We start from the raw sequence: 56,995 nt of genomic DNA on the forward strand, positions 1-56,995 counted from the left end.
GCCCTCTCGAAGTCACTCGTCCCACCGCTTTCCGCAGCCGGCAGGGGAACCGGCGCATCGTGTCGTCCCATTTCTGGCACAGTCCTCGGTGCAGTCACGCCAACGGTCCGGACTGTCGTTCGACAATGCTAACGAACCATTAAACAACCTTAGCGCGACAGGGAAATCCGGCAGTGTTTTTTGAGGGTTAGCGGTCGTGACGTTGCGTCGTTTGGAGGACGCAACGTCAACCCTGTTTCATATTCCGGAACCAGGAGGTGATTTCGATGTGGCTGACCACGGCGCCGAACTCGCTTCCGGCCACGGTCGCGGCGGTCATGTAGAACCAGCGCTGTTCGCTCGGCGAATGGCAGGGGTATTCAAGCGCGAAATAAGTCTGGCTGCCCTCGAGAATCGACTTCAGCCCCTCAAGCGCGCGCAGGGCGATTCGCTGGTCTTCGGGGTCCCACGGCACCGGCTGGCCCGGCATGGGAGACCGGCAGACATCGAGATAGTTCGCGCCCGGGCCGCAGCGTTCCAGCCCGGAATCGCCATTGGCGCGGGCAAAGCGGGTCCAGGCCTTGTTGGTCAGGACGATGGTGCCGTCGAAATCCAGCACCGCGATATGTTCGGGCAGGGCGTCGATGACCCCCTGCAAGCGCGCCAGGTCGCGATAGACGGTCACGTTGGTCAGGGTGACGACCGCCCCGCGATGGCCGGAGGACTGCACCGCATAGGGCATGATCCGCACCCGGTAGAGCGCCCCGTCCTCGGCCACGGCCTCGCGCTCGAAGCTGACCTCGGTGCGGATGGTGTCGCGGATGTCGTCCAGCAGGGCGGGGTATTTCAGCCTGTGGGCGATGTCGCCCAACGGCCGCCCGACATCGCTTTCGCGCAGCTTGAAGACCGAACAGGCATCGGGCGAGAACCGGGTGATCAGCAGCGCCTCGTCGAGGAACACGGTCGCCACCCCGACGGCGCGGATCATGCTGGTCAGATCGGCGTTCAGCCGGTTCAGCATGGCCATCTTTTCCTGGTATTCGGCGTTGACCGTGTTGATCTCTTCGTTGACCGACTGCAATTCCTCGTTCGAGCTTTGCAGCTCTTCGTTCGAGGCCATCAGCTCTTCGTTGGTCGATTGCAGTTCTTCGTTCGAGGTTTCGAGTTCCTGGATCGTCGTTTGCAGATCGGCCCGGGTCGAGTCGAGCTGACGTTCGAGGATGTCGATCCGGGCCTGCGCCACCGCGGTCAGGTCGATCTGCTTCTCGCCCTCGGGCGTTGTCCGGGGCTCGCGCTCGATCTTCTCGAAGCTGAGCAGAACGCAGGCGCCAAGCTCGGAGCTTGCGAAGGGAATGGCATGCAGCCGCAGCACGCTGGCAGTGTCCTCCAGCCGCACCTCGATCTGTTCAGAGGCATGGGCCTGGGCGGTCTCGATCGCCTGATGGATCAGGACGCTGGCCATCGCCACAAGGGTCTTGGGCAGCAGCCGCACCAGTTCCAGACTGGCCGCGCCCGACCGGGTCAGCAGGAAGGGACGCAGGTCGCCGAAGAAATGGATCGCCTCAAGCTTGTCGTTGACCAGGATCGACGGCGGCGCCCAGGCGTCGAGCAGGGCGTTGATTGCCATGTCGGTCAGGCTTTCGCGCACCGGACCGCGGGTCCCGAAGGCACGCGCGCTCATCACCGGGCGGCTGTCCCTGTCAGCGGCGAACTGACGGGACTTCAGGCCGTGATCGAACGGGGTCGAGGATTTCAGCGCCGACAGGTCGAACTGTCCCGAGGGCCGCGCCGAGACCCGGACGAAGACCTTGTGCTTGGAATCGATCGGCTGGAACCCGTTCTGCAGGCTGGACAGCGTCTCGCTGCTGCCGAGGAACAGGAACCCGGCCTTGCGGATCGCGTATTGCAGCCGCAACAGCGCGTCCTTCTGGGCGTCCTGGCGGAAATAGATCAGCGTGTTGCGGCAGCTGACCAGGTCCATCCGGGTGAAGGGCGGGTTCGACAGCAGGTCGTGCCGGGCAAAGACCAGCGATTGCCGCAACTCGTTCGACACCTGCACCGTGTCGCCATTGGCGATGAAATACCGTTCCATCCGCCCGGGGCTGATCTCGGCCCCGACCGAGGCCGGATAGATGCCCGCCGAGGCGAATTGCAGGCTGTCCTGGCTGACATCGGTGGCGAACACCTTGACCATCGGCGCACGCCCGGCCCGCTGAAACGCCTCGTGCAGCAGGATCGCGATCGAATAGGCCTCTTCGCCGGTCGAGCAGCCGGCGACCCAGGCGCGCGCGGTCTGGTCGGGGCCCAGAGACTCGACGATCCGCGGGACGACGGTTTCCTCGAGCACCCGGAAGGCGTCTTCGTCACGGAAGAAGCGGGTGACGGAAATCAGCAGCTCACGGTTCAGCGCCGTGACCTCGCCCGGCGAGGACAGCATCAGGTCGACATAGCTTTGCAGATCGGGCTGGCCCAGAACCTGCATCCGCCGACCGATCCGCCGCAGGATGGTCGAGCCCTTGTAGAGCCGGTAATTGGTGCCGGTCGCGTCCTCGAGCGCCTGGAAGATCACCTCCAGCGAGTCGGTTTCGCCCGAAGATCCGTCCGATCCGGCGGCACTCTGGCCGGTCTCGGCATCCTGTTCCGGGCCGAACGGGATCTTAGGCGGGCGGCTGCGGTGTTCCAGAACCCGCCGCGCCAGGTCGCTGACCGGCAGTTCGGCATCGACCACCCCGGCGCGGCGCACGCTCATCGGCATGCCGTCGAAATTGGCCTCCTTGGTGTCCTGGATCAGGACCAGACCGCCTGCGGCATTGATCGCGATGGCGCCGCGCGTGCCGTCCGAGCCGGTGCCCGACAGCACGATGCCGCTGGCCCGGTCGCCGCAATCTTCCGCGAGGGACGAAAAGAAGATGTCGATGGGAAGCGACAATCCCTCATTGCGCGGGGCCAGCCGCAGCACACCGCGATCGATGCGCATCACCGTGCCCGGCGGGATCAGGTAGACATGGTTCGCCGCGACCCGCGTGTCGGTCTCGATCATGCTGACCGGCATCGCCGTGCGCCGCGCCAGAAGCCCTGCCATCAGGCTTTTGTGCTTGGGCGACAGGTGCTGAATCACGACAAAGGCGGCGCCGGACTCCGAGGGACAGTTTTCGAAGAAGGTCTCGAGGGCGGACAGGCCACCGGCCGAGGCACCGATGCCGACGATCGGAGGAGCGGCCTGGGGATCTGTCTCGTCGGGAAGTGACCGGGGGTCGGCTTCGGTGCCCATCAGGAATGTGTGCCCCGTTTTTTCATGTCTGCGCTTGCGGTTGCGCATTTAAATGAAGTGTTAACTTCATCCTCGCGAGGGTTCTCGCATACGACTTGCAGTTGATCAACCGGTTTCGGCTGCGGAAATTTGCAGCACTCAAGCGCGGACCCCAGGCGGGCCGGTCATGGTTCCGATTTGAAACGGAAAGCCCGGTGCCGGGACGCGGTCGTAACGTTAGGTCAGTCGTTGCGGATCGCCCGGTCCGTGCTGCGGCCGAATAGGCGCAAGCCACGGAAAAGATAGCCATGCATTGGACGGGGATGCCCGAAAACCGAAAGGCACCGACCGTGTCCCGGCCGATGCCATCGGATAGGCTGCCTTGGGCTTGGCGTACGGCGGCGTCAGGCTGCGCGCGACACCAGAACCTCGTCGACCTGCTTCTGCGCGCCGACCTCGTCCATGCCGGACACGGCCGCGACTTCGCGGGTCAGACGTTCCAGCGCGGCTTCGTACAGCTGGCGTTCGGAATAGCTCTGCTCGCGCTGGTCGTCGGCGCGGTGCAGGTCGCGCACGACCTCGGCGATCGAGATCAGGTCGCCCGAATTAATCTTCTGTTCGTATTCCTGGGCGCGGCGCGACCACATGGCCCGCTTGACCTTGGCCTTGCCCTTCAGGGTTGCCATCGCCTTCGACACCACATCGGGCGTCGAGAGCGAGCGCATGCCCACCTCGGTCGCCTTGTTGGTCGGCACGCGCAGGGTCATCTTGTCTTTCTCGAAGGAGATGACGAAAAGTTCGAGCGGGATGCCAGCGATTTCCTGCTCCTCGATCGACACGATCTTGCCCACGCCATGAGCGGGGTAGACCACGTAATCGTTGGGGCGGAACTCGGATTTCTTGGTCTTGGTCATACAGCACTTCCTCGCATGGACCGCAGGGGCAACGACAAGAAAAGGTCCGGACCTCGCGATGCCCGGCTTATCCATTTCCCTTGGCGCTGAAAAACCACCCCGCAGAAGGCGGATTCTGCGTGTGGTTTGAAGATTCGGTCTGCCATTTGTAAAGGAAGCATAACACAAAAAACGCCCCACGGAAAGCGGCATGCTGGTTCCGTTGGGGCAAGCGCATGAATGTGCGGGCAATTTCCCGCTTAAGCTGTGGGCGGCAGGGGTTAACGGCGCCCCGTCAGCCCCCGACGCCGGGCGTTTCCGAGAAATACTTGGCCCGTTTGCCGTCTTCGCCGTCGCGTGCCTCGGCTTCGGGCAGCGGGTCCTTGCGCGTGATGATGCAGGGCCAGACCTCGGCGTATTTTCGGTTGAACTCGACCCATTCGTCCATGTCGGGTTCGGTATCGGGCCGGATCGCGTCGGCCGGGCATTCCGGTTCGCACACGCCGCAGTCGATGCACTCGTCGGGATGAATCACCAGCATGTTCTCGCCCTCGTAGAAGCAATCCACGGGGCAGACCTCGACACAGTCGGTATACTTGCAGGCAATGCAGTTGTCGGTGACGACGTAAGTCATGGGCGAACTCTCGATTTTCCGATCTGGGTGGACCTAAACCACGACTGCCGATCATTCAAGCGGCGGTTTGCGGCTTCGGTCAAGGTCGCGGCGCTGTTTCTTCGTCGGACGGCCTCCACCCTCGTATTTAGGCGTTGCGGGCGGCGTTTCCTTGATCGGGGTCAAGTCCTCGTAGAGGGTGCGCGCCTCGGTCGCGGGGCCGCGTCGCTCGCCCAGCGCCAGCACCCGGACCACGCGGATCTCGTGGCCCTGGGGAAAGGTCAGCGTGTCGCCGGGGCCGATCTGCGCGGCGGGCTTGTCGGTTTTGGTGCCGTTCACGCGCACATGGGCGCCGGCCACCAGTTTGGTGGCCAGCGTGCGCGTCTTGAAGAAGCGGGCCTGCCAGAGCCACTTGTCCAGACGGAGGGTCGGACGCGGGGCCTCGGTCACGCGGGGCTACTTCTTGGTCTTCAGCCCCATCAGCGCGGCGGCGAAGGGGTTGTCGGGGTCGATGGGCTTTTCCTTGCGGGGCGGACGGGCCTCGAAGGTCTTGGGTCCGTCATGGCGCGGGCCGCCCTTGCCGCCCGGCTTGCCACCGCCGCCATGCTTGCCACCCTTGCCGCCATGCTTGCCGCCGCCCTTGCCGCCACGGCCGCGCGGGCCGTCGCCCTGCCCACGGTCCTGACCGCCCTGCGCGCCATCGCCGCGCGGACGCCCGCCGCCGGGCCGCCGCCGGGGCGCCCAGGTGAAGGTGTAGAAAACCTCCATCTCGGCGTCCTCTGCGGGTGCGGCCTCTGTTTCGGTCGCCGGTTCAGCCGCGGTCTCGGGCTCGGCATCCACCGCAGAATCGGCCCCGGTGTCCGCCACGGAATCGACGTTGGCGTCGGGCGCGGGAGAGTCGGGCGCTGCATTGGGCATCGGCTCTGTCGCGGCCTCGGAAGAGGGCGCCTCGGGCGTCGCGTCGGCAGGCTGATCGGCCGGCGCATCGGCAGCCGCCTCCGTAGGCGTATCCTTGGCCGGAGCCTCGGCGGCGGGTGCCGCCTTGACCTTGGGCCGCTCGCCCTTCTCGGCGCGGTAGCCGAGGCCCTGCATCAGATCGGCGAACTGTTCCAGCGTGGTGCCGGTGATCGACAGCATGTCGGCCTTGGCCTCGAAGCCGCCCCGGGTGTCTTCCGACCGAAGCTGGTCGGCCAGCCGTTCCAGCATGTCGATCCGGATCGCGCGGGTGCCGGCCGGGCGATAGCCCGCCAGCCGGTAGACCTCTTCGGTCACACCGGGAACCACCGGGATCGTCACCAGCCCGGGCGGCGGGCTTTCGGGGAATTCGTCCAGATTGCGCGCCAGCGACCACAGCACCAGCCGCAGACGGGTGGGCGCGGGCTTCAGCAAGAGCGGCATGAAGATCGTGAACTGGCCGAAGCGGATCCCGTGCTTGCGCAGCGCGGCGCGGGCCTCCTGGTCCAGATCCTTGACCTCCTGGGCCACGCCGTCGCGCGCCAGAACGCCCATCGCCTCGACGATGCGGAAAGCAAAGCCCCGGGTCAGCCCGGTCAGCGTCTCGTCGCGCTGCAGGTTCAGCAGCGGCTCGAACAGGGTAGCGACCCGGCGGTCGATGAAATGCTGCAGCCGCCGACGGACCTTCTCGATCACGTCGGGCCCGGCCTCCTCGTCGACGAAGGCGTCTATGCCCGGCTTCAGCGGATCGGCACCCGCCACCAGCTTGCCCACCGCATGCGCGCCCCACATCAGCCCGCCCTGCTCGGTGAAATCGAGCTCGGTATCGGGCGCGTTGTAGAAGCGGTCGGCGCGCAGGTGGAATTCGGGAGCCAGCGCCACCAGCGCCGCCTGGCGCAGGGTCTTGGCTTCATCGGGGCTGGCGGACGCATCCTGACGGAAGCGGAAGCCCTCCAGACGGCCGACGAATTGCCCCTCGACCGTCACCTCACCCTTGTCGTTCACCTCGGCCACAAGGCTCTCCTTCTGTTTCAACCGGCGGAGCAGAACGGAGGTCCGCCGGTCTACGAATCTTTGCGTCAATGCGCCGTGCAGCGCGTCCGACAGGCGGTCCTCTACCGCGCGCGTCTGTTCGCGCCAATGCGGTTCGTCGGCGACCCACCCCGTGCGCTGGGCGACATACGTCCAGGTGCGGATATAGGCCAGACGTTTCGACAACGTGTCAATGTCGCCATCTGTCCGGTCGATGCGCTTGACCTGTCGCGCCATCCAGTCGTCCGGGACCCGGCCCGCCCCGTACAGAAAGCCGAAGATCCGTTCCAGCAGACCGGCATGTTCTGCGGCCGAAATCCCCCGGAAATCCGGTATTCGGCAGACATCCCAAAGAAGTTTCACGTCCCGGGAATCGCGGATCCGGGCGCGAAGATCGGGCAGCCCCGAGAGCGATTTGAGGGCCTGCAGGTCGTCCGATTCCCGCACCCGGGTCAGCCAATCGCCCTCTGCGTGTGTCTCGAGCGCGGCAATCAGCCGCTCCGGTGTTCCGAAGTCGAGCCTGGAATTGCGCCATTGCAGCCGGGCGACCGGGTCGAACCGGTTCTCGACGATGGCCTCGGCCACCTCGGCGGGCAGCGGCCGCGCCTCGCCGGTGACGCCGAAGCTGCCGGCCTGGGTATGTCGCCCGGCGCGGCCCGCGATCTGTGCCAGCTCGTTCGGCCAGAGCGGCCGCATCCGGCGGCCGTCGAACTTGTCGAGCGCCGAGAAAGCCACATGCTTGATGTCGAGGTTGAGCCCCATGCCGATGGCGTCGGTCGCGACCAGATAATCGACGTCGCCATTCTGGTAGAGTTCGACCTGGGCGTTGCGGGTCCGGGGCGAGAGCGCCCCCATCACCACGGCGCAGCCGCCCTTCTGGCGCCGGATCAGCTCGGCGATGGCATAGACGTTCTCGACCGAAAAGCCGACGATGGCCGAACGGGGCGGCATCCGGCTGATCTTCTTGGACCCGGCATAGACCAGTTCGGAGAACCGCTCGCGCCGCATGAACTGGACCTTCGGGACCATCGCGGCGATGGCGTTGCGCATGGTGTCGGCGCCCAGAAACAGCGTTTCGTGCTGGCCGCGGGCATGAAGCAGCCGGTCGGTGAAGACATGGCCGCGTTCGGGATCGGCACAAAGCTGGATCTCGTCGATGGCCAGAAAGTCGGCGCCGGTGGCCTCGGGCATCGCCTCGACGGTGGCCACCCAGTACTGGGTGCGGTCGGGCACGATCCGTTCCTCGCCGGTGACGAGCGCTACCACCGACGGCCCCCGCAGCGCGACGATCCGGTCATAGACCTCGCGCGCGAGCAGGCGCAGAGGCAGGCCGATCACACCGGTACGGTGGGCCAGCATCCGCTCGATCGCGTAATGGGTCTTGCCGGTATTGGTGGGCCCGAGGACCGCGGTGATCCTCGACTGCGCTGTCATCCTTCAGCCCCTTCGCCCGTCGTTCAGAGGGTCCGGCCGGAGGTGACGATCTCGAGCCGGTGCACGGCCTCTTCTAGGTCAGGATCGTGGGGATGTATAGCATGGGCGGCGCGATAGGCGCCCAGCGCCGCCGCGTCGTGCCCGGTCTCTTCGAGGATGGTGCCAAGCCCGGTCAGCGCGCCGAAATGGCGGGGGTTCAGCTCCAGCGTATGGGCCAGGTCGGACAGAGCGGGCCCGTAAAGCCCCGACCGGTAATAGGCCAGCGCCCGCGAATTGTAGGCTTCGGCGAAATCGGGGGCATGATCGACCAGCGCGGTCAGATGTTCGATGGCGGTGCCGAAGGCCTCGGCCTCGATGGCATCGCGCCCGCGCTTCAGCAGAAGGTCCATCGAGGCCGACCCCGATTTCGACCATTCGGTCCAAAGCGCATCCTCGACCCGCTGCCAGTTCGGCAGGTCGGGCAGCTTCAACTCCTCCAGCAGCTCGTCGGCGCGGGCGGAATCGGCAAGGCCCCGCTCAGCGAACAGCGCTGCCGCGGAAAATACCGCCAAGGCAAGATTGAGAATGCGCAGCGTTTTGGCCATAACGTCCCCCAGAATAGCGCAACAGGCGGAAAAGGCGACATGCCCCGCAATCACAAATCGGAGGATCCCGAATGAGCGACACGCTGGACAAGGCCGTCGAGGCCCTGAACGCCAAATTGTCGGGCGGCTTCAATGGCGTTGCCAAGTTCGCCATCGAGGATACCGGCGACATCATCGTCGATTCCGACGGCGCCCATGCGGGCGATGCCGAGGCGGATGTGACGCTGTCGGCCAGCCTCGAGACCTTCCGGGCGATGATGGAGGGCGAGCTGAACCCGACCACGGCCTTCATGACCGGCAAGCTCAAGATCGAGGGCGACATGGGCAAGGCGATGCAGCTGGCCCAGATCTTCACCTGATCGCAATGGACGAGGCGCCGCTTTACGCGGAGGTGGCGGGGGGGCCCGAGGGCGGCCGCGCCTTCTGGTTGCGGACCGAGGACGGGGTGCGGATCCGGATCGGTGTCTGGGGCCGCGAGGCGCCGGCTGGCACCGTTCTGCTGTTTTGCGGCCGCACCGAATATGCCGAGAAATACGGCGCCGCGGCGGCTGCCCTTCAGGCCCGCGGCTTTGCCACGCTGGTCATCGACTGGCGCGGGCAGGGATTGGCCGACCGGACGCTTGCGAACCGCTCGTTGGGCCATGTCGCGCGGTTCGCGGATTTCCAGGCCGATGTGCGGGCGGTGCGCAAGGCCGCCGAGGCGCTGGGCCTGCCCCGGCCCTATCACATGTTGGCCCATTCGATGGGCGGCGCCATCGGATTGCGTGCGCTGATCGAGGGGCTCGACGTGGCGACGGCAGTCTTTTCGGCGCCGATGTGGGGCATTCGCATCAGTGCCGCGATCGCACCCCTGGCCTGGGCGCTGACCGGGCTTGCGCCCCGGCTGGGGCTCGGGCCGGTCCGGGTGCCCGGCACCGGGGGCACGACCTATGTGCTGGCTACGCCCTTCGAGACGAACGATCTGACCGGCGACCGCGAGATGTACGAGATGCTGCGCCGCCAGCTGACCGCGCATCCCGATCTTTCCATCGCGGGGCCGACGCTGACATGGCTGGGCGAGGCGCTGTCCGAGGCGGCTTGGCTGGCGCGGCAGCCCTCTCCGGCGGTGCCGGCCCTGACCTTCCTTGGGGGGCGCGAACGGATCGTCGATTCGGCCGCGATCCGGCGGCGCATGGCCGACTGGCCGGGTGGACGGCTCGAGCTGATCGAGGACGGGCGCCACGAGATGATGATGGAACCGCCCGCCATCCGCGACCGGCTGTTCGACCAGGCCGCGGCGCATTTCCGCGCCCAGGTTTGCGCCCAGTCCGGCTGAGCGCGGCGGCCCCCGGGGGCCGCGGCGGCGTCAGTGGACGTTGACCGGCGCCAGGTCGTTCTGGCGTGCCAGCTGAAAGGCGAGCTTGCGGTCCCGCACCAGCGCGAGACGGTCGCCATTGACGTCGTGGACGGCGTAAAGCTCGTCCAGTCCCAGGGCCTGACGCTGCACCTCTTCGGGCAGGTCGGCGACCTTGACGGGCCGCACATAGACGATGCGCTCGCCGCCTTCGGGCAGAAGATCGTATTTCTCGTTCATGACCGTTTACCTCACGCTCTGGAAATCCGGATCGTCTGGACAACGCTGTCCGGTACCGCCCGGTTCAGATCGACATGCAGAAGACCGTTTTCCATGGTCGCCCCCGTCACCTCGACCCCGTCGGCCAGCACGAAGCTGCGCTGGAACTGCCGGGCCGCGATGCCGCGATGCAGGAACACGCGCTCGGCGCAGTCCTCGACCTGACGGCCGCGGATTACCAGTTGCCGGTCCTCGACGGTGATCGCCATGTCCTCGTCGCGAAAGCCCGCGACGGCCAGCGTGATCCGGTAGCCGGTTTCCGAGGTCTGTTCGATGTTGAAGGGCGGGTAGCCTTCGTTGCCGGATTTGGCGGTCCGCTCGACAAGGCGTTCGAGTTGCTCGAATCCCAGAAGGAAGGGATACGAACCGAGGGTGAGTTTCGTCATTGGGCAAGTCCTTGAACAAGCGACCTGTAAGTTCCGGGACCCCGCATCCGCGGCGGTCCGACCCAGGATATGGGAACCGGGGCGGCTTCCCGCAAGGGCATTAAATGGCTATGTTAACACTTCAAGGAACCGCATCGACTCAGCCCCGGGAACCAGATGAACATCGCCAGCGAGATGAATTCGGACGAGGTCTTGCGCGTCAAACTGGAGGTCCTGCGGCGCGAGCACCGGGATCTCGACGACGCGATTCACGCGCTTCAGGAAAAGGGGACCGGCGACAGCCTGACCCTTAAGCGGCTGAAAAAGCAGAAGCTTGCCCTGAAGGACCGCATCGCGCTGATCGAAGATCAGCTGACGCCGGACATCATCGCCTAGCCGCATTGCGTCGCCGTCGCGCACGGTTATAGTGCCCGCTCGCGAAACGAGGGGGCCGTACCGCATGGGCGACGTGAAAGTGGGCATCATCATGGGCAGCCAGTCGGACTGGTCCACCATGAAAGAGGCAGCCGACATCCTGGACGCGCTGGAGGTGCCCTACGAGGCGCGCATCGTCTCGGCCCACCGGACGCCCGACCGGCTCTGGACCTATGGCAAGACCGCGGTCGAGCGGGGTTTGCAGGTCATCATCGCGGGCGCGGGCGGCGCGGCCCATCTGCCGGGCATGATGGCGTCGAAGACGCGGGTGCCGGTGATCGGCGTGCCGGTCCAGACCCGGGCGCTGTCGGGCGTCGACAGCCTTTATTCCATCCTGCAGATGCCCAAGGGCTTTCCGGTCGCGACCATGGCCATCGGCGCGGCGGGGGCCGCCAATGCCGGGCTGATGGCTGCGGGCATCCTCGCGCTGAACGATCCCGCTCTGGCCGACCGGCTCGACCGCTGGCGCGCCGATCTGTCGGCCTCGATCCCCGAGGTTCCGGCCGATGAGTGAACCTCGCGCCGCCGCCCCTCTCGCCCCCGGCGCCACCATCGGCATTCTCGGCGGCGGCCAGCTTGGCCGGATGCTGTCGGTCGCGGCCTCGCGGCTGGGCTTTCGCTGTCATGTCTTCGAACCCGCACCCGAGCCGCCCGCCGGTCAGGTCGCGGCCCATGTGACGACCGCGCCCTACGAGGACACGGCGGCGCTGGCGCGGTTCGCCGCCTCGGTCGATGTCGTTACCTACGAATTCGAGAACATCCCCACCGCCGCGCTCGATGCCATCGAGGCTGTTGTGCCGATCCGCCCGGGCCGGAAGGCGCTGGCCGTCAGCCAGGACCGGCTGGTCGAGAAATCCTTCCTGAACGGGCTTGGGCTGGCGACCGCGCCCTTCGCCGCGGTCGATGACGAGGTCGATCTGGCCGAGGCGCTGGACGAGATCGGCGTGCCCGGCATCCTGAAGACCCGCCGTTTCGGTTATGACGGCAAGGGGCAGGCCCGCATCATGGGCCCCGAGGACGGCCCGGCGGCGCTGGCCGACATGAGCGGCGCGCCGGCGATCTTCGAGGGTTTCGTGGAGTTTTCGTCCGAGATTTCGGTGATCGCGGCGCGGGGCGCCTCGGGCGAGGTCGCCTGTTTCGACCCGGGCGCCAACGTCCATCGCGACGGCATCCTGCGGACAACGACCGTGCCCGCGCCGCTGACCGTCGCGCAGCGCACCGATGCGGTGCTGCTGGCGGGGCGCATCCTGAATGCGCTCGATTATGTGGGGGTGATGGGGGTCGAGCTTTTCGTGACGAAAGCCGGTCTGATCGTCAACGAGATCGCGCCCCGGGTGCATAATTCCGGGCACTGGACCCAGAACGGCTGTGTCATCGACCAGTTCGAACAGCATATCCGTGCCGTTGCGGGCTGGCCGCTGGGCGACGGGGCGCGCCATTCCGACATCGTGATGGAGAACCTGATCGGGGAGGACATGGACCGCCTGCCCGATCTGGCCGCCGATCCGAAGGTCGCGCTGCATCTCTACGGCAAGACCGAAACCCGCGCGGGCCGCAAGATGGGCCATACCAATCGCTGGGTCGGCCCGGCCGCGTCCTGAACGCAGCCGGGTTTAGTGCCGCGCATCGCCGTTGGGCGCACGCGCGGCGCGACCGGCTTCCAGCCCGGCCGCAAAGCCTTCCGCCATGTGCACGAAGGGCGTGTAAGGATCGGCCGGGGCTGCGGGTCGCGCAGGCGGGCTCCGGCGCAGGCTGAGACCCCAGAAGATCAGCCCCACCCCCAGATAGGCCGCGCCGATCACGGTGGCGGCGAAGACCGCGCCATGACCGGCGCTGAGCACAAGCCACGCCGCCCCTGTCAGGAAGGCGGCGCCGACGCCCGCGCAGAGGCTGCCCGCGGTGCCGAGCGCCAGCCGGTGCGAAAAGGCCCGCGCCCGGCGTTCGGCTTCGTCGAGGGGCAGCGAGAACATCAGCGGCGACCCGTCATCAGCCCGACGAGAAAGCCGAGGCCCACGGCGATGCCCATCGCCGCGGCGGGCTGGCGGCGGACCGCATCGGCCGCCTGTTCGCCCATTTCCATCCCGCGGCTCTGCATCTCGGCGACCGTGGCCTCGCCGCGGTCGCGCAGCGCCGCCGCGCGGTTCTGCACCGTATCGCGCATGTCGTTCTTCTTGGCCGCGCTCAGATCCCCCAGCGTGCGGGCGATCTGGGCGATGTCGTCCTTCAGCGCGTCGATCTGGACCTCGAGATCCTGAACGCTGGCGCTGCCGTTCCGTGCCTGAGCCGATTGTGCCATGACGGCCTCCTTTCGGTTGCTTGGTATCGCATACGCGCAAGAAACGCCGCCGCGCCGGACAGGGTTCCGTCCGGTCGCGGCGCGATCACGCTTGCGAGAGACCCACTGTACAGGCCGGGAACCACTCGGCCCCGGCGACGTTGGGTCAGCACAACCGGACATGAAAGGAGCCTTGAAATGCTGTATTGGGCACTCGTTTTTCTTGTCGTCGCCCTGATCGCCGCCGCCTTCGGGTTCGGGGGCATCGCATCGGCCTCGGCCGGGATCGCACAGATCCTGTTCTTCGTCTTCCTCGTTCTCTTCGTCGTCGCGCTGGTGGCGCGGGCGCTGCGGGGTCGCATGCCCTAAGATGAAGACACTGAAGACTGCACGCCGCCCGCGGGCCCGCGCGGGCGGCACGAAAGACCCCGTCGGAGATCCCGGCGGGGTCGATTGTTTCAGGTCAGTCGCAGCGGATGCACCGGGTGCTCCGCCGCAAGGCAGGTCAGGCGCCGAGCGTTTCGGTGCTCGAGAAGAACATCGCCTGGCTGACGGCCGAGCGCACCTGATCCTCGGTATAGGGTTTCGAGATCAGGAAGGCAGGCTCCGGCCGCTCGCCGGTCAGCAGCCGTTCGGGGAAGGCGGTGATGAACACCACCGGGCGGTCGCCCAGCTCGGCAAGGATGTCGTTCACCGCGTCGATGCCCGAGGATTTGTCGGCCAGCTGGATGTCGGCGAGGATCAGGTCCGGCGGCGTCTGTTTCGCCAGATTGACCGCGCCGCGCCGGGTCCGGCCGATGCCGGTGACCTCGTGGCCCAGACCCTGGACGATGGCCGAGATGTCGATGGCGATGATCGCCTCGTCCTCGATGACCAGCACACGCCCGGCGATGCTGCGGGCCATCTCGTCCCGCGCGATGCCGATCAGGGCGGCGGCCTCGTCGCCCGGAATGCCCATCACGGCGCCCACCTCGTCATTGGTGAAGCCCTCGATGGAATGCAGCAAAAGCGCCTCGCGCGTATTGCGCGTCAGGGACGCCAGCCGGGATTGCGCCCGCGCCTCGATGCCCGAGACCGGTTCGGGTTCGCCGATCCGTCCGCCAGACGACGACCAGATGCCGTAGAACGCCTTGAACAGGGAGACCTTGGGCGGCAGGCCCTGTTCGAAGATCCCGCGATCTGCAAGGATCGCCTCGAGCGTCGCGATCGCATAGGCGTCGCCGCTGGTCTGGCTGCCGGTCAGCGCCCGCGCGTAGCGTCTGAGATAGGGAAGTTCCGCCCCGATCACCCGGGAAAGATCTTCAGAGGGATTTGGATGCGTCATGCGCGACCTCGAAAAAACTGTTGTTCATGGGAACCGAACGTCGCGACGGCGCGTTTGGTTCCGCAGTCTGAGAGTTAGGGCGGGCCGACCGGAATGGCAAAGAAGGACCGTAGGGGTCATATGCAAGAGCAGATCGACGAAAACTTGCGGCGCGTCTATGCGCAAGCCGTCGAGGAACAGGTCCCCGACCGGTTTCTCAAGCTGCTGGAACAGCTGCGCGGCGATGGCGAAGACGTGGCCAAGGCAAATAACGGTGACACTAAGTGAGTGCGGTGTCGGATCCCAGGGAAGAACTGGTGACCCACCTCCCGGCGATGCGGGCCTTCGCGCTCAGCCTGACCCGCAACGCCGCCACGGCCGATGACCTGGTGCAGGACGCCATAGTCAAGGCTTGGGCCAATTTCGACAAGTTCGAGGCCGGCACCAACCTGCGGGCCTGGCTGTTCACCATCCTGCGCAACACCTATTATTCGATGCACCGCAAGCGACGCCGCGAGGTCGAGGACCCGGATGGCGCGCTGGCCGCGCATCTGTCGGAAAAGCCGCATCATGACGGCCGTCTGGCGATGGAGGACTTCAAGGTCGCCTTCGCCAAGCTGCCCGACGAACAGCGCGAGGCGCTGATCCTGGTGGGGGCCGAGGGCTTTTCCTACGAAGAGGCGGCGGCCACCTGCGGCTGCGCCGTCGGCACCATCAAGAGCCGGGTGAACCGGGCGCGGGTGCGACTGGCCGAGCTGATGCATCTGAACGATACCGACGATCTGTCGATGACCGATCCGGTGACCCTGGCGGGTCTGTCGTCCAAGCGGCTCGCATGACCGACACTCTCAAGGCGCGGATCTCCGCGCGTCGCCTGACCAAGAGTCTTGCCCTCTGGCTGATCGGGGCGCTGACGGTGGCCATGCTGCCGCTGGGGCTGATCTCGGTCTCGCAGACCTCGAATGTTCTGCGCGAGACCGAGCGGCTGTCCGGGGTGGCGCTGATGGACCGGACCCAGCGCGCCGCCTCTCGGACCCAGGCGCTGATCCAGGAAGCCTTCGGTGCCGCCCGGACCGTGGCGGCGGCGAATGTGCTTTTCGAGGGCGGGGGCGTTTCCTGCGACTCGGTGCTGGCGCGGCTGGTCAAGGACAGTCCGATCTATCTTTTCGCGGGCTTCGTCGATACCGAGGGCCAGATCACCTGTTCCTCGACCGGCGAGCGGCGGCGGATTCTGGACGAATCCTATTTCCTGAACCTGCTGCGCGATCCGCAGCCGCGCGTCGACACCCGGCTGAGCGTGCCGCTGCGGGGGGCGCGGGTGGTCCGTGTCAGCGTGCCGGTCTACGAGGCCTCCGACCTGCGGGGCTTCGTGGTGATCTCGATCCCCTATGCGGCGGCCTATTATACGCTGGACGATGGCGGCGCCGAGGTCGATCTGCTGGTCTTCGACCGCGAGGGCGAGTTCCTGACCGCCGAAGCGGCCAAGCGGGATGACGGCACTGACGTCGGGCGGCTGGAGGACAGCGCGACGCCCGAGTCCTTCGAAGAGGTTCTGCCGCGCAACCGCACGCTCGATCTGCTTGCGGCCGAGGGGCGGCAGTCGTTCCGCGGCACGAACCGGCTGGGAGAGATCCGCGATTTCGCCGTGGTTCCGGTGATCGACGACCGCGTCTTCGTGATGGGCAGCTGGGCGCCCGGGCGCAACAGCCTGGTGCCGACGGCGGGCCGGACCATGGCCCTGTATTTCCCGATCCTGATGTGGGGGGCGGGAATCGTGGTGGCCTATTTCGCGGTCCACCGGCTGGTGATCCGGCATATCAAGCGGCTGCAAAGCTGGATGCGGCTTTACGCCAGCGGGCACACGGATTTCGCCCATGCCCGGCTCGATCATGCCCCGCATGAACTTGAGGTCGTGGCCGAAGCATTTCGCAGCATGACCCGGCGGCTGGCGGAACAGGACCGCGCGCTGGAAGAGGATCTGGCCGAGAAGACGATCCTGCTGAAGGAGGTCCATCACAGGGTCAAGAACAACCTCCAGCTCATCACCTCGATCATGAACATGCAGATCCGCAACGCCCGCAGCGCCGAGGCGCGGCGGCTGCTGAAACGGGTGCAGGACCGGGTGATGGCGCTGGCCGCGATCCACCGCTATCTCTACATGGCGCGCAAGCTGTCGATGGTCCGCGCCGACCGTCTGCTTGACGACATCATCCGCCAGCTGGTCGTGGTCGGCGATATCGACGGCACCGACAAGGGCGTCAAGATCGCCACCCAGTTCAGCCCGGTCGAGGTCAATCCCGACCAGTCGGTGCCGCTGTCGCTTCTGGCGACCGAGGCCGCGATCAACGCCGTCAAGTATTGCCGGCCGCCGCCCTCGGGCGGGCCCGCCTGGATCACCATGGCATTGCAGATGCTGGACGATGGCCGGGTTTGCCTGAGCGTGGTCAATTCCCGCAGCGAGGACCCCGAGCCTGCGGACGAGCCGGGCGTGACGGAAAGTTCGGGCATGGGCCGGCAGCTGATCTCGTCCTTCGCGGCGCAGCTCGATGCTGAATTCGAGGCTCATTCCGAGCCCGACCGTTACGAGGTGCACCTGACCTTCCGGCCGCTGCCGGCCTCGACCGAGGAGGAAGACGAGCCCGAGTCCGAAGAAGCGGCAGAATAAGCTGATCGCAGGGAACCCTAACGGCATGAGAGGCGTTGGCTTTCCGTAATTGAAACAGGAGGTTCCATGACCCGTATCGTTGTTTTCTGCCTGACCGCGGCTGCGCTTCTCGGGGTTGCTGCCTGCGAAACCGTCGAGGGCGCAGGCCAGGATATCGAGAAGGCCGGCGGCGCGATTTCGCAAGAGGCGCGCGAGGCTCAGAACTGATTGGCGAAAGGCGGGCTTCGGCCCGCCTTTTCGTTTTCCGCCCGGTCTCGAAACGGATCGGCGTTTCAGCCCAGAACACCCGCGATCACGGCCCCTGCCGCGACGAAGGGCGCTAGTCCGATCAGCGCCAGCAGGCCGTCGCGGGCCAGCATGGCCACCGACAGGGTCACCACAGCCGCCCCCAGCAGCGACGAGCTGAACGGTACCAGTTCCAGAAACGGCATCGAGAGCCCCGCCAGCAGGCACAGCGCCTGCAGCATCTTGACCAGCGGCGGCGTCACCAGAAACCGCAGCCGCGGCCGCGCCGCCCATTCCAGCCAGCGCGCCGGGCGGCGCAGCCAGTCGACGGCGTTGCGCGCCCGCTTGGCCCGGATCTCGCGTCGCATCAGCCAGCCGGGCGCCCAGAGATGGCGCTTGCCGATCACCATCTGCCCGGCGACCAGCGCGATCGCGAGGCCGCAAAAGCTGGAAAATCCGGGAATCCCGCTCAGCGGCGAGACCACCGCGAGCGCCGGCACCATCATCAGCGGCAGGAACGACCCGGAGCCCAGCGCCTCGAACAGGCGGCGCACGGTCACGCGGTCGCCCCGCGCAGCCTGCTCGACCGCGTCGAGGATGGTCGAGACCGGTGCCTCGCGCAGCGCGCTCGGCCCGTCATGGGTGTAGTCTTCGGTTCGGGCCATGGGGTCCTCTCGGCTTGCGGTTGCGCTTGACGGGTCGCGGTTCTTACCGGACCCGGTCACTCAACGCCCGGATGCCGGTTTCGTTCGCTGGACCGGATCGGGCCTTATTGGGGCGGTTCCATGTTCTTTTTTCGTTCTGGCGGCTTCAATCGCCGGTCTTTGAACGAAAGTCTTGATATTGAACAGAGACCGACATCTGCACGACATCGTTCCGCTTAACGGCACCTTCAGGCGTCAAAGCCAGAGTGGCATGACGGGATTACGTAAGGGAAGGTATCGGAGTCACGCCGTTGGAGAGTGCCATGCCAAACTCCGTCTCGGTGGGCCGATCCCCGCGCTGTGCGGTGCCGGTCCCCCGCGCACCGACCCGATGTGGTCCGGCTCTTTCCGGTCGGGCCCCTTTGGCAGCACCGGCAGGGGGCGAAACCGAGCGGGCCGACGGTCCGACTTGTCCGAAGATCGCCTGGACCCCTCCTGCCCCATTGCAGGCGCGTCGCCCCACTGCCCCCGACCTCGCCTTGCGCGTCCGGCAGATGGCGCAGGATCCGCACGCTGTTCGTGCGGGGCACGACCTCCGTCGCGGGGACCTGTCTTCCGAAGCGTCGGGCCGGGTCCCCGGGCCGATCGCGCCCCTGGCCGATCCCGAGCGGCCCGGGCTTCGGGGCGCGGTCCCCGGCATCGCCGCCGGGGGGATCGCACCCGCGGCGCAGGCGGGCCGTCCTGACCGGCCCGGCCCGGCCGGGCTGCCCATGGCACCTGCGGCACGCGGATGGCCGCCCCGATGGCCGCCCGCATGAGCAAGGAGCGCGATCCCCGCATGACCCTGCGCCGCGCCGGGAGCCCCGTGGGCCCGGCGGCGCTCCGTGCGCGGCTGGCCGATCTTGTGGCCGCGCTGGCCGTACCCGCCTGGGCCACCGCTGCCGATGGCCAGGTCCTTGTGGCGAATGCCGCCGCTGCGGCGCTGCTCGAACGTCCGGCGGCGGACTGGGCCGGGCTTGGCGACGATGCGCTGCTGCCCGAACGCTGCGCCCGGCGCCTGCAAGGCGCGCGCGCCACGCTTTTGCGCGAGGGGCGCGCCCGGGTCCGCTATCGAGGCGGGTTCCTGACCGGGACCGGACGGTTCCGGCTGCTAGACTGTTCGCTGACCCGGCTTTCGGGGATCGCCAGCGCCGTGCTGGTGCAGGCCGAACCGGTCGGGCTCTGCGGCGCCGGGGCTGATCCGCGTGCCAGAGAAGACGACGACGCGGGGATCGAGTCCGGCGTCGAGGTTGTCGCCTGGCTGCCGCCGGGCATGTCGCGCCACCATGAGGTGCTGCAGCGCGCGGCCGAGGCGGCGGGCTTCGCGCAATGGTATCTCGATCCCGCCCGGCGCCGGATCTGGGTCGCCGACGGGGTTCCGGCGCTTTTGGGATTTGCCCCGGGCGAGGTCGCCCTCGACTCGTCCTGGCTGCGGGCGCGGCTGCATCCCGAAGACCGCCCGGCGATGCGCGCGGTGGCGGCGCAGCTGATCCGGGGCGGCGTCGAAAGCGTGCGGATCGACTGCCGCCTGCGCCATCGCGACGGCAGGTATCTCTGGGTCGAGGCGACCACCCGCCGGATCGTTGCCACGCCGGGCCGCCGGACCATTCTGTGCGGCAGCTTGTCGGACGTGACCCATTTCAAGGACCACGAGGCCCGGCTTCAGCAGGCTCTCTTCGAGGCGCGCCGCGCCCGAACCGAGGCCGCGAAGACCGAAGGTCTGATGCGGATCGCCACCGAGGGTGCGGGGTTCGGGCACTGGACCTTTGACCCGGCCACCGGGACCTACTGGCTCAGCGATGCCTGTTTCCGGTCGCTGGGGTATCGGCCGGGCAGCATCGATACCAGCCGGATCGGGTTCCGCGAGGTGATCCATCCCGACGATGCGGGGGCCGCGCACGCCGCGCTCGAGGCGCTTCTGGCGGGGGAATGCGAGCTTCTGCACATCGATTCCCGGATGCGCACCGCCGATGGCAGCTGGCGCTGGCACGAAACGACCGCCCGGCTGGTGCCGCTGGCCGAGGTCGGCCTGCCGCCGCTGGTCTGCGGCATCAGCCGCGACATCACCGCCCGCAAGACCCACGAACAGGACCTGGCCCGCGCGCTCGAGGCCGCGCGCCGGGCCCGCGACGAGGCCGAGGCGGCGCGCGGCAAGCTTCACCTTCAGGCCACGATCCTCAGGGTTTCCACCGAATACAGCAATGTCGTGCCCTGGCATGCGATCCCCGCGCTGGGCCTGGTGCGGGCGGATGCGCATCTGGCGGCGATGCTGGGGTACCCGCCCGGGCACCGGATCGGGTCGGCCGAATTCCGGGACATGATCCATCCCGACGACGCGCCCGAGGCGCTGGGCCTCGTCGACGCGCTTTACCGCCGCGAGACCGAGGCGTTCTCGGCCGAATTCCGGGTGCGCCGCGGCGATGACGGCTGGTGCTGGGTCGCGTCCAAGGCGCGCTGGCTGGACGGTGCGGGGTCCGGCCTGCCCGACATGGTCTGCGGCACCCTGACCGAGATCACGGCGATCAAGGCCAACGAGGCGCGGCTGGCCGAGGCGCTTGCCGCGGCCGAAACCGCCCGGAAAGAGGCCCGCGCCAGCGAACAGATGCTGCGCACCGCCGCGATCTGCGGCGACATGGGTGCCTGGTCGATCTGCGCCGAGCGCGGCGAGGCCTGGATGACGGAAGAGGGATTCCGGCAACTGGGCTACGAGCCCGGCGATTTCGTGCCTGACGATGCGGGCTGGCGCGGCCTCATCCATCCCGACGACCTGCCGGCGGCCGCCATCGCGATGGACGCGGTGATCGAGGGCCGGGCCGAGGTCTACGACTTCGACCACCGCATTCGACACAAGGACGGGTCCTATCACTGGTACCGCACCGTGGCGCGGCTCATCGACCGCCGCGCCGAGGGGCTGCCGCTGCTGATGGCGGGCGCCCATACCTGCATCGACCGCCAGAAGCAGAACGAGGCGCGCCTGTCCGAGGCGCTGGCCGAGGCCGAGGCCGCACGGGCCGAATCGCAGACCCGCGAAGAGATGTTGCGCACCTCGGCGCTGTGCAGCGGCATCGCCCATTGGGTCGTCTGCCCCGACACCGGCGAAGGCTGGATACCGGAAGGCACCTACGGGCTTCTGGGCTACGCGCCCGACGCCTTCCCGCCCGAGAACCGCTGCTGGCGCGGTCTGATCCATCCCGAGGACAGCGACTCGGCCATCGAGGAGATGCGCGATCTGCTTGAGTTCCGGGCGGACGGCTATACCCACGAACACCGGTTGCGGCATGCCGATGGCAGCTATCACTGGTATCGCACTGTCGCGCGCCGGGTCGACCGCAGCGCGACCGACCAGCCCGACCTGATCGCCGGGGCGCTCGTCAGCATCGACCACGTCAAGGAGAACGAACGCCGCCTCGCCGAGGCCGCCGAGGCCGCGCATCTGGCGGGCGAACGGCTGAACACCCTTGCCGACAACGCGCCGGGCGCGCTTTTCATCTTTCGCGTGACGCCCGCCGGGCAGTTCGACCTGCCCTATTTCAGCGCCAAGCTGCCCGCGCTGATGGGCCTGACCCGGGCCGAGATCGAGGCCGATTCAGAGGCGCTTCTCAGACGGGTCGATCCCGATCATATCCAGGATCTGCGCCTGGCGATCTCGAAGTCGCGGCGCGGGCTGACCCCGTTCGAGATGCGGTTGCGGGTCAGGATGCCCGAGGGCGAGTTCCGGTGGGTACTGGTCTCGTCGCTGCCGTTCCGTCGCGAGGGCGGGATCGTTGTCTGGTTTGGCAACGTCTTCGACATCACCGAAAAACTGGCCGTCGAACGGCGCGCCGCCGAGGCCGCGGAAGAGGTGCGCCGGGCCCATGAACGGCTGCGCTCGGTGGCCCTAATTGCGCCGGTCGGATTATACGAATTTCGCCGCAAGCCCGATGGCAGCACAGATTTTCCTTATACCAGCCCGCAGTTCGAAGAGATCATGGGCCTGACCCGGGCAGAGATCGACATGCTGGACGGCAACGTCATGAAACGGGTCGATCCGGAGGATCTGCAGCGGGTGGCCGACAGCACCGATGCGAGCGCCCGCGATCTCAGCCTCTGGAGCCAGCGGTTCCGCATCCGTCACCCCGCGCGCGGGCAGGTCTGGCTGTCGGGTGCCGCAGCCCCGCGCCGCCAGGATGACGGCACCATCGTCTGGGCGGGGGCGTTGCATGACGTCACCGCCGATGTGCGGCGCGAGGCGGAGTTGCGTCAGGCGCATCAACTGGCCGAGACGATGCGGGCCGAGAACGAGCATCAGGCGCTGCATGACGGGCTGACCGGGTTGCCCAACCGCCGCTACTACGACCAGATCCTCGCCGAGCGGATCGAGGCGGCGCGAACCGGCGACGGGCCGCACGACGCGGTGTTGATCCGGGTTGATCTGGACCACTTCAAATATGTCAATGACACGCTGGGCCACGAGGCGGGCGACCGGGTGCTGATCCGGGTCGCCGAGGTGCTGCGCGGGGCCCTGCGCGCCGCCGATTTCGCGGCACGCATCGGCGGCGATGAATTCTCGATCCTGCTCGGGCCGGGCATGAGCGCCGAAAACGCTCGCGAGGTGGTCGAACGGGTGCAGGTCGCGCTGGCCCGCCCGTTGACCTATGAGGGACGGCTTTGCCGGTTCGGCGCCAGCTTCGGCATCGCCCATACCGAAGACATCGACGCGATGGGGGCCGAGCTGCAGCTGTTCGCCGATGCCGCACTTTACCGCGCCAAGGAGGGCGGGCGGAACCGGATGGAGTTCTTCACCTCCGATCTGCACCGGAACATCCTCAACGACCGCGAGATCGGCGCCGAATTGCACGAGGCGCTGGAGCGCGACGAATTCGTGCCCTTCTTCCAGCCGCAGGTCTCGGCCGAGGACGGGCATCTGGTGGGGGCCGAGACCTTGTTGCGCTGGCGCCATCCCGAAAAGGGCTTGCTGGCGCCCGATGCCTTCATGCATGTGGCCGAACAGCTGCGGATCGTGGCCGAGATCGACCGGATCATGATGCAGAAGGCGCGCGGCGCGCTGGAACGCTGGCGGGCGCAGGGGCTGGTGCTGCCCAAGATCAGCTTCAATGTCAGTTCGGGTCGGATGCACGACCCGGATGTGGTGTCGCTGGCGCGCTCGATGGTCGGCAGCGGCACCAAGGTGACCTTCGAGCTTTTGGAATCGATCCTTGTCGAGGAGGAAAGCGACGCCTTCCGCTTCCACCTCGCCCAGATCCGCGACGCCGGGATCGACATCGAGATCGACGATTTCGGGTCGGGTCATGCCTCGATCATCGGATTGATGGAGATCGCGCCGCAGGCGCTGAAGGTGGACCGGCGGATCGTGCGTCCGGTGGCCACCGACATGCGTGCGCGCAATCTGGTGCGCGCCATCATCGAAATCGCCGAGACGCTGGGCATCGCCACCGTGGTCGAAGGCGTCGAAACGGCCGAACAGGCCACGGTCCTGCGCGGCATCGGCTGCAACATCTTCCAAGGATATCTTTTCGCCAAGCCTCTGTCCGAGGACGATTTTCTTGCCTACGCTCTGGCGCATCCGGAGAAGCGGGCCTGACGATGGGCCAGGTCCGCACGCGCCCGGGCCGTTGTCTCTGGCGTGCGGCGCGGCCCGCTAGACCGCGAGGCGGCGGCGCATCTCGGCGATGGCGGCGGCACGGCCTTCAAGGTTGTAGAACGAGCCCTTGACCTGAATCGTCGACAGCGCCCGCTGGAAGCTTCGGAAATAGTCGGTGTCGACCGGGTCGGGCGCGGTCCAGAACCGGTCGAGCCCGCGGCGATGGGTCAGGCCCGGCAGGTCATACACCGCACGGCCCATGGCGCAGACCGGCACACCCATCCGCAGCGCATGGATGCCGACCGTCGAATTGACCAGCACCACCCCGCGCGAGCCGCCGATCAGCGCCCCCAGATCGCCGCCGCGGATCACGTGCACCCGCTCGGCGATGCCGTGCCGCCGGGCCAGCCGCGGAATGCGCGAGAACCAGCGCCCAAGCTCGCTGTCCAGCGGATGCAGCTTGACCACCAGATGCCGGTCCGCGGGCGCGGTCGCGGCGAAGGATTGCAGCGTCTCGTCGAGAAACGAGATCAGGTCGGGATAATCCGACGAGGCGCGGATCTGGTAGTCGACCTCCAGCTGCATCGCGACCAGGTTGAACGGCGTGCCCTCGGCGACAAGCCGTTCGGTCAGGGCCACGGCCGCGCGTTCGCGGTGGCGGCCGCGCACCAGCCCGGGCAGCCAGCTGAGATATTCGATCACCGGCCAGTGCGGCCGGTCGGACACATGCAGTGGGTAGAACGGCCGCCCGAAGCTTTGCAGCAGCGCAAAGCTGACCTCGTTGAAGGCCTCGACCCCGAAGCCGAAGGGATAGAGGTTGCGCATGTCGGGCGCCTCAACGCCCTCGGCCAGCGCCTCGATCTCGCTGCGGGTCTTCGGAAAGGTCGAGAGCGCGCCCATCCCCTCGGGTTCCAGCGTCAGCCAGTCGGGGCGCAGATAGCCGAACTCGATCGCCCAGCAACGGCGGCGCAGCCTGCGGCCTTCTTCCAGCGCGATGGCGTGATAGGGCAGGCGGTCGGCGTAATAAAGGATGTCGGTCACGCCCTCGCGTTCGATCAGGCGAAAGACGAAGCGGCGCCAGCGGTTCAGCCCGCCCTGAAACTCGATGGCCGGGCGACGGCCCCAGAAGATCCGGTCGGCGAGGCAGAAATTGACCTTGACCACCCGGTGGCCGTCCGCTTCGAGCCCGGCGGCCAGATCGCGCCAGAATCCGGACGGGTGGCCCTGCAGCATCAGGAACACGCGCCCCTTGCAAGCCTCGGGATCGAGTGCCACAACCTGCGCGTGCTTTTGCGGCCGAAGGCCTCTGGGTGCGACGAACTGGCTTTGGAACTCCGTCAATGTCTCTGTCCCGTTTTCCGCTGGCTGGCCGGAGGATCGTTTTCCTGCAGGGACCCTCGTCGCCGTTCTTTCGTCAGGTTGCAATGGCCTGCGCCCGACTGGGGGCAGAGGTCCTGCGGGTTGGTCTTGCCCCGGGCGACCGCCTGTACTGGGGGGCGGGCTGCGGTCGTTACATCGCCTATCGGGGGCCGGCAGAGCGCTTCGGCGAGGTCCTTGCCGACCTCATCCTGCGCGAAGATCCGACGGATCTCGTGATGCTTGGCGACGGACGTAAATATCACGTTAACGCTGTTTCGGCGGCAAAGGTTGCCGGCGGAATCACGCCATGGGTGATCGAGCAGGGCTATCTGCGCCCCGGCCTGATCTCGGTCGAGCCCTGGGGCACCGGCGGCCGCTCGGCGATCCCGGCCCGGTTCGCGGCGACCGAGGGCTCCCGGCCAGACCTGCCCATGCCCGACCCCGCGCCGGGGTCCTTCCTGCGCTATGCCGGTTTCGACGTGGCCTATCATCTGGCCAATGTCCTGCTTGGACCCGTCTTCTACCCGCGCTACCGGCACTATGCGCTGGACAGCCCCTGGGCCGAATGGCGCGGCTGGATCCTCAAGGCCCTGCGGGCGCGGGCGCGCGCCCGGCAGACCGACGCGGCGTTGGCGCGGATCGCGGCCCATGCCGGGCCGGTCTTCCTGGTGCCCTTGCAGCTCGATACCGATTTCCAGATCCGCGACCACGGCACCGGCCGCCCGCAGGAGCAGGATCTGGCGGCGATCATGGCTTCTTTCGCGGCCCATGCGCCCTCCGATGCGCTGCTGGCGATCAAGGAACACCCGCTCGACAACGGGCTCAGGCGCTGGGACCGGCGCGCGGAGCGGCTGGCCCGGGCCGCCGGAATCGGCGACCGCGTCGCGGTCTTTACCGGCGGGCGGGTCGAGGCGCTTTACCCCGCGCTTGCGGGCATCGTGACGATCAACAGCACGGTCGGGCTGTCCGCGCTGCTGGAGGGTGTGCCGGTCAAGGTGCTGGGCCGCGCCGTCTACGACCTGCCGGGACTGACCGCGCGTGTCGGGCTTGACGCCTTCTGGACCGCGCCCGAGCGGCCCGATCCGGCCGAGGCCGACCGGTTTCGCCGGTTTCTGCGCCATGATTACCATGTGCCGGGTGCCTTCGACGGGCCCGACGCGCGGCGGGGCGCCGAGGCGCTGGCCCGCTTCATCGCCGGGGAGAGACCGCAATGACCGATCCGATCCGATCCGTGGTGCTGACCGGAGCAAGCGGCGGGCTTGGCCGGGCGCTGGCTGCCGAACTGGCCGCGCCGGGGTGCCACATGCTGCTGATGGGGCGCGACCCTGCGCGGCTGGCCGCCGCCGCCGAGGCCGCCCGTGCGCGCGGCGCCGAGGTTCAGACCGCGGAGGTGGCCCTGACCGAGACCGCCGCGCTGACCGGCTGCCTGCAGGTGTTCGACGCGGCCCATCCCGTCGATCTGCTGATCGCCAATGCAGGGGTGAAGACCGGCAATCGCGACGGGATCGAGCCGGGTGCCCAGGCCGAACGGGTGATTGCCGTCAACCTGACCGCAACGATCCACGCGGTGCAGGCGCTGCTGCCCGCCATGTGCGCGCGGCGCCGGGGCCGCATCGCCATCGTGGGCTCGCTGGCCGCGATCGCGCCGCATGGCGATCTTCTGTCCTACAGCGCCACCAAGGCGGGGTTGCAGGCCTATGCCACCGCGCTGCGGCGCAGCCTCAAGGGCAGCGGGGTCCGGGTCACGACCGTCATTCCGGGCTTCATGGACACGCCGATGACCGACCGCCAGAAGGGCCCCGCGCCGATGCTGATGTCGCCGGGTCGCGCCGCGCGGATCGTCGCGCGCGGGCTTGAACGCGGCCGGACCACCATCGCCTTTCCGCTGCCGCTGATTATTGGCGCCTGGCTTGGCGAACGGCTGCCCGCGCCGCTCGCTGACCGGATCATGGCCCATTACCGGGCCGAGATCCTGCCCGATCCCGACGAGGCGGCGGGCGGCTAGGACAAGCTCAGAAGCTGGCACCGCCGACCTCCCGGATGCGGGCTGCGGCCGAGGCCACGGCGGCGTCGATGGCGGCTTCGGAATGGTCCGCGTTGATGAAGAAGCGCAGCCGCGCCTTCTGGTTCGGCACGGCGGGCGCGATGATCGGAAAGGCCTGAACCCCGTCCTCGAAGACCTTGTTCGAGGCCAGCGTCGCCTTGAGACTGTCCCCCACGATCAGCGGCACAACGGCGTAACCCTGGCCAAGCCCGCAATCGAGCCCGGCGGCCCTTGCCCTGTCCAGAAACCGGGCCGAGCGCGCCCGGAGCCGGGCCACCCGTTCGGGCTCGGCCTCGAGGATCTCCAGCGCGGTCAGGGCGGCGGCGGTATTCGGCACCGACAGGCCCACCGAATAGACAAAGCCCGGCGCGGTATGGCGCAGGATCTCGATGACGGCTTCCGAGCCGGCAAGGAACCCGCCGCAGGAACAGAAGGTCTTCGACAGGGTGCCCATCAGCAGATCGACCCGCCCGGGCGCGATTCCGGCCTCTTCGCAGATGCCGCGCCCCGTGGCGCCCAGAACGCCCACCGAATGCGCCTCGTCGACCATCAGCCAGGCCTCGAACCGCTCTTTTATGCGCACCAAAGCGGCCAGATCGGGGATGTCGCCATCCATCGAGTAAAGCCCCTCGACCACGATCAGCACGCGGTCGTAACGCTCGCGGTTGCGCGACAGCCAGTCTTCCAGCCAGGCGCAGTCGTTATGCGGCACCGACACATGGTCGGCGCCCGAGGCACGCAGCCCCTCGAAGACCGAGTTATGGGCAAAGCTGTCGACCAGAACCACGTCGCCCGGGCCGGTCAGGGTGCGGATCGCGGCCAGGTTGGTGGCATGGCCCGAGACGGTGGCCAGCGCCGCCTCGGTTCCCAGAAACCGGGACAGCCCGGTTTCCAGCTTCCGGTGCAGGCTGAGATCGCCGCCGACCAGCCGCGAGGCCCGGGCCGAGACCCCGAATTCGGCCACCGCCGTGCCGACCGCCGCCGCGACGCGCGGATCGCCGTTGATCGAGAGGTAGTCGTAGCCCGAGAAATTCTCGATCCAGCGGTCGCCGATCCGCACCCGGGTGGCCTCGACCGCCCCGGTTTCGCGGAAGAACGGGTTCGCAAGATCCAGCGCGGCGGCTGCGCTGCGCGCCACCGCCACCTGACGATAGCCCGGATGGGTGGTGAAATCGGCCCGGCCCGGCCCGGCCTTGGCCGGTCCCGGCGGGACAACCCCGCGCGGCGTTCCCGCATGAAGGGCGCGCAGGCGGTCCAGCGTGTCGCGTGTCCCTGTCATATCAACGGCCTCCCGCACTGCCCTGGGCGAGCTTCCTGATCTCGTCCAGCTGGCTCTTGTCGAGCGTCCCGTCGGCCAGGTGACGGCGGGCCATTTCCTCGACCACGGCATCCTCGGCCTCGGGGGCGCCGCTGGCCTCGATGATCCGGTTGACGAGCCCGGTCAGCGTCAGCCCCTCGTCGATCGACATGACCGGCACGGTCACGCCCAGCCGCTCTTCGGCGGCCATGCGCAGGTTGATCGCCATCAGGCTGTCGAAGCCCATCAGCTCCAGCGGCTGGCGCGGGTCGATGTCGCCCGGCGCCGCGCGCATCAGCTGGGCCGCCTCCTCGACCAGCAGCCGGGTCAGCACCTTGCGCGCCTCCTTTGGCCCCTTGGCCTGCAGCAGCGCGGCCAGATCGAAGCTGCCGGGTCCGGCGGCGCTGGCCCGGATGTCGATCAGGTCGAACAGCGGGCTGCCCAGCACCGGCAGCGTGCCGGCCATCCGCGACCAGTCCATCGGGGCGACGGTCAGGGTCGGGCCTGAGGCCCCGGCGGCCAGCACCTGTCTCAGACGGCGCAAAGCGGCTTCGGTCGTCATAGGCGGCAGCCGCTTGGCCAGCGTCTCGCGCAGCCCGGTTTCGCGCGCCAGATAGCCCGCATCGGCAATCGGCCCCCAGGCGATGGCCAGCCCCGGCAGACCGGCTTCGTGCCGCGCGCGGGCAAGGCCCTCAAGCCCCCGGTTGGCCGCCACATAGGGCGCCTGCGCGGGGTTGCCGAACCGCGCCGCGATGGAACTGAAGACCCAGAAGTGATCGAGCGCATCGCCGCGCGTCAGCCGGTCAAGGATCTGACCGCCGACAAGCTTCGGCCTCAGCACCGCCGCCAGTCGCGTCTCGTCGAGATCGGCCAGCAGCGCGTCGTCGAAGATCGCGGCGGCATGGACCACCCCGCGCAGCGGCACCTCTGCCGTGCGGATCTGCGCCAGCGCCGCGTCAAGCGCGGCGGTATCGGTCGCGTCGCAGGCCAGCGCCTCGGCCGGGACGCCGAGGCCCTCCAGCGTTTCGGGCGCGACCGCGCCGCTCCGGCTCATCAGCCACAGGTGCTCGGCGCCCTGCGCGGCCAGCCAGCGCCCGGTTTCCAGCCCGAAGCCCCGGGTGCCGCCCACGACCAGCCAGCCGCCCCGGATCGGTGCGGCCGCCGGGCGGGCCGGGCCCCGGTCTTTCGGCGCGCACAACACGATCTTGCCGACATGGGCCGCGCGCTGCATCGTGCGGATCGCTTCGGCCACGTCCTCGGCCGGGTAGGCAGTGACCGGCAGTGGCTGATAGACCCCCTCGGCGAAGGCCTCGCGCAGGCGTTCAAGTGTGCGCCGCGCCGCATCGGGCCGGTGCAGCAGCAACTGGTCGGCATCGACCGCATGAAAGCCGATATTGTTGCGCATGGCATGCAGCGCGATGACGTTGTTTTCGTAAAGGTCGCGCTTGCCCAGTTCGACGAAGCGGCCGAAGGGCACGAGGCAGGCCAGCGAGCGTTCCATCGCCTCGCCCGCCAGCGAATTCAGCACCACATCGACCCCGCGCCCGCCGGTGGCGGCCATCACCGCGTCCTCGAAACCGGGGCTGCGGCTGTCGAACACGGCCTCGGCGCCCATCGCCGTCACCAGCCGCCGCTTGGCGGGGCTGCCTGCCGTGGCGAAGACCCGGGCGCCAAGCCGCCGGGCGACCTGCAACGCCGCAAGCCCGACGCCGCCCGCGCCGCCATGCACCAGAACCGTTTCGCCGGGGGCAAGCCGGGCCACCTCGGTCAGCGCGTAATCGGCGGTGACGAAGACCACCGGCAGCCCGGCGGCGGTTTCCAGATCGACCGTCTCGGGCAGCGGCATCACCGCCTCGGCCCGGGTGATCACCCGGTTGGCCATCGCATGGGGCGCCATCGCGATCACCCGGTCGCCGGGGCTCAGCCCGGCCCGGGCGCCCGCGCGGGTCACCACGCCCGCGCATTCCATGCCGAGGCAGGGACCCGAGAATCCGGCCTCCAGCGCCTCGGGGGGCAGCACGCCCTGCGCCCACATCACATCGCGGAAGTTGAGCCCCGAAGCCACCGCCTCGATCTCGACCTCGGTCGGTTGCAGCGGTCGGTCGGGCAGATTGGCCCAGACCAGACCGTCGAGCGCCACGCCCCGGCGCTCGGCCACCAGGCGGCGCGGGCCGGCCTCGGGGGCCAGCGGCTTGACCGGCACGACGCGCGGCGCGGCGGCGCCCGTGGCGGTCAGGCGGATCTCGGCCTCGGGCGAGGTCGCGGCCAGTGCCGCGATCCTCTCGGGCGCGATGTCGCTGTCGGCGCAGATCAGGCGGATGTCGCGGCCGGTTTCGTTGGCGACGACGCGGCGCCAGCCGGTCAGTTCCTCCCAACGGTCGGTGCCCCCGACCGCGATCCAAAGCGGGCCGTCGGTTTCGGGCAGATCGCGGAAGATCCGGGCGGCGGCCAGCGGGTCGTCGCCGTCGATCGCCGTGCAATGGAGTGCCACCGGCGCATCGGAGCCCGGCGGCAGCGCGGCCAGCGCCTTGGCCAGCGGGCCGGTGCCGGTAAGGGCAAGTGCGGGCCGGGCTTCGGCGCGGGCGGCGGGGCGGGTGGCGCGGATCAGTCTCAGCGCCTCGGAGCCCTGCGCGGTGCCGCTGGCAGTGTCGAGCCCGGCGGCATGGAAGGCACGTTCCAGCCGGTCGAGCGCGTCGGCGTCGCGATGCCTAAGCGTCATCAGTGCGAAAAGATCGGGCGCCTCTTCGGTCGCGATCAGCGAGCCGCCGGGCGCAACCATCGCCGCGAGCCGCCCGGCGCTTTCGCGCTGGGAAAGGCTTTGCGCAAGGCAGCAGCCCAGCACCAGATCGGCGGCATCGGCGGCCCGGGCCTCGGTCAGCGCGAGAAACCGCAAGGGCAGCCTTGTGTCGAGCCGCGCCCGCAGCCGGTCGAGCGCGTCGCCATCCTCGGCCAGCACGGTGACGTGAGCACCCGCCCTAAGCGCCGCCGCGACCAGACCCAGATCGAGCGCGCCCGCCAGCGCGATCCGGCCCAGGGGCGCGGTGCCGTCCAAAAGGGTTTCCAGCGTGCGCGCGGCCAGCGGCAGCGGGTCGGCGGGGCGCTCTTCGTCTGCGGCGGCGGCCAGCGCCGATTTCAGCTCGGCCGAGGCGCCGGGCGCGACCTCGGGCAGCATCGCCAGAAGTGCGTCAGTCGGGGGCCAGGGGCAGTCGGCCGAAAGCTGCCGCGCGCCCTCTCCGTGACCGGTCGAGGCCAGCCAGTGCCGGGCCATGTCATGGCGCGGATCGGCCGGGTCGGCGCCGGTCGCGACACGGTCCCAGGCCAAACGGCTGCCAAGCGCCGCGCGCAGCACATCGGCATCGCTGGGGGGCTGGTCCGGACGGCAGGCCGCCTCGGCAGCGGCGGCGATCCCGGCCGCGCCGCCTCCGGCAAGGGGCACCAGCCGTTCGTCCCAATAGGGGTGCGGCTCGGCCGCCCCGGTGGGCAGCGGCCTCAGCCGGAGCCCCTCGAAGGCCAGCAGGGCGGTGCCGGTCGCGTCGGCCAGCACCATATCGAAGGCCAGGCTTTCGTCCCAGCCGCCCGCGCGGCTCAGCCGCGCGCAGATGATCTGGCCCGGCCCGCAGACCCGCACCTTGGCGATCCGGGCGGGCACCCGCAGCCGGGCATCGCGGCCCTCAAGCAGCAGGACCGCGCCATGCAGCCCCGCATCGGCCAGCGCCGGGTCGAAGCGAAAGCCCCGCGTCGCGTCGCGGGGCGCCAGCGCCGTGCGCACCGCTGGGCCGTCGCGGTCAAGCACTGTCACCCGGGCGAAGGCCGGTCCATAGTCCAGCCCGGCCGCCCGGAGCCCGTCGTAAAGCGGTCCGGCCGCGCCCATCGCCTCGGGCGCGGTCACCGGTGCGGGGCGGGTGCCGGTCGCGGCGAACAGTCGGGCCACGGCCACCGGCGCCCAGGCGCGCGGCCCGCCCGCCTCGATCCGCAGCCGCCGGGCCGTCGGTTCATGGACCAGCCGGACCGGCACGGCGCCCTTTTCGGGCAATTCCAGAGGGCGCAGGAATTCGACGTCGCGCAACTCGATCTCGTCGGATTTCAGGATCTCGCAACCGGCATGGGCGAACATCTCGACCATGGCGGTGGCGGGCAGCAGCACGCGGCCGCCGACCCGGTGATCGGCCAGCCAGGGGATGCGGGTCAGGGCGATCTCGCCCTCCCATTCAGCACTGTCGGGGCGCAGGCGGGCACCAAGCAAGGGATGCTGCGGGCGGCGGTGGAAGATGTCGGCCGCGACCGGGCTGTCCAGCCGGTAGGTCTGGCGGTCGAAGGGATAGTCGGGCAACCCGTCGGCCACGGGCCGTTCGGGGCCCAGGACGCGGGCGCGGTCGACCGCCCCGCCCGCCGCCAGCGCCGCGCGGGCGATGCTGCCCGCATTGCGCTCTTCGGACCGGGCGCTATCGAGGCTTTCCAGCACCCGGGTCTCGCAGTCGAGCTCGGCCAGGGTGTCGCGCAGATAGGTGCGCAGAACCGTGCGCGGCGAGATTTCCAGGAAGACGCGGATGCCGTCCTCGGCCATCGCCCGGACGCCCTCGCGGAAGGCCACCGGCAGGCGGGCGTTGCGCCACCAGTAAACCCCGTCGAGCGGCGCGTCATAGCGGGTGCCGTCCCAGCCCGAATAGAACGGCACGGTGCCGTCGCGGGGCGCGATCCGGGCCAGGCCGCGAGTCAGGGCGGGCCGCAGCGTTTCGACCGCTGCCGAGTGATAGGGATAGGAAATCGGCAGGATGCGGCCGGCGATGCGATGGCTGCGGGCGATGCGCGCCAGCGCCTTCAGCGCGTCCCCGGTGCCGCTGACGGTGATGCTTTCGGGGGCGTTCTCGGCCGAGACTTCGGCGGCCAGCCCGTGATCGGCAATCAGCGCCTCGATCCGGTCGCGGGGGCCGGCGAAGGCCGCCATGCCGCCCTTGCCGCGCAGGGGCTCGAAGGCGCGCGAGCGATGCGCGATGATCCGGAGGCCGTCGTCGCGGGCGATCCGTCCTGCCGCGATGGCCGCGGCGACCTCGCCCATCGAATGGCCCAGAACGGCACCCGGCCGCAGCCCGGCCTCGGCCAGCGCCTCGGTCAGCGCGACCTGGATCGCGAAGGTCAGGGGCTGCGCCACCTCGGCCTCGCCCAGCCTCGCCTCGAGATCGGGATCGGCCAGCCTGTCGGCAAGGCCCGGGATTCCGAGCGCCGCGAAGTCCGCTGCGATCTCGGAAAAGACAGTGCGGAAGGTGGCGTCGGTTTCCATCAGGGTCCGGGCGGCGCCCGGCCACATCGCACCGTTCCCGGCATAGACGAAGGCCAGCGGCGCGTCGCGCAGCGTCGTTTCGGCGCTGGCGCCCGGCGCGGCCCTCCGCGCGTCGCCCAGCCACGCCCCCAGCCCGTCCGCCAGGGCATCGGCGCTCGCCGCAGGCAAGCACAGGCGATGGCGGTGGCGCGCGCGGCGCCAGTTCGCGGTGGCGATCCGCGCGCCCAGATCGGCCGGGGCCGCCTCGGCCAGCGCGTGCCAGGACCGGGCGAGCTCGGTCAGTGCGGCCTCGCTGGCTGCGGACAGAAGCAATGCGGGCGGCAGCCTCGCGGCCTCGGCATCGGGGGCGTTTTCCTCCGGCCGGGGCTGGCGGATCACCGCATGGGCGTTGGCGCCGCCGAAACCGAAGGAATTGACCGCGGCCAGCCAGGGCCGGCCCGCCGGCGGCAGCGCCCGGGCCGAGCGCGCGACATCAAGGTTGAGCCCGGCAAAGTCGATTTCCGGGTTCGGTTCGTCGCAATGGAGCGTCGCCGGGATCGTCTGGCGGTCCAGTGCCATCTGCGCCTTCAGCAGCCCGACAAGCCCCGAGGCGGGTTCGAGATGGCCGAAATTGCTTTTGGCCGATCCGATCGGCAGCGGCAGCGCCCGGCGGCGGCCATAGACCCGGCCGATGGCATCGGCCTCGCGCGGGTCGCCGACGGCGGTGCCGGTGCCATGCGCCTCGACAAAGGCCAGCGCGTCGGGGTCATAGCCCGCCTCGGCCAGGGCCGCCTCGATCAGCGCGGCCTGCCGGTCGGCCGAGGGCAGCGCGATGCCGGGGGTGCGCCCGGCGGAATTGACCGCGGTCGCCACCAGCACCGACCGGACACGCCGCCCGGCGGCCTGCGCGGTCGTCAGCCGTTCCAGAACGAAAGCCACCGCGCCCTCGCTGCGCACATAGCCGTCGGCGCCCTTGGCAAAGGCCCGGCACAGCCCCTGCGGCGACAGCATGCCCGCCTGCGAGAAACCGACAAAGGGCATCGGCGACAAAAGCAGGTTGACGCCGCCGACGATGGCGGTGTCGATCTGCCCCGAGGCGATGGCCCGCCGTGCCTGGTCCAGCGCGAACAGCCCCGAGGAACAGGCGGTGTCGACGATGTAGCTCGGCCCTTGCAGGTTCCACAGATGCGAGATCCGGTTGGCCATGATCGAGCCGGTATTGCCCAGCATGTATTGCGGCCCGGCCATGTCGGGGTCCTGCAACATGGTCGTCGAATGATCGAGCGAGGCCGCGCCGATAAAGACGCCCACGCGCTCGGGCGCGACCGCTGCGGGGTCGATCCCGGCATGATCGAAGGCCCGCGCCGTCACTTCCAGCAGCAGGCGCTGCTGCGGGTCCATCTGCTCGGCCTCGCGCGGGGTGATGCCGAAGCATCCGGCGTCGAAATCGAAGGCCGTCGCGACGATCCCGGCGCGCTGCGAATAGCTGTGCCCGGCCAGCCCGGGCTCGGGCGACATCCAGCGTGCCTTGCTCCAGCGGTCCTCGGGCATGTCCGAGATTGTGCAGCGGCCCTCGCTCAGCACCCGCCAGACCGCGTCGATCCCGTCCGCGCCGGGAAGGATCGCGGAATACCCGGTCACGCAGGAAACGCGGTCGTCGGCGATTTCAGATCCGATGGAGTGGCGGCTGATCATTCGGCTCCGGTCCGGCAAAGAAAGAACTGAAATGCGCTTTTCGCAACTTCGGATAGCGCATGGGTATTTCGACGGCAAGGTTAACGCATACACATCACCTCGCTTCAAGATTGTAGCGCGCCTGGCCAATTGATGAAGCAGGTCTCTGCCGATGCCGATCAAAAATGAGGCAATGTGGCGCCGTTTGGCCCCCGTTCGCGTCTGCCGGTCGCGGCGCGGACCGGAGGAGCCTCGGTTCATATGATTGTTTCGAAGATGAAAAAGCCTGAGATCGTGGTCTGGCCCGGCGCGTGTTTTCGCATGCGTGTGACGCCCGGTTTCTGCGCTGCGGACCCGCGCCGTTCGGATGGGAAGGTTTTCGCGGGGGCGGTCGATCCGGCGCGAGTGTCGTCGGAGAGACAATCGGGGTGCCCCAATCGGGGGGTCGCGCCAGAAGCGCCTCGCCTTCGGCCGGTCTCCGCACACGGCCGGGCTTTGCGCATCCCTGCAGCCGCACGGCTTCGCGGGTTGGGGCCCTGGCGGGCCGTGCCCGTTGCATCCCCGCGCCGGGAATGCCATTGCGAAGGCCGGTTCCGCCGCCCGATTGGTCCGATGCCCGCTAGCCCGCCTGTCCTGCGTCCCGTTTCCCGATCCCGTCCCGGTCCGGCCTGCCGCGGCGCCCGGGTGGCGGGTCATTTCGGCGAGTTCCTTCAGGGACGGCTGGGCCCCGACGGCCCTATCGCGCTGGTCACCGTGCCTTGTCCGGCGCTGGAGGTTCGCGCGGTCTGGCACCCGGGGCGGATGGCGGGGCTCTGGCAGGGCGGGCGGCCGGTGCTGGCGCCGGGGCAGGTGGCGCGTCTGGCGCGGCTTTTTGGGATCGCGCCGGGGCGTTTGCGGGTGTCTGCGGCGATGCCGCCCGGCGGCGGGGCGGGTGCCTCGACCGCGGCGCTGCTGGCGGCGATCCGCTGTCTCGCGCCCATGGCGCTGTCGCCAGACACCGAGGCAGCCCTTTGTCTGGCGCTGGAGGGCGCGACCGATCCGCTGATGCATCCCGTCCCCGAGGCGCTGCTTTGGGCGCCGCGCGCGGCGCGGGTGCTGGGCCGTGTGGCCCCCGGGCCGGGCTTCGAGATCGTCGGCGGCTTTGCGGGGCCGGGGCGGCGCACGGACCCGGCCGATACCGACTTTGCCGATATCTCGGATCTGGTCGCGGCCTGGCGCGTCACGCCGGATCGCGCCGGCCGGGCGCGGCTGGCGACCGAAAGCGCCCGGCGCTGTCATGCGCTGCGCGGTGGTCCGGACCCCGCGCCGATCTGGGCGCTGGGGCGCGATCTGGGCGCGCTCGGGCTGGTGGCGGCCCATACCGGCACGGCGCTGGGCCTGCTGTTCGCGCCGGGCGAGGCGCCCCGGCAGGCCGAGGCGGCCCTGCGCGCGGCGGGGCTTGGCCGGGTGCTGCGGTTCAGGACAGGAGGCGGACGATGAGTGCGGCGGCGATGCTGGTGGCGCTTGCGGTCGAGGGGGCTGTGGGCTGGCCGGACAGGCTTCATGCCCGGATCGGCCATCCGGTGACCTGGATCGGCGCGCTGATCTCGGGGCTTGAAATGCGGCTGAACCGCCCCGGCGCCGCGCCCGCAACCCGCAGGCGGCTGGGTGGGCTGACGGTCGTGGTCACGGTCGCGGCGGCGGTCCTGCCCGCCTGGGTGCTGGCGTCGATCTTGCCCGGCGGCTGGCCGGGCGCGGTCCTGACCGGGCTTTTGGCCGCGCCGCTGGTGGCCACGCGTAGCCTTTTCGATCATGTGGCCCGGGTCGCGCGGCCGCTGGCGGCGGGCGATCTGGCGGGCGCGCGCGAGGCCGTGTCGATGATCGTCGGGCGCGATCCGGCGCGGCTCGACCGCGCGGGGATGGCCCGGGCGGCATTGGAAAGCCTGGCCGAGAATGCGTCGGACGGCATCGTCGCGCCGGTCTTCTGGGGTGTGCTGCTGGGTCTGCCGGGGATCGCGGGCTACAAGGCGGTGAACACGCTCGACAGCATGATCGGGCACCGCAACGACCGCTATGAGGATTTCGGCCGGGTCGCGGCGCGGCTGGACGATCTGGCCAACCTGCTGCCCGCGCGGCTGACCGGCGCGCTGTTCTGCCTTGTGGCGCGGCACCCGGTCCGGGCGGCGAAGACGATGGCGCGGGACGCGGGCGCGCATCGCTCGCCCAATGCCGGCTGGCCCGAGGCGGCGATGGCGGGCGGGCTTGGGCTGCGGCTCTCGGGGCCGCGGATCTATGGCGACAGGGTCAGCGACGAGCCCTGGCTGAACGCGGGTGCGCCCGACCCGGAGCCGCGCGACCTGTGGCGGGGGCTTGGACTTTATCTGCAGGCGATGGCGGTGCTGGCGCTGGGGCTGGCGGCGCTGGTCTGGGCGTTTGGAGGGTAGAGGTGGCAGGCGGACGCGATCACGGGGGCGATCTGACGGGGGCGATCAAGCGGTTCGGCGGGGCGCCCGGCGACTGGATCGACCTCTCGACCGGCATCAACCGGGTGCCCTATCCGGCGCCGCCGGCCTCGGCCTCGGCGCTGCGCGACCTGCCGGGCCGGGCCGCGATGGACCGCCTGACCGGGGCGGCGCGGGGTGCCTATGGCACCGGCTGGCCGCTGCTGCCGCTGGCGGGCGCGCAGGCGGCGATCCAGCTTTTGCCCGTCATCGCGCCCGAGGGGCCGGTGCGGGTGCTTGGCCCCACCTATAACGAATATGCTGGCGCCTTCGAGGCGGTGGGCCGTGCGGTCGAGACGGTCTCTGACTCCGGGGCGCTGGCCGGGGCCGGGCTGGCGGTGATCGTGAACCCCAACAATCCCGACGGGCGGCGCCTGTCCCCCGAGGCGCTGGTGCGGATCGCCGGGACGGTGGGCGTGCTGGTCGTCGACGAAAGCTTCGCCGATCCGCATCCCGCGCTGTCGCTGCTGCCGGGGGCTTGCCCGGGCAATGTGCTGGTGCTGCGGTCCTTCGGCAAGTTCTACGGGCTTGCGGGGCTTCGGCTGGGCTTTGTGCTGGGGCCGGAGCCGCTGATCGCGCCGATGGCAAGCCGGGCGGGACCCTGGGCGGTCTCGGGACCGGCGCTTGAGGCGGGGGCGCTGGCGCTGGCCGATGCGGGGTGGCGAGAGGCCAGTCGGGCGCGGCTGATGGCGGAAACGGCCCGGGCCGACGCGCTGGCCGAGGCGGCGGGATGGCGGCCTTTGGGCGGCACAGCGCTGTTTCGTCTTTACGACACGTGCGATGCCGGGGCGGCACAGGCGCGGCTGGGGCGCGCGCGGATCTGGTCGCGGATCTTTCCCTATTCGGCGACCTGGCTGCGGCTGGGCCTGCCCGGCTCCGAGGCCGAATGGGTCCGGCTTGAAGCGGCTCTTTCGGCCTGACGGGATACGCGCGGCCCGGGGGAGAGAGATCGGCCCGCGGGCCGCGCCACGCCTTCCCTGCCGGTCAGGGAGCGGTCGGCGCGGAAGGCGCGCTCCGGGTCACATCATCCGGCTGAGGATGCTGCTTTTCCACCGGAACTGGTGTACGGCCACGGCCGCGACATGGACCGCGATCAGCGCCATCAGCAGGTTCGCCGCCGCCTCGTGCATCTCGGCCGCGCTGCCCGATTGCAGGTACCAGGCCGCCGCGCCGACCAGCGGCATCGCCAGCAGCATCAGGTAGAAGGCGCCATGGGTCAGGCGCGCGAGCGTCGCGGCCCAGCCGGGTTCGGCGGCGGGCAGGGCGGGGGCGCCCTCGTCGCGGCGCAGCTTGAGCCGCCAGACCATCAGCGCGAGGATCGCGAAGCCGAAGAGGATGTGGCCGGTGGCGGCGGGCGAATAGACCCATTCGCCGGTTTTCATGCCGCGGCCGAAATCGCGGCCGATGGCATCGAAGACTAGGTATTGCGCCGCGACGAGGACGACCACGCCCCAATGCGCGAGTTTCTGTCGGAAGGAATAGGCCTCGGGGCTGGCGGGGTCGCTGGCGTTGGTCTCGGACATTTCCGTCTCCTTGCTGGGCGGTTGACTGGGCGGGCGGCACGGGGTCTGACCCCGGCGCCGGAACGGGCGCAACCTGCGCCCGACCAAACCCCCGTGCAAGGCAATTCATTGTGTAGAGACAAGGGGTTGGGCCTTCAGGTCCCGGTCAGTTTGGGGGGCTAGCATGCCGCGCCGCAGGGGCCGGGGGCGCCCGGCTCGGTCACCTCCAGCTGCATCGCCGCATACCAGTCGGCATAGGCGCGGATCTCGTCGTCGGTCAGGTCGGCGGCGATCCCGGACATGATCTCGTGGCGGCGCTTGCCCGACCGGAAGGCCTTGAGCTGGGTGGCGAGATAGATGTTGGTCTCGGCCGCCAGATTGGGGGCGTCGGGATTGACCGCGATGCCGGTCTCGCCGTGACAGGTGACGCAAAGCGCGGGTGCGGCCGAGCCGTCGGCGCCCGGCGGCAGGCTGGCGCGGGCGGTATGGGCGGAATACCAGGTGGCGACATCGGCGATCTGGGTGTCGGTCAGCCCGCGCGCGACCACGGTCATCATCTCGTGTTCGCGCGCGCCCGACCGGAAGGCGGCCAGCTGCCGGGTGATATAGCTGACCGGCTCGCCCGCGATATGCGGGGCGATCGGCACCTGGGCCACGCCCTGCAACCCGTGGCAGACCCGGCAAAGCCCGGCCACCTTGCGCCCGGCCTCGAGATCGCCGGGGGGCGCATCGCCGAAGGCGGCGCCGGCGAGCATCAGCCCGCCCAGCGCCAGGGCCGAAAGGCCCTTCATCACATCCCCTCGTACCAGATGCGGTAGATCGCCCCCGCCAGATCGTCCGAGACCAGGATCGACCCGTCGCGCAGTTGCGCCACATCGACCGGCCGGCCCAGATATTCGCCGTTCCCGTCGATCCAGCCTTCGGCGAAGGGTTCCGAGGTCGCGGTGCCGTCCTCGGCCACATGGGTCACCATGACCCGCGCCCCGACCGGCGTCGTGCGGTTCCACGACCCGTGCTGGGCCGAGAAGATCGCGCCCCGGTATTCTTCCGGGAACATGCTGCCGGAATAGAAGGTCATGCCCAGATCGGCGGCATGGGCCGTCATCTCGACCGCGGGCATCACCACGTCATAGGGCACGTCCTGGCCCGCATATTCGTTGGTGCGGACATCGCCCCCGCCATACCACGGAGCACCGAAATGCTGGCCCATCTCGGTCTGGTGGTTCAGCTCGCCGGGGGGAATATCGTCGCCCATGCCGTCGACCTGATTGTCGGTGAACCACAGATCGCCGGTTTCCGGGTCGAAATCATGCCCGACCGAGTTGCGGATGCCATAGGTATAGACCTCGCGCCCGGTGCCGTCGGTATTCATCCGGATGATGCCGCCGATCCCCACCTCGCGGTAAAGGTCCAGCTTTTCCGGCGGCGCGACATTGAAGGGCTGGCCGAGCGAGATGTAGATCTTGCCATCCGGGCCGATCCTGCAGACCCGCGCGGTGTGGTTGTAGCTTTCTTCCTCGGGCGGGATCAGCTCGCCTTGCTTGACCAGATTGAAGGCCGCGACATCGGGGCTTTCGTAGAAGAACTCGGCCGCCGGGAACAGCAGCACGCGGTTCTGTTCGGCGATGTAGAGAAACCCGTCCTTCGAAAAGCAGGGCCCGTTCGGGATCGCGAATTTCAGCGAGGGCGCAAAATCCTTCACCTCGTCGGCGACCCGGTCCTTGTTGCGGTCGGTGACCGCCCAGACCTTGTCCTTGCGGGTGCCGACGAAGGTGACGATGCCCTGCGGGCCGACCGCCATGTGACGGGCATCCGGCACCACGGCATAAAGCCCGATCCTGAAGCCCTCGGGCAGCGTGATCCGCTCGAGCGTCTTGCGGATCCCGTCGGCAAAGGCGCCCTCCTGCGGGACATAGGTGAATTCGGTGGTGCCGGTGGTCTGGAAATTGCCCAGCTTTTCCAGATTGTCGGGCACGTCCGCGCCCTGGGCGAAGGCCGGCATGGCAAGCACGGCCGCCGCAGCCGCGCCGATCAAGGTGGTCTTCATGTCTCCTCCCTTCGGGGTTCTCCCCGTTTCCGGCCCGCGATCCTCCCCTGCGGGCCTGACAAAGCCTATCACGCGGCCTGGGGCCGGCATATCCAACGTTTGTCGGTATCGTCAGGGAGAAAGATGTTTTTTGCCAAGGGGTTGGGGCGGTCAGTCGCGCGGCTTGAAGATCGCGAACACCAGATCGGCGGCAACCAGCGCGACGGTGATCGCGATCACCGCCCAAAGATCGACATGCGGCACCTCAAGGGCGAGAATGCCGACGAAACCGAGGAAGACGGCGAAGGCGAAGGCGGCGATCAGGCGGTCCATCGGGGCTCCTTTCCCTTGGGGGCGGTGGCGGGGCTCAGGCCCCGGCCCAGCCGTAAAGCCAGTGCGCGGTCCGCAGAAGCCGCGCGTCGTCGCCGCGGGGGCCGACAAGCTGCACCCCCATCGGCAGGCCGTTTCCGGCGGTCAGGACGGGCACCGTGACCGCGGGCGTGCCGCACAGCGTCCAGAGCCCGTTGAAGATCGGATCGCCGGTCGCGCCGATGCCCTCCGGGGCGGGTCCCAGCGTGGCGGGGCAGAGGATCGCGTCGCAGCGGGTGAAGATCTCGTCCAGACCCGCGTTCAGGACCTTCGGCCAGTCGAGCGCGGCGAGGTAATCGCGGGCGGGGATCCGGGCGCCCTCTTCCAGCGCATCGCGGGTCTCGGCGCCCAGCCGGTCCAGCCCGTCGCGGACATAGCGGTAATGATAGCGCGCCATCTCGGCCATGTTGATCCGGGCGCGCTGGGCGGCGGCCTCTTCGAAGGCCGTGGGCAGCGCGACCTCGAAGGCCTGATCGCCGAGGGCCGCGGTCAGTTCGGCGAAGGCGGCATGGGTTTCCGCATCCGCGCGGTCCCAGCCCGGCGGCTTGACGAAGGCAAGGACCGGGGGCAGCGGTGGCGCGCTGCGGGCGGTGTCCAGCAGGCGTGGCGCCGGGGCCGGCGCGGTCGCCGGGTCGGTCTCGTCGAAGCCGAACAGCGCCTCGGCGACCAGCGCCGCGCCCAGCGGGTCGGTGGCGAAGACGCCCAGCGTGTCGAGCGTGTGCGACTGCATCTGAACCCCGCGCCGGGGGATGGCGCCGAAGGTCGGCTTGAACCCGGTCACGCCGCAAAAGGCCGCCGGGCGGATCACCGACCCGCCGGTCTGGGTGCCGAGCGCCAGCGGCACCATCGCATCCGCCACCGCCGCGGCCGAGCCGCTGGACGACCCGCCCGGGGTGTGGGCCGGGTTGTGCGGGTTCCGGGTCTTGCCCGGATGCAGGAAGGCCAGTTCCGTCGTCACCGTCTTGCCGAGGATCAGCGCGCCCGCCGCCCGCAGGCGTTCGACCACGAAGGCGTCCCGCGCGGGCACTCGCCCTGCATCCAGCGCGCAGCCGTTTTCGGTCGGGATGCGCGCGGTGTCGATCACGTCCTTCAGCCCCACCGGCAGCCCGTGCAGCGGCCCCAGCGCCCGCCCCGAGACGCGGTGCGCATCCAGCCTGCGGGCCTGTTCGCGGGCATAGTCGGGGTCGATCCAGGCCCAGGCGCCGATCTCGGGCTCGCGCGCGGCGATGCGGGCCAGGCAGGCCTCGACCAGATCGAGCGCCGAAAGCGCCCCCGAGGCCAGCCGGTCGCGCAACTCGACCGCGCCCAGCTGCATCGGGGTGTCGAGATCCTTCATGCGCGCGTCCTCATCCGTAAACCAGTTCGGGCAGAAGGTAGACGATCTGCGGAAAGACGTACATCAACACCATCGAGATCAGCACGCAGACGAGGAAGGGCATCACGCCCCGGAAGATCTGGGTCAGCCGCACCTCGGGGGGCGCGATGCCCTTGAGGTAGTAGGCTGACATCGCCATTGGCGGGGTCAGGAAGCTCGTCTGCAGGTTCAGCGCCACGAGGATGCCGAAGAACAGCGGGTCGATCTCGAAATGCGCCAGCAGCGGCAGGAAGATCGGCACGAAGATGATGATGATCTCGGACCATTCGAGCGGCCAGCCCAGAAGGAAGATGATCAGCTGGGCGAGGATCAGGAACTGCACGGGCGTCAGGTTCAGGCCCTCGACGAACTGGCCGATCACCTGCTCGCCGCCCAGATAGGAGAACACCGCCGAGAAGGTGTAGGACCCGACGAACAGCCAGCAGACCATCGCCGTGGTGCGGACCGTCAGATAGACGCTTTCGCGCAGCCTCTGCCAGCTGAGCGCGCGGTAGATGAGGGCCAGCGCCAGCCCCCCCAGCGCGCCGACCGAGGCGGCCTCGGTCGGTGTCGCCAGCCCGAAGAGGATCGAGCCCAGCACCGCCGCGATCAGCACCGCGAGCGGCAGGAAAGAGGTCACGATCATCCACAGCAGCCGACCCAGGGGCACGTCGGGGATTTCGTCCTCGGTCGGACGCGGGGCGACCGAGGGCTGCAGGATGGACCGGCCCACGACGTAGAAGAGATACAGCCCGACCAGCGTCAGTCCGGGCAGCAGCGCGCCCGCGTAAAGCCGCACGATCGAGACATTGGTGGCGGCGGCATAGACGATCAGCATGATCGAGGGCGGGATCAGGATACCCAGTGTGCCGCCCGCGCAGATGATGCCGCTGGCAAAGGCCGGGTCGTAGCGTGCGCGCAGCATCGCGGGCAGCGCCAGAAGCCCCATCAGCGTGACCACCGCGCCGACGATGCCGGTCGCGGTCGCGAACAGCGCGCAGGTGATCAGCGCCGCCACCCCCATCGAGCCGGGGATGTTCTTCGAGGCGATGTTGAGCGTCGAAAACAGCCGGTCGACGATATTCGCGCGCTCGACGATGTAGCCCATGAACAGGAACAGCGGCACCGCCGTCAGCACCTCGTTCGACATCACCGTATAGGTCTGGTTCACGAACAGATCGAAGATGCGGTTGTTGAAGAGCCCCTCGATCCAGGTGGTGATCTGGGTCCATGTCCCGGCGGTGTCGTCCAGCCGGTCGAAGGCGCGCCACATCCGGCCCGCGTCGAAATAGGCGAAATAGCCGAAGCCGATGCCCATGGCCATCAGGGTGAAGGCGATGGGGAACCCGAGGAACACGAAAACGATGAAAAGCCCGAGCTGGATCAGGGCGATCTGCGGGTCGGTCATATATGGGGGCCCCTCTCGGCCTTGTCGGCCTCGCGCATCAGGATGTCCTCGGTCTCGAAGATGTCCTCGTCGGCCTCGAGCCACTCGTTGGTGCGGATCGCGAGGAGGCAGCGCATCACCTGGGCGATGCCCTGGATGAACAGAAGCACGCCCGCGACCACGATCACGGTCTTGAACTGGTAGATCGGGATGCCGGCCGGGCTGTTCACCGAGACCTCGCCATAGCGCCAGGACCGGGCGGCGTATTTCCAGCCCGCGAAGATCAGCGCCAGCACGCCCGGAAAGAAGGCGATGAGGTACAGCACCAGATCGACCATGGCCTGGGTCCGGGGCTGCCACAGCCGATAGAGGAAGTCGCCCCGCACATGGCCGCCCCGCGACAGCGTGTAGGCCCCGCCCATCATGAAGAGCGTCCCGTACATGATGAAGGACACGTCCAGCGCCCAGGCGGTGGGACTGTTCAGGACGTAGCGCACGAAGACCTCGTAGCCGGTGCCGAGAGCCATCAGCACGATCAGCCAGGCGAAGGTCTTGCCGAACCAGGCCGACAGTGCGTCGGCGAAACGTATGAAACCGATCATGGGCCTCTCCTGTGGCGCATGAAAAACCCCCGGGGCGGTGGCCGCCGGGGGCACTGGACCGGGGTCCGGGTCAGAGCTTGAGCCGGCCCGGGAAATAGTGGTCGTAGGCCAGCGTGTAATCGGGCGAGTTCATCACCTCGAAGAAGGTCACGCGCTCGACCCAGGCGCGCTGGCTGTCGAGGCATTTCTTCATGAAGGCGTCCTGCTCGAGCTCGGGGATCAGCTCGTCCCAGGCCTTGAGCTGGGCGTCGAGGATCTCTTTCGAGGTCCGGTGCACGGTGACGCCCGCCTCGTCCTGCAGCCATTGCAGGTCGGCCGAATAGCGGTCCATCGCCTTGGCGGTATTGGCGGTCGAGGCCGCCTCGACGCCGTAGCGCAGGATCGCCTGCAGGTCGGGGTCCAGATCCTCGAAGAAGGGCCGGTTGAACAGGAACTCGAAGCTTTCCGAGGCCTGGTGATAGGAGGCGAGGTAATAGTTCTTGGCCACGTCCTGCGCGCCGAAATCCTTGTCGGACGAGGGATTGTTGAACTCGAAGGCGTCGATCACGCCGCGTTCCATCGCGGGCACCAGCTCGCCGCCCGGAAGCTGGGCGACCGACATGCCCATCTTGGCCATCAGGTCGGCGGCCAGCCCCACCGTGCGGTACTTGAAGCCCTGCAGGTCGGCGACGGTGTTGACCTCGCCCTTGAACCAGCCGAAGGGCTGGGCGAACATCGGAAAGCCCAGAAAGCCCACCACGTCCAGCCCCATCACGTCCTGCGTCAGCTCGCGGAACAACTCGTCGCCGCCGCCCGCGTAGAACCAGCTGAGCATCGTGGTGGCCGAGCCGCCGAAGACCGGCCCGGTGCCGAAGAGCGACGCCGCCTTGTTCTTGCCGTACCAGTAGGCGCAGACCGAATGAGAGGCATCCAGAACCCCGTCATTGACCGCGTCCATCACCTGGAAGGCCGAGACCACGGCGCCCGCGGGCAGTACATCGATCTTGAGCCGCCCGCCCGACATTTCCTCGACCCGCCGGGCGTAGTCCTTGGCGAATTCGTCCCAGATGTTCGATGCGCCCCAGGAGGTCTGCATCTTCAGCACGATCGGCGCCTGGGCCAGCACCGCGGGCGCGGCCAGCGCGCCGGTCCCGGCGACGCCGCCCGCCAGCGCGCTGCGCTTGAGGAACGAACGGCGATTCATGGTGGACATGTCAGTCATGGGTCTCCTCCCCGTTACCCCCCGATGCATCGGGGGTTACTGCGGGGTCCGGCCTGCGCTTTTTGCGTCTTTCTCTGGTCCCGCACCGTCGAGCATACCCGGCTGACCCCATGTTGCAAGCAGCCAAAGGGAGGGGGGCCGCGCCGTTTTCCGGCGCGCCGGGTCCGGGTCTCGGGCCGGAAGACCCGGTACGGCGGCGGGGCCGATCCGCGCCCAAAGCGCCCAGGCGGCGGCAAAGGTCGCCAGCGCCAGCCCGAAGCTCAGCCCCATCGCGGCGCGTGCACCCCAGATCTCGATCGCGGCGGCATAGGCCGGAGGGGCGAGCGCCGCGGCCAGGAACGAGGGCGCGACCAGCCGCCCCGAGATCTCGGCATAGCGGGCCAGCGGGAACAGGACCATGGGTTGTGCGCCGCGCACCAGGGTCAGCACGCCGTTGCCTGCGCCATAGGCCAGCACGAAGGCCAGCGCGGCGGCGCCCGGCCCGGTCACGGCCAGGCCTGCCGCCATCCCGGCCGTCAGCACGCCCGAGGCCAGCACGCCCAGCCCCAGCGGTCCGATCCGGTGCCCGGCCAGCGTCTCGGCAAGCCGGGCGCCCGATTGCGCCAGCCCGGGCAGCGCCGCCAGCCCGACCGCCGCGGCGACCGGCAGACCCAGCGCGCCCAGAAGGCCGATCAGGTGGGCCGAGAGCCCCGAACTGAGAAAGGCCGAGGCCGCTACCAGCACGGCGAAGCCGATGGCCGCAGCGGGCCGCACCGGTCCGGCCGCGCGCCCGGCTGCGGCAAGGACCGCCGGGGTCGGCGCGGGGCCGGACGGGATCGTCAGGTACAGCGGCGCTACCGCCAGCGCGAGCCCGGCATAGACCAGAAGCCCGCCGCGCCAGCCCAGGGTCTCGGCCAGCAGGTGGCCCAGCGGCCAGAAGACGGTCGAGGCGAGCCCGCCCAGAAGCGTGACCTGCGACAGGGCGCGCCGCGCGCCGGTTCCGCCCGCGCGGACCAGTGCCGCGAAGGCGGCCTCGTAAAGGCATAGCCGCATGCCGAGCCCGGCCACGATCCAGCCCGCGGCATAGACGGGGAAGGTCGCGCTTGTGCCAAGCATCGCAAGCCCCAGCGCCAGCAGGACCGAGCCCGCCGCCAGCGCCTGTCGGCCCCGGGCCGCGACCAGCCGTCCGGCAGCGCCCGAGGACAGGGCCATCGCGACCAGCGCCAGCGAGAACCCGGCATGGGCGCGCGCCAGCGACCAGCCCAGATCGGCGGCGATGACCGGCGCGAAGACCCCCACGGCATAGTAGGAGATGCCCCAGTTCACCATCTGGGTCAGCCCCACCGCGGCGGCGGTCGGGCGGCCGATCACCGGCCTAGGCTTCGAAGGGCGCGGTGTCGCCGGGGCCGAGAGGTTTTTGCATCTGCACGGAATCGAGCCAGCGCCCGTGCTTCCAGCCGACCGAGCGCAGCACGCCCGCATCCTCGAAGCCCAGCGCCCGGTGCAGCGCGATCGACCCTAGGTTCTGCGAATCCCCGATCACCGCGACCATCTGCCGGAACCCGGCCGCCTCGCAGCGCGCCAGCAACTGACCAAGAAGCGCCCGCCCGACGCCCTGTCCGCGGAAGGCTTCGTCGACATAGACCGAATTCTCGACCGTGCCGCGATAGGCCGGACGCGGGCGGTAGGTGTTGGCATAGGCATAGCCCGCCACCCGGTCTCCCGCGCGCGCCACCAGCCAGGGAAAGCCCGCGCCGGTGACCTTTTCCCAGCGCCCGCGCATCTCGTCCAGATCGGGCGGGTCCAGCTCGAAACTGGCGGTGCCGGTGCGCACCGCCTCGGCATAGATCGCCTGCACGCCGGGCAGGTCGCGGGCGGTACAATCGCCAAGGGTCAGGGGGCCGAGAGGGGCAGGCTTGATCGTCATCGTGTTCTCCGGGTCTGGGTGAGACAGAGAATGGCATCCCGGAGAGACAAAGAAAATGCTATGGCGTTTATTCAAAGCATAAGGAAAACCTTGGCCCAGTCGCTCAACCTTCTGCATCTTGCCACTTTCGCCGATGTCGCGGCGCTGGGCAGCTTTTCGGCCGCGGCCGAGAAGGCCGGGATTTCGCAGCCCGCGGTCAGTCAGCAGGTCCGCCAGCTGGAACGGCATTTCGGGGTGCGGCTGCTGGAACGGGTGGGCAAGCGGGTGCGGCCGACCGAAGCCGGGCAGATCGTGATCGGGGGCGCGCGGCGAATCGGCGAAGAGTTGGACGCGGTGCGCGAGGCGGTCGAGCCGCATCGCGACGGCCGCGCCGGGCGGGTCCGGATCGGCACCGGGGCGACCGCCTGCATTCATCTGCTGCCGCCGGTGCTGGGGCGGCTCAAGCGCGCCTTTCCCGGGCTCGATTTCGTCGTCCGCACCGGCAACAGCACGGAAATCCAGCGGCTTCTGGAACAGAACCTGCTGGATCTTGCCATCGTCACCCTGCCCGCGGCGGGCCGGGCGCTGGAGACAAGCCTGCTGTGCGACGAGGCGTTGCTGGCGGTGGGCCCGGCCCCCGATGCCGGGGCGCCCACCACGCCGCAGGCGATGGGGGCCCGGCCGCTGATCCTTTACGACAGCGCGGGCCATACCCGGCTTCTGATCGACGGCTGGTTCCGTGCGGCCGGGCTGCGGCCCGCGCCGATCATGGAGCTGGAAAGCGTCGAGGCCGCCAAGGAGCTGGTCGCGGCAGGGCTTGGCTGGTCGATCCTGCCGGCCTCGTCGGTGGCGCGGCCGGGCGCTTCGGGCGGGCTGGCGGTGCAGCCGCTGGACCCGCCGCTGGGCCGCCAGCTGGCCTTGCAGCTTCGGCGCGACAAGCGGCTCTCGCCCGGGCTCCGGCACACGGTCTCGGCGATCCGTCAGGGGCTGGGCGGGGTTGTTCCGCAGCGGGTTCCGTGATATGCGACCGGCACGGTCGGCAGTTCACCGAGGCGTCGCTGTGCCCCATGGGCAAGCTAAACCTGCCCGTCACTCGGCACTCATCTGGTTTCCTTCCTGTGCCCCGTCGTAAGCCAGCGACCAGCGATCCGGATTTCGGCACATCGGGACCGAGACCATGACCAGACCTTCCATTCCCCTCGCGATCGAGGACATTTCCGCCTTTTCCCGCGCCTTGGCGCATCAGTTGCGTGCGGCCGAGGCCGCGCCGTCGCATCTGAGCCTGATGAACATGCTGGCCCGCGCGGGCGGGTTTCGCAACTTTCAGCATCTGCGCGCCGACCGGCTGGCCGAAGACCGGCTGACCGACGCGGCACCCGCGCCCGTGCCCGATCCGGCCCCCGTCGATCACCGCCGGATCGAACGGACGCTGACCCATTTCGACGAAAACGGGCGGCTCGTGCGCTGGCCGTCGCGGCGGGCGATGCAGGTGCTGTGTCTCTGGGCGCTCTGGGCGCGGCTGCCTGCGGGCCAGACCTGGACCGAGCGGCAGGTGAACGAGCGGCTGAACGCCTGGCACCTCTTCGGCGATGCCGCGCTGCTGCGCCGCGACCTCTTCGAGACCGGGCTGGTGACCCGCCAGCGCGACGGGTCGGACTATCGCCGGATCGAGCAGGCGCCTCCGCCCGAACCGCGTGCCCTGATCCGCCTGCTGGCGCAGCGCGGCTGATCCGCAAAAGTGGCTCGGGGCGGAACCCTTTTGTCCCGCCCCGGTTTTCCATCGTCATCGGCAAGAACCGTGCTACGCTGCCGGAAGGCGAGAAGCGCGGTCTACGCGCCCGTAAGGCGGGAGGAAAACGATGATCGTTCACAGCAGCAGGTTCGCGCCTGTGCCCCTGACCGGCCTGTCGGTCACCGAGAGATTGTTCCGGGGCCTGACTTCCCGTCCCGACGAGGTGGTGCTGGTCGACGGACCCTCGGGGCAGGGCCTGACCGCGGGCGCGCTGATGGACCGGATCCGGCGGCTGGGCGGCGGGTTGGCCGCGCGCGGGATCGGCAAGGGGGCGGTGGTGGCGCTGATGGCCCCGAACAGCCCCGATTTCGTCACGGTCTTTCATGGCGTGGCCTATGCGGGCGGCACCGTGACCCCGGTCAACCCGACCTATACCGCCGAGGAACTGGCCTTTCAGCTGAAGGACAGCGGGGCGCGCCTGCTGGTGACCGTGCCTGCCTGTCTGGACACCGCGCGCGCCGGGGCCGCGGCTGCCGGGCTGAGCGACATCGCGGTGATCGGGGCGGAGGCGCCCGACCGGGGGGCCGTGCCGCTCGAGGCGCTGATGGGGCCGCGGCTGGTGGCGCAGGTGCCGCTCGACGTCGCCCGCGACATCGCCGTGCTGCCCTATTCCTCGGGCACGACCGGCCTGCCCAAGGGGGTGCGGCTGAGCCACCGCAACCTCGTGGTCAATATCGACCAGGGGCTTGCCGCCTGCGACATGCGCCCCGGGGACTGGACGGTCGGGTTCCTGCCCTTCTTCCATATCTACGGGCTGACCGTGCTGATGAACATGGTGCTGGGCAACGGGGCCTCTCTGGTGACGATGCCCCGTTTCGATCTGGAGCTTTTCCTGCGGCTGGTTCAGGAGCGCCGGACCCGAGAGCTTTACATCGTGCCGCCGGTCGCCACGGCGCTGGCGCGTCATCCGCTGGTCGGTCAGTTCGACCTCGGCGCGGTCGAGACGGTGATCTGTGCCGCAGCCCCGCTGGGCGCCGCGCAGGGCGCGGAGCTGGCCGCGCGGCTTGGCTGTCGGGTGATGCAGGGCTGGGGCATGACCGAGCTGTCGCCCATCGGCACGATGTCGGCGCCCGGCCGTGACAAGCCCGGCGCGGTCGGCGTGGCGCTTCCCAATACCGAACTTCGGATCGTCGACCCCGAAACCGGCGCCGATCTGGGGCCGGACCAGCCGGGCGAGCTTTGGCTGCGCGGACCGCAGGTGATGCAGGGCTATCTGAACGCGCCCGAGGCCACCGCCGCGACGCTGACGCCCGACGGCTGGCTGAAGACCGGCGATCTGGCCAGCATCGATGCCGAGGGCTTCGTGACGCTGCACGACCGGCTGAAGGAACTGATCAAGGTCAAGGGCTTTGCGGTGGCCCCGGCCGAGCTTGAGGCGGTGCTGCTGACCCATCCCGACGTGCTGGACGCGGCGGTGGTCGGCCGGTCCGACCCCGAGGCGGGCGAACGGCCGGTCGCCCATGTGGTGCCACGGCCCGGGGCGGATGCGGATGCCGAGGCGCTGAAGGCCCATGTTCTGGCGCATCTGTCCCATTTCAAGGCGCTGGCAGAGGTGCATTTCGTCGAGGCGGTGCCGAAATCGGCCTCGGGCAAGATCCTGCGGCGGCTTCTGCGCGATGCTGCCTGATCCAGGGTGCAGTGCTGCGCGGGGGCTTGCCCCGGGGGCGCCAGAACGTGCTAGGGTCGGGCTCGGACATCCCGAAGGACAGGCGGTTACCAAGTGAAAAGACGCAGCTTTGCCGTGATCGGCCTTGGCACGTTCGGCAGCACTGTCGCCACCGAACTTGCGCGGTTCGGCAATCCGGTCATGGGGGTCGATCTCGACGACAAGATCGTCGGCCGCTATGCCGATGTGCTGTCCGAGGCGGTGATCGCCGACGGCCGCGACGAGCTAGCGCTGCGCGAGGCCGGGGTCGGCAATTACGACGTGGCGCTGGTGGCCATCGGCGAGGATCTCGAGGCCAACATCCTCTGTTCGATGAACGTCAAGATGCTGGGGGTGAAGGCGATCTGGGTCAAGGCGCTGTCGAAGACCCATCACCGCATCCTGTCGAAGATCGGCGTCGACCGGATCGTGCTGCCCGAACAGGAGGTCGGCCAGCACATCGCGCAGATGCTGCACAACCCGCTGGTGCGCGATTACGTGAGCCTCGGCAACGGCTTTCATGTCGTCGACCTGACCGTGCCCGAGCCGCTGGAGGGACGCGCGGTCGGCGATGTCAAGCTGTTGTCGGGCTACGACCTGCGGGCCTTGGGCGCGATGCGCGAGGGCGAGTTCCTGTCCTGCGAAGGCGGCGAGCTGCGGCTGAAGACCGGCGACAAGCTTCTGGTGCTGGGCCGCCGTGCCGATCTGCGCCGCTTCGGCGACGACCTGCTGGACGAGGCCTGAGCTCATGGCGCGCCTTGCCGCGCTGCGCAGCGGCCGCTTTCTGCCGCCGCCTCTGGCCCTGATGCTGACCTATGCGGCACTGATCGCGGCGGGCACGCTTCTGCTGAAACTGCCGGTGGCCCGGACCGTGGCGATGACCTGGTCCGACGTCGCCTTCACTGCGACCTCGGCGGTGACCGTGACCGGACTTGCGGTGCGCGATACCGGCACCGAATTCACCCTGTTCGGCCAGGCCGTGATCCTGGTGCTGATCCAGCTGGGCGGGCTGGGGCTCATGACCTTCGCGGTCCTGATCCTGACCATGCTGGGCCTGCCGGTCGGCATCACCCATCGCCATTACCTGCGCGAGGACCTGAACCAGACCTCGATGAGCGGTCTGATCCGGCTGACGAAGACGATCCTGCGCTTCGTGCTGGTCTGCGAGGCGGCGGGCACGGCCTTTCTGGCGGTGGTCTTCGTGCCCGAATTCGGCTGGCAGGCGGGGCTGTGGTCAAGCCTGTTCCATGCCGTCTCGGCCTTCAACAATGCAGGCTTTTCGCTTTACTCCGACAGTCTGACGGCCTGGGTCGCGCATCCGGTGGTCAATGTCACCGTGCCCGCCCTGCTGATCCTCGGCGGGCTCGGGTTTACTGTGGTCGCAGACATGCAGCGCCGCACCGGCTGGCGCGGCTATACCGTCCATACCAAGCTGATGCTGGTGGGCACGCTTGCGCTTCTGGTCTGGTCGACCGCGACCTTCGCGGTGCTGGAATGGACCAACCCGGCCACGCTGGGACAGTTCGATGCCGTCTCGACCAAGCTCTGGGCCAGCTGGTTTCAGGCCGCGACCACCCGCACCGCAGGGTTCAACACCGTCGATATCGGCGGGCTGACGCAGGCGACGACGCTGCTGTTCATGACGCTGATGATGGTCGGGGCGGGCTCGACCTCTACGGGCGGCGGCATCAAGGTCACGACCTTCATCGTGCTGCTGCTGGCCACGGTCAGCTTCTTCCGCCGCCATACCGCCATCGACGTCTTCGGGCGCCGTCTGGGGGCCGAGCAGATCATGAAGGTGCTGGCACTGTCGATGGTCAGCACCCTGACGATCCTGATCGCGCTGTTTGTGCTGATCCTGTTTCACGAGGGCGATTTCCTCGATCTGGCCTTCGAGACGGTTTCGGCTTTCGGGACGGTCGGGCTGAGCCGGGGCATCACCGGCGATCTCGATGCGGCGGGCCGGGCGGTTCTGATGGGGGTGATGTTCCTCGGCCGGGTCGGTCCGTTGACCCTGGGCTTCCTGCTGGCGGTACGCAGCCCGAAGCGGGTATCCTATCCTGCGGGCACGGTCTATCTGGGCTAGGCCGTCCCGGCGGTTCTGGCCATCGTGCCGAGTGGCCGGGTCTTCGGATATCGGAGACAAGGGCAGCGCCATGACAGATCTTCACATCTCAGGCCGTCGGTCGGGAGCGGTCCGATGAGCCGCCTGTGGTCGGCCGCGCCGCTTCTGCTGACGCTGGCAAGCCTCTTCTGGGCGGGCAATTTCGTGCTGGGGCGCGCGGTCGGCACCGGGGCTGCGGGCGATCTGGGGCCGGTGGCGCTGGCCTTCTGGCGCTGGGTCGCGGCCTTCGCGCTGGTGCTGGCGCTTGGCGGACGCCTGGCCTGGCGCGAGCGGCGCGAGATCGCCCGCGCCTGGCCTTTCCTGCTGTTCGCCGGGCTGATGTCGGTCTCCGCCTACAACACGCTGATCTATGTCGGGCTGCAATCGACCCCGGTGCTGAACGCATTGCTGCTGCAATCGGCGATTCCGGTGCTGATCCTCGTGGCGGGATTCGCCTCGCTGCTGGCGCTTCTGTTCTTCAATCGCGGGGTGGCGCTGATCGGCGCGGCGCGGGCGGGCGGCTTTCTGCACCTGATGCCGGTCTTCGGCAGCCTGCTGTCGGCGGTCTTTCTGGCCGAGATGCCACGGACCTACCATCTGATCGGCGGCGCCGTGGTGATCGCGGGCGTGCTGCTGGCGCAGGGCGTGTTGCGGCGGCCGGGGCTGCGCCGGGCCGCCGCGCAAAAGGTCTGAGCCGCCTCAGCGGCCGAGCGCGATGCCTTCGCGGCGCGGGTCGGCACCCCCCTGCAGCGTCTCGCCGACCGAAATCGCGTGCAGCCCCGAATTCAGCTCGCGCGCGCCGACCTCGAAGCCAAGGGCTGCCAGCGGGTCGGCGAGGCTTTCGGCCGATGTGCCCGCTTCCAGATCGTAGGCGCCGAAGCGGTTGACCAGATGCGGCATCGCCACGGCCTGCTGCACATCCATTCCCCAGTCCAGATGCGCGACGATGGCCTGCGCCACATAGCCGATGATCCGGCTGCCGCCCGGGCTGCCGATCACCAGCGAGGGCTTGCCGTCGGTCAGCACGATGGTCGGCGCCATCGACGAGCGCGGCCGCTTGCCGGGCTCGACCCGGTTGGCGATGGGGCGGCCGGCCTCGTGGGTCTCGAACGAGAAGTCCGTCAGTTCGTTGTTCAAGAGAAAGCCGCGCACGAACAGCCGCGAGCCGAAGCCGTTCTCGATGGTCGTGGTCATCGAGAGCGCATTGCCGTCCGCATCGACGATCGAGATATGCGAGGTCGAGGGAAACTCGATGGACCGGTCGTCGGCGCGAAGCCCGGCATGGTCCCACTCGGGATCGCCGGGGGCGACTTCGGGCAGCGCGTCGTCGCCCGCGATCAGTTTCGCGCGTTCCGCCAGATAGGCGGGGTCCAGAAGCCCTTTCGCCGGCACCGGCACGAAGTCGGAATCGGCCATGTAGCGGCCGCGGTCGGCGAAGGCCAGCCGCGAGGCATCGCCGATCAGCCGCCAGCTTTCGGCGGACTCGGGGCCAAGCGCCGCCAGATCGTAGGGTTCAAGCAGGCCGAGGATCTGGCCCACGGTCAGCCCGCCCGACGAGGGCGGCCCCATCCCGCAGACCTCGTGGCCGCGATAGGGGGTACAGACCGGCGTGCGTTCCTTCACCCGGTACAGCGCCAGATCGATCGACGACAGCACTCCCGGGTTGCCCTTGGCACCGCGCACGGCGGTGACGATGTCCTCGGCGATGGCGCCGGTATAGAAAGCGCGGCTGCCGTCCCGCGCGATCTGGCGCAGCGTGTCGGCATAGGCCGGGTTCAGAAGCGTCGTGCCCGCGGCGATGGGGGCGCCTTCGGGAAAGAAATAGGCTTCGGTCGCGGGATGGCGGCGCAACCGCTCTTCGTCCTCGGCGACCAGCCCCGCCAGCCGGGGCGAGACCGCGAAGCCCCGCTCGGCCAGTCCGATGGCGTCCTCGAACAGGTCGGCCCAGGCGATCCGGCCCCAGCGCCGATGCGCCTCTTCCAGCAGCATCGGCGTGCCCGGCGTGCCGACGGACCGCCCGCCGACGACCGCGTCGTAGAACTCCAGCGGCTCACCCTCGGCGGTCTGGAACAGCCGGGGCGTGACGTCCAGAGGCGCGGTCTCGCGCCCGTCAAGCGTGGTCAGTTCGCCGGTTTCGGCATCGTACCAGACGAGGAAGGCGCCGCCGCCAAGGCCCGAGGATTGCGGCTCGACCAGACCCAGAACGGTCTGGACCGCGACCATGGCGTCGGCCGCGCTGCCTCCCTTGGCAAGGATCCGGGCGCCCGCCTCGACCGCCAGCGGGTTGGCGGCGGCGACCATCCAGTCCTGCGCCTCGGTCGGGCGGCCGGCCTCGCGGCTGTCCCAGGCGGTGCGGGCCTCCGGCGAAATCCCGGCAAGGGCCTCGGTCGCCGAGGCCGCTTCGGGGGCGACGGCATCTGCCGCCTGCTGTGCGGTGGCGGTGCTGGCGCAGGCGGCCAGCAGCAGGGCAATCGGCCAGTTCGGCATGTCGGTTTCCTCCCTTTTCGGCGTGTGATCCGCCAAGCCTACACGCGATGGGCGAGATGCCGAACCCCGGGTGCGGGTAACCTTGCGGAAGGACCGTTGACCCGGGGGCGATCCTGCGCAAGCTGGGACCATGCGTTTCGAGGTGCTGCATCGGACGGTCTATCGCTATTCGGGCCCGGTCCGGCTTGGCCCGCATCTGCTGCGCCTGACGCCCCGGCCCGGCCGTGTCGCGGAGCTTTCCCATGCCCTCACGGTCACGCCGCAGCCGGTGGCCCGGCGGGACGAGACCGATGCCCATGGCAACCGCGTCACCCGGCTGGAGTTTGCGGGCGAGACCCGGGCGCTGATCCTCGAAAGCCGCTTTACGCTGAGGACTCGGGCCGGGCCGGAGGCGCCGGAGGTCGGTCCTGTGCCGCCCCTCTGCGCAGTTGCCCCCGAGGTTGCCGCCTTCGCGGCGGCGCTGGGTCCCCCCGGCGGCGGGCCGGACCGGTTCCTGAGCGCGCTGACCGAGGCGCTCCATGCCCGGATCGCGCGGCAGGTCCGGCCGACCGGCGCCGCCTGGCCGGCGGAGGTGACGCTGGCGCGCGGGCAGGGCGCCTGCCGCGATCTGGCGGTTCTTTTCATCGCCGCGGCCGCGAGCCGCGGGA

Annotated in this window: 49 protein-coding genes (1 of these 49 only partly in view); 23 read left to right on the forward strand and 26 right to left on the reverse strand. The window is 69.1% G+C overall.

Annotation, left to right across the window (positions count from 1 at the left end; all coding sequences use genetic code 11):
* Positions 1–226 precede the first annotated feature (226 nt).
* The 6 genes from C8N38_RS07825 to C8N38_RS07850 form a co-directional block, all read right to left on the reverse strand.
* Complete coding sequence (locus tag C8N38_RS07825; RefSeq protein WP_158272325.1) at positions 227–3,250, reverse strand: chemotaxis protein CheB; 3,024 nt, start codon at positions 3,248–3,250, stop codon at positions 227–229.
* A gap of 383 nt (positions 3,251–3,633) precedes the next feature.
* A complete protein-coding gene (locus tag C8N38_RS07830; RefSeq protein WP_075784071.1) occupies positions 3,634–4,143 on the reverse strand; it encodes a CarD family transcriptional regulator in 510 nt (169 codons plus the stop codon).
* 274 nt (positions 4,144–4,417) lie between these two features.
* Positions 4,418–4,756 carry a ferredoxin FdxA gene (fdxA, locus tag C8N38_RS07835; protein WP_108025846.1) on the reverse strand — a complete coding sequence of 113 codons (339 nt, stop codon included), beginning with the start codon at positions 4,754–4,756 and terminating at the stop codon, positions 4,418–4,420.
* Between the two features lie 51 nt (positions 4,757–4,807).
* Positions 4,808–5,185 (reverse strand): RNA-binding S4 domain-containing protein, encoded by a 378-nt coding sequence (locus tag C8N38_RS07840; RefSeq protein ID WP_108025848.1) that lies wholly within the window; start codon positions 5,183–5,185, stop codon positions 4,808–4,810.
* A 6-nt stretch (positions 5,186–5,191) separates the two neighbouring features.
* On the reverse strand, positions 5,192–8,155 hold the full coding sequence (locus C8N38_RS07845) for a helicase-related protein (protein ID WP_108025850.1): 2,964 nt from the start codon (positions 8,153–8,155) through the stop codon (positions 5,192–5,194).
* A 23-nt stretch (positions 8,156–8,178) separates the two neighbouring features.
* The gene (locus C8N38_RS07850; RefSeq protein ID WP_158272326.1) at positions 8,179–8,739 is read right to left on the reverse strand and encodes a tetratricopeptide repeat protein; all 561 of its coding nucleotides are present in this window, start codon (positions 8,737–8,739) and stop codon (positions 8,179–8,181) included.
* A gap of 71 nt (positions 8,740–8,810) precedes the next feature.
* Here C8N38_RS07850 and C8N38_RS07855 point away from each other — a divergent pair, with 71 nt between their 5' ends.
* Positions 8,811–9,098, forward strand: coding sequence for an SCP2 sterol-binding domain-containing protein (locus tag C8N38_RS07855; RefSeq protein WP_108025851.1), 288 nt, complete (start codon positions 8,811–8,813; stop codon positions 9,096–9,098).
* Between the two features lie 5 nt (positions 9,099–9,103).
* Positions 9,104–10,054: an alpha/beta fold hydrolase gene (locus C8N38_RS07860; RefSeq protein WP_108025853.1), complete on the forward strand. Its 951-nt coding sequence runs from the start codon at positions 9,104–9,106 to the stop codon at positions 10,052–10,054.
* Between the two features lie 30 nt (positions 10,055–10,084).
* On the opposite strand, the gene C8N38_RS07865 is transcribed toward C8N38_RS07860, so the two are convergent.
* Together C8N38_RS07865 and C8N38_RS07870 are read right to left on the reverse strand one after the other, a co-directional pair.
* The gene (locus C8N38_RS07865) at positions 10,085–10,312 is read right to left on the reverse strand and encodes a DUF1150 family protein (RefSeq protein ID WP_075784065.1); all 228 of its coding nucleotides are present in this window, start codon (positions 10,310–10,312) and stop codon (positions 10,085–10,087) included.
* 11 nt (positions 10,313–10,323) lie between these two features.
* Positions 10,324–10,737 carry an Hsp20 family protein gene (locus tag C8N38_RS07870; protein ID WP_108025855.1) on the reverse strand — a complete coding sequence of 138 codons (414 nt, stop codon included), beginning with the start codon at positions 10,735–10,737 and terminating at the stop codon, positions 10,324–10,326.
* Between the two features lie 156 nt (positions 10,738–10,893).
* Here C8N38_RS07870 and C8N38_RS07875 point away from each other — a divergent pair, with 156 nt between their 5' ends.
* The 3 genes from C8N38_RS07875 to C8N38_RS07885 all read left to right on the forward strand — a co-directional run bounded on the left by C8N38_RS07875 (position 10,894) and on the right by C8N38_RS07885 (position 12,752).
* Entirely contained in the window at positions 10,894–11,112 is a 219-nt protein-coding gene (locus C8N38_RS07875; RefSeq protein ID WP_075784063.1) for a YdcH family protein, read from the forward strand.
* A gap of 64 nt (positions 11,113–11,176) precedes the next feature.
* A complete protein-coding gene (gene purE, locus C8N38_RS07880) occupies positions 11,177–11,665 on the forward strand; it encodes a 5-(carboxyamino)imidazole ribonucleotide mutase (protein WP_108025857.1) in 489 nt (162 codons plus the stop codon).
* Complete coding sequence (locus C8N38_RS07885; protein ID WP_108025859.1) at positions 11,658–12,752, forward strand: 5-(carboxyamino)imidazole ribonucleotide synthase; 1,095 nt, start codon at positions 11,658–11,660, stop codon at positions 12,750–12,752. Before purE ends, C8N38_RS07885 begins: the two co-directional genes overlap by 8 nt.
* Positions 12,753–12,764: 12 nt before the next feature.
* Here C8N38_RS07885 and C8N38_RS07890 read toward each other — a convergent pair whose 3' ends face one another.
* Both C8N38_RS07890 and C8N38_RS07895 read right to left on the reverse strand, forming a co-directional pair.
* Positions 12,765–13,121, reverse strand: coding sequence for a hypothetical protein (locus C8N38_RS07890; protein ID WP_075784060.1), 357 nt, complete (start codon positions 13,119–13,121; stop codon positions 12,765–12,767).
* The gene (locus C8N38_RS07895; RefSeq protein WP_108025861.1) at positions 13,121–13,447 is read right to left on the reverse strand and encodes an ElaB/YgaM/YqjD family protein; all 327 of its coding nucleotides are present in this window, start codon (positions 13,445–13,447) and stop codon (positions 13,121–13,123) included. Before C8N38_RS07895 ends, C8N38_RS07890 begins: the two co-directional genes overlap by 1 nt.
* A 177-nt stretch (positions 13,448–13,624) precedes the next feature.
* Here C8N38_RS07895 and C8N38_RS07900 point away from each other — a divergent pair, with 177 nt between their 5' ends.
* Positions 13,625–13,795 carry a DUF1328 domain-containing protein gene (locus tag C8N38_RS07900; protein WP_042459606.1) on the forward strand — a complete coding sequence of 57 codons (171 nt, stop codon included), beginning with the start codon at positions 13,625–13,627 and terminating at the stop codon, positions 13,793–13,795.
* A gap of 136 nt (positions 13,796–13,931) precedes the next feature.
* On the opposite strand, the gene C8N38_RS07905 is transcribed toward C8N38_RS07900, so the two are convergent.
* Positions 13,932–14,750, reverse strand: a complete 819-nt coding sequence (locus C8N38_RS07905) for a response regulator (RefSeq protein WP_108025863.1) — start codon at positions 14,748–14,750, stop codon at positions 13,932–13,934.
* Between the two features lie 120 nt (positions 14,751–14,870).
* On the opposite strand from C8N38_RS07905, the gene C8N38_RS07910 reads away from it, so the two are divergent.
* From C8N38_RS07910 to C8N38_RS07925, 4 genes are all read left to right on the forward strand, one after another.
* Entirely contained in the window at positions 14,871–15,017 is a 147-nt protein-coding gene (locus C8N38_RS07910; RefSeq protein WP_337248276.1) for a NepR family anti-sigma factor, read from the forward strand.
* A gap of 47 nt (positions 15,018–15,064) precedes the next feature.
* Positions 15,065–15,568: an RNA polymerase sigma factor gene (locus tag C8N38_RS07915; RefSeq protein ID WP_245895608.1), complete on the forward strand. Its 504-nt coding sequence runs from the start codon at positions 15,065–15,067 to the stop codon at positions 15,566–15,568.
* Positions 15,565–17,394 (forward strand): sensor histidine kinase, encoded by a 1,830-nt coding sequence (locus C8N38_RS07920; protein WP_108025865.1) that lies wholly within the window; start codon positions 15,565–15,567, stop codon positions 17,392–17,394. The genes C8N38_RS07915 and C8N38_RS07920 overlap by 4 nt, the downstream gene beginning before the upstream one ends.
* 66 nt (positions 17,395–17,460) lie before the next feature.
* Entirely contained in the window at positions 17,461–17,601 is a 141-nt protein-coding gene (locus C8N38_RS07925; RefSeq protein ID WP_108025867.1) for an entericidin A/B family lipoprotein, read from the forward strand.
* A 65-nt stretch (positions 17,602–17,666) separates the two neighbouring features.
* Here the strand turns inward: C8N38_RS07925 and C8N38_RS07930 are convergent, their stop codons facing one another.
* Positions 17,667–18,284, reverse strand: coding sequence for an exopolysaccharide biosynthesis protein (locus C8N38_RS07930; protein WP_108025869.1), 618 nt, complete (start codon positions 18,282–18,284; stop codon positions 17,667–17,669).
* A gap of 817 nt (positions 18,285–19,101) precedes the next feature.
* Between C8N38_RS07930 and C8N38_RS07935 the strand changes: the two genes are divergently transcribed.
* Positions 19,102–23,883 carry a PAS domain-containing protein gene (locus tag C8N38_RS07935; protein WP_158272327.1) on the forward strand — a complete coding sequence of 1,594 codons (4,782 nt, stop codon included), beginning with the start codon at positions 19,102–19,104 and terminating at the stop codon, positions 23,881–23,883.
* Between the two features lie 57 nt (positions 23,884–23,940).
* Here the strand turns inward: C8N38_RS07935 and C8N38_RS07940 are convergent, their stop codons facing one another.
* Positions 23,941–25,224, reverse strand: coding sequence for a capsule biosynthesis protein (locus C8N38_RS07940; RefSeq protein ID WP_146176245.1), 1,284 nt, complete (start codon positions 25,222–25,224; stop codon positions 23,941–23,943).
* A 254-nt stretch (positions 25,225–25,478) separates the two neighbouring features.
* Between C8N38_RS07940 and C8N38_RS07945 the strand changes: the two genes are divergently transcribed.
* Together C8N38_RS07945 and C8N38_RS07950 are read left to right on the forward strand one after the other, a co-directional pair.
* On the forward strand, positions 25,479–26,456 hold the full coding sequence (locus tag C8N38_RS07945; protein WP_158272328.1) for a capsular polysaccharide export protein, LipB/KpsS family: 978 nt from the start codon (positions 25,479–25,481) through the stop codon (positions 26,454–26,456).
* On the forward strand, positions 26,453–27,247 hold the full coding sequence (locus tag C8N38_RS07950; protein ID WP_108025876.1) for an SDR family NAD(P)-dependent oxidoreductase: 795 nt from the start codon (positions 26,453–26,455) through the stop codon (positions 27,245–27,247). Before C8N38_RS07945 ends, C8N38_RS07950 begins: the two co-directional genes overlap by 4 nt.
* Positions 27,248–27,254: 7 nt before the next feature.
* Here the strand turns inward: C8N38_RS07950 and C8N38_RS07955 are convergent, their stop codons facing one another.
* Complete coding sequence (locus C8N38_RS07955) at positions 27,255–28,565, reverse strand: aminotransferase class I/II-fold pyridoxal phosphate-dependent enzyme (protein ID WP_158272329.1); 1,311 nt, start codon at positions 28,563–28,565, stop codon at positions 27,255–27,257.
* Position 28,566: 1 nt separating this feature from the next.
* Complete coding sequence (locus C8N38_RS07960; protein ID WP_158272330.1) at positions 28,567–35,535, reverse strand: type I polyketide synthase; 6,969 nt, start codon at positions 35,533–35,535, stop codon at positions 28,567–28,569.
* A 663-nt stretch (positions 35,536–36,198) separates the two neighbouring features.
* On the opposite strand from C8N38_RS07960, the gene C8N38_RS07965 reads away from it, so the two are divergent.
* From C8N38_RS07965 to cobD, 3 genes are read left to right on the forward strand one after another with little or no spacing between them, the layout of a single operon-like run.
* Positions 36,199–36,993: a propanediol utilization protein gene (locus tag C8N38_RS07965; RefSeq protein ID WP_245895599.1), complete on the forward strand. Its 795-nt coding sequence runs from the start codon at positions 36,199–36,201 to the stop codon at positions 36,991–36,993.
* The gene (gene cbiB / locus C8N38_RS07970) at positions 36,990–37,937 is read left to right on the forward strand and encodes an adenosylcobinamide-phosphate synthase CbiB (RefSeq protein ID WP_108025882.1); all 948 of its coding nucleotides are present in this window, start codon (positions 36,990–36,992) and stop codon (positions 37,935–37,937) included. The genes C8N38_RS07965 and cbiB overlap by 4 nt, the downstream gene beginning before the upstream one ends.
* A 2-nt stretch (positions 37,938–37,939) precedes the next feature.
* Positions 37,940–38,914 carry a threonine-phosphate decarboxylase CobD gene (gene cobD / locus C8N38_RS07975; protein WP_108025883.1) on the forward strand — a complete coding sequence of 325 codons (975 nt, stop codon included), beginning with the start codon at positions 37,940–37,942 and terminating at the stop codon, positions 38,912–38,914.
* A 99-nt stretch (positions 38,915–39,013) separates the two neighbouring features.
* Here cobD and C8N38_RS07980 read toward each other — a convergent pair whose 3' ends face one another.
* From C8N38_RS07980 to C8N38_RS08020, 10 genes are all read right to left on the reverse strand, one after another.
* A complete protein-coding gene (locus C8N38_RS07980; RefSeq protein WP_108025885.1) occupies positions 39,014–39,517 on the reverse strand; it encodes a cytochrome b in 504 nt (167 codons plus the stop codon).
* A 158-nt stretch (positions 39,518–39,675) separates the two neighbouring features.
* The gene (locus C8N38_RS07985) at positions 39,676–40,287 is read right to left on the reverse strand and encodes a c-type cytochrome (RefSeq protein ID WP_108025887.1); all 612 of its coding nucleotides are present in this window, start codon (positions 40,285–40,287) and stop codon (positions 39,676–39,678) included.
* On the reverse strand, positions 40,287–41,543 hold the full coding sequence (locus C8N38_RS07990) for a PQQ-dependent sugar dehydrogenase (RefSeq protein ID WP_108025889.1): 1,257 nt from the start codon (positions 41,541–41,543) through the stop codon (positions 40,287–40,289). Before C8N38_RS07990 ends, C8N38_RS07985 begins: the two co-directional genes overlap by 1 nt.
* Before the next feature lie 150 nt (positions 41,544–41,693).
* Complete coding sequence (locus tag C8N38_RS21520) at positions 41,694–41,855, reverse strand: hypothetical protein (protein ID WP_170120307.1); 162 nt, start codon at positions 41,853–41,855, stop codon at positions 41,694–41,696.
* A gap of 34 nt (positions 41,856–41,889) precedes the next feature.
* Positions 41,890–43,227, reverse strand: a complete 1,338-nt coding sequence (locus C8N38_RS07995; protein ID WP_108025891.1) for an amidase — start codon at positions 43,225–43,227, stop codon at positions 41,890–41,892.
* A 10-nt stretch (positions 43,228–43,237) separates the two neighbouring features.
* Positions 43,238–44,653: a TRAP transporter large permease gene (locus C8N38_RS08000; protein ID WP_108025892.1), complete on the reverse strand. Its 1,416-nt coding sequence runs from the start codon at positions 44,651–44,653 to the stop codon at positions 43,238–43,240.
* A complete protein-coding gene (locus C8N38_RS08005) occupies positions 44,650–45,234 on the reverse strand; it encodes a TRAP transporter small permease subunit (protein ID WP_108025894.1) in 585 nt (194 codons plus the stop codon). Before C8N38_RS08005 ends, C8N38_RS08000 begins: the two co-directional genes overlap by 4 nt.
* Positions 45,235–45,304: 70 nt before the next feature.
* Positions 45,305–46,435, reverse strand: coding sequence for a TRAP transporter substrate-binding protein (locus C8N38_RS08010; protein WP_075784037.1), 1,131 nt, complete (start codon positions 46,433–46,435; stop codon positions 45,305–45,307).
* Between the two features lie 36 nt (positions 46,436–46,471).
* A complete protein-coding gene (locus C8N38_RS08015; protein ID WP_215731111.1) occupies positions 46,472–47,785 on the reverse strand; it encodes an MFS transporter in 1,314 nt (437 codons plus the stop codon).
* Between the two features lie 4 nt (positions 47,786–47,789).
* Positions 47,790–48,341, reverse strand: coding sequence for a GNAT family N-acetyltransferase (locus C8N38_RS08020; protein ID WP_108025896.1), 552 nt, complete (start codon positions 48,339–48,341; stop codon positions 47,790–47,792).
* A 90-nt stretch (positions 48,342–48,431) separates the two neighbouring features.
* Between C8N38_RS08020 and C8N38_RS08025 the strand changes: the two genes are divergently transcribed.
* The 6 genes from C8N38_RS08025 to C8N38_RS08050 all read left to right on the forward strand — a co-directional run bounded on the left by C8N38_RS08025 (position 48,432) and on the right by C8N38_RS08050 (position 54,554).
* The gene (locus tag C8N38_RS08025; protein WP_215731112.1) at positions 48,432–49,340 is read left to right on the forward strand and encodes a LysR family transcriptional regulator; all 909 of its coding nucleotides are present in this window, start codon (positions 48,432–48,434) and stop codon (positions 49,338–49,340) included.
* A gap of 157 nt (positions 49,341–49,497) precedes the next feature.
* Positions 49,498–50,049 carry a DUF2087 domain-containing protein gene (locus C8N38_RS08030; RefSeq protein ID WP_108025900.1) on the forward strand — a complete coding sequence of 184 codons (552 nt, stop codon included), beginning with the start codon at positions 49,498–49,500 and terminating at the stop codon, positions 50,047–50,049.
* A 130-nt stretch (positions 50,050–50,179) separates the two neighbouring features.
* Positions 50,180–51,739 (forward strand): AMP-binding protein, encoded by a 1,560-nt coding sequence (locus C8N38_RS08035; RefSeq protein ID WP_108025902.1) that lies wholly within the window; start codon positions 50,180–50,182, stop codon positions 51,737–51,739.
* A 93-nt stretch (positions 51,740–51,832) separates the two neighbouring features.
* Positions 51,833–52,501: a potassium channel family protein gene (locus tag C8N38_RS08040; RefSeq protein ID WP_245895602.1), complete on the forward strand. Its 669-nt coding sequence runs from the start codon at positions 51,833–51,835 to the stop codon at positions 52,499–52,501.
* A gap of 4 nt (positions 52,502–52,505) precedes the next feature.
* On the forward strand, positions 52,506–53,843 hold the full coding sequence (locus C8N38_RS08045; protein WP_108025904.1) for a TrkH family potassium uptake protein: 1,338 nt from the start codon (positions 52,506–52,508) through the stop codon (positions 53,841–53,843).
* 114 nt (positions 53,844–53,957) lie between these two features.
* Positions 53,958–54,554 (forward strand): DMT family transporter, encoded by a 597-nt coding sequence (locus tag C8N38_RS08050; protein WP_108025906.1) that lies wholly within the window; start codon positions 53,958–53,960, stop codon positions 54,552–54,554.
* Between the two features lie 6 nt (positions 54,555–54,560).
* Here the strand turns inward: C8N38_RS08050 and ggt are convergent, their stop codons facing one another.
* On the reverse strand, positions 54,561–56,348 hold the full coding sequence (gene ggt, locus C8N38_RS08055) for a gamma-glutamyltransferase (protein WP_108025908.1): 1,788 nt from the start codon (positions 56,346–56,348) through the stop codon (positions 54,561–54,563).
* 130 nt (positions 56,349–56,478) lie between these two features.
* Here ggt and C8N38_RS08060 point away from each other — a divergent pair, with 130 nt between their 5' ends.
* On the forward strand, positions 56,479–56,995 hold the 5' portion of the coding sequence (locus C8N38_RS08060) for a transglutaminase family protein (protein WP_108025910.1). 284 nt of this gene lie beyond the right edge of the window; the window shows 517 of its 801 coding nt (coding positions 1–517); the start codon lies at positions 56,479–56,481; its stop codon lies beyond the right edge, outside the window.

It is taken from the genome of Rhodovulum kholense, from assembly GCF_003053725.1.
Lineage (GTDB): Bacteria > Pseudomonadota > Alphaproteobacteria > Rhodobacterales > Rhodobacteraceae > Rhodovulum > Rhodovulum kholense.

Coding starts and splice junctions, on each gene's coding strand:
- C8N38_RS07825 (WP_158272325.1), bottom strand. CDS start 3,250: ATGGGCACCGAAGCCGACCCCCGGTCACTTCCCGACGAGACAGATCCC.
- C8N38_RS07830 (WP_075784071.1), bottom strand. CDS start 4,143: ATGACCAAGACCAAGAAATCCGAGTTCCGCCCCAACGATTACGTGGTC.
- fdxA (WP_108025846.1), bottom strand. CDS start 4,756: ATGACTTACGTCGTCACCGACAACTGCATTGCCTGCAAGTATACCGAC.
- C8N38_RS07845 (WP_108025850.1), bottom strand. CDS start 8,155: ATGACAGCGCAGTCGAGGATCACCGCGGTCCTCGGGCCCACCAATACC.
- C8N38_RS07850 (WP_158272326.1), bottom strand. CDS start 8,739: ATGGCCAAAACGCTGCGCATTCTCAATCTTGCCTTGGCGGTATTTTCC.
- C8N38_RS07855 (WP_108025851.1), top strand. CDS start 8,811: ATGAGCGACACGCTGGACAAGGCCGTCGAGGCCCTGAACGCCAAATTG.
- C8N38_RS07860 (WP_108025853.1), top strand. CDS start 9,104: ATGGACGAGGCGCCGCTTTACGCGGAGGTGGCGGGGGGGCCCGAGGGC.
- C8N38_RS07865 (WP_075784065.1), bottom strand. CDS start 10,312: ATGAACGAGAAATACGATCTTCTGCCCGAAGGCGGCGAGCGCATCGTC.
- C8N38_RS07870 (WP_108025855.1), bottom strand. CDS start 10,737: ATGACGAAACTCACCCTCGGTTCGTATCCCTTCCTTCTGGGATTCGAG.
- C8N38_RS07875 (WP_075784063.1), top strand. CDS start 10,894: ATGAACATCGCCAGCGAGATGAATTCGGACGAGGTCTTGCGCGTCAAA.
- purE (WP_108025857.1), top strand. CDS start 11,177: ATGGGCGACGTGAAAGTGGGCATCATCATGGGCAGCCAGTCGGACTGG.
- C8N38_RS07885 (WP_108025859.1), top strand. CDS start 11,658: ATGAGTGAACCTCGCGCCGCCGCCCCTCTCGCCCCCGGCGCCACCATC.
- C8N38_RS07890 (WP_075784060.1), bottom strand. CDS start 13,121: ATGTTCTCGCTGCCCCTCGACGAAGCCGAACGCCGGGCGCGGGCCTTT.
- C8N38_RS07895 (WP_108025861.1), bottom strand. CDS start 13,447: ATGGCACAATCGGCTCAGGCACGGAACGGCAGCGCCAGCGTTCAGGAT.
- C8N38_RS07900 (WP_042459606.1), top strand. CDS start 13,625: ATGCTGTATTGGGCACTCGTTTTTCTTGTCGTCGCCCTGATCGCCGCC.
- C8N38_RS07905 (WP_108025863.1), bottom strand. CDS start 14,750: ATGACGCATCCAAATCCCTCTGAAGATCTTTCCCGGGTGATCGGGGCG.
- C8N38_RS07910 (WP_337248276.1), top strand. CDS start 14,871: ATGCAAGAGCAGATCGACGAAAACTTGCGGCGCGTCTATGCGCAAGCC.
- C8N38_RS07915 (WP_245895608.1), top strand. CDS start 15,065: ATGCGGGCCTTCGCGCTCAGCCTGACCCGCAACGCCGCCACGGCCGAT.
- C8N38_RS07920 (WP_108025865.1), top strand. CDS start 15,565: ATGACCGACACTCTCAAGGCGCGGATCTCCGCGCGTCGCCTGACCAAG.
- C8N38_RS07925 (WP_108025867.1), top strand. CDS start 17,461: ATGACCCGTATCGTTGTTTTCTGCCTGACCGCGGCTGCGCTTCTCGGG.
- C8N38_RS07930 (WP_108025869.1), bottom strand. CDS start 18,284: ATGGCCCGAACCGAAGACTACACCCATGACGGGCCGAGCGCGCTGCGC.
- C8N38_RS07935 (WP_158272327.1), top strand. CDS start 19,102: ATGACCCTGCGCCGCGCCGGGAGCCCCGTGGGCCCGGCGGCGCTCCGT.
- C8N38_RS07945 (WP_158272328.1), top strand. CDS start 25,479: ATGCTTGGCGACGGACGTAAATATCACGTTAACGCTGTTTCGGCGGCA.
- C8N38_RS07950 (WP_108025876.1), top strand. CDS start 26,453: ATGACCGATCCGATCCGATCCGTGGTGCTGACCGGAGCAAGCGGCGGG.
- C8N38_RS07955 (WP_158272329.1), bottom strand. CDS start 28,565: ATGACAGGGACACGCGACACGCTGGACCGCCTGCGCGCCCTTCATGCG.
- C8N38_RS07960 (WP_158272330.1), bottom strand. CDS start 35,535: ATGATCAGCCGCCACTCCATCGGATCTGAAATCGCCGACGACCGCGTT.
- cbiB (WP_108025882.1), top strand. CDS start 36,990: ATGAGTGCGGCGGCGATGCTGGTGGCGCTTGCGGTCGAGGGGGCTGTG.
- C8N38_RS07980 (WP_108025885.1), bottom strand. CDS start 39,517: ATGTCCGAGACCAACGCCAGCGACCCCGCCAGCCCCGAGGCCTATTCC.
- C8N38_RS07985 (WP_108025887.1), bottom strand. CDS start 40,287: ATGAAGGGCCTTTCGGCCCTGGCGCTGGGCGGGCTGATGCTCGCCGGC.
- C8N38_RS07990 (WP_108025889.1), bottom strand. CDS start 41,543: ATGAAGACCACCTTGATCGGCGCGGCTGCGGCGGCCGTGCTTGCCATG.
- C8N38_RS21520 (WP_170120307.1), bottom strand. CDS start 41,855: ATGGACCGCCTGATCGCCGCCTTCGCCTTCGCCGTCTTCCTCGGTTTC.
- C8N38_RS07995 (WP_108025891.1), bottom strand. CDS start 43,227: ATGAAGGATCTCGACACCCCGATGCAGCTGGGCGCGGTCGAGTTGCGC.
- C8N38_RS08000 (WP_108025892.1), bottom strand. CDS start 44,653: ATGACCGACCCGCAGATCGCCCTGATCCAGCTCGGGCTTTTCATCGTT.
- C8N38_RS08005 (WP_108025894.1), bottom strand. CDS start 45,234: ATGATCGGTTTCATACGTTTCGCCGACGCACTGTCGGCCTGGTTCGGC.
- C8N38_RS08010 (WP_075784037.1), bottom strand. CDS start 46,435: ATGACTGACATGTCCACCATGAATCGCCGTTCGTTCCTCAAGCGCAGC.
- C8N38_RS08020 (WP_108025896.1), bottom strand. CDS start 48,341: ATGACGATCAAGCCTGCCCCTCTCGGCCCCCTGACCCTTGGCGATTGT.
- C8N38_RS08030 (WP_108025900.1), top strand. CDS start 49,498: ATGACCAGACCTTCCATTCCCCTCGCGATCGAGGACATTTCCGCCTTT.
- C8N38_RS08035 (WP_108025902.1), top strand. CDS start 50,180: ATGATCGTTCACAGCAGCAGGTTCGCGCCTGTGCCCCTGACCGGCCTG.
- C8N38_RS08045 (WP_108025904.1), top strand. CDS start 52,506: ATGGCGCGCCTTGCCGCGCTGCGCAGCGGCCGCTTTCTGCCGCCGCCT.
- C8N38_RS08050 (WP_108025906.1), top strand. CDS start 53,958: ATGAGCCGCCTGTGGTCGGCCGCGCCGCTTCTGCTGACGCTGGCAAGC.
- ggt (WP_108025908.1), bottom strand. CDS start 56,348: ATGCCGAACTGGCCGATTGCCCTGCTGCTGGCCGCCTGCGCCAGCACC.